We start from the raw sequence: 54,780 nt of genomic DNA on the forward strand, positions 1-54,780 counted from the left end.
GGCCTGCCCAAAACACGCTCCGGCAAAATCATGCGCCGCATCCTGCGAAAAATCGCAGAAAACGACTTCGGAGCCCTCGGAGACACCTCAACTCTCGCCGAACCAGCCGTCGTCGATGACCTCATCAAAAACAGAATGAACACCTAGGCACACATGCCCGCAGTGGCAGTTCTGATGAGAAATACCAAACGGGCCGGCAACCATGTCGGCCCGTATATTAAGGTGTATTGCATAATCCAACGTCAACCTATGGGTTATTGGATTGCTTTCCCGGAAAACAGATCGTAGCGTTCGCGTATGGCGCAAGACCGACCCCTTCTCGGCATCACTTTAATGCTGTGCTTTTGCATTCTGGCTCCGATGGGGGATGCGGTGGCTAAAATTCTATCTACTTCTGTTCCGATTGGGGAAACCTTACTTGTGCGCTTTGGCGTACAGGCGCTGGTGCTGATCCCAATCATTGCCATCACCAGGCGTCCGTGGCGCATGCGCAAACGCATTCTCGGGCTTGTCGCTCTCCGGACTGCGCTGCACATCATCGGCATTGGCGCCATGTTTCTTGCCCTGCGCCACCTGCCGCTTGCGGACGCGGTGGCCATTGCCTTTGTCATGCCGTTCCTGATGCTTCTGCTCGGCAAATTTGTATTGAACGAAGAAGTCGGGATGCGCCGCCTGCTGGCGTGTATCGTTGGGTTCATCGGTACGCTTCTTGTCATCCAGCCAAGCTTTGTCGAAGTTGGTCCACCGGCGCTTTTGCCTTTGGTCGTTGCCGTGGTGTTTTCCCTGTTCATGCTGGTGACACGCCAGATCGCCAAAGAGGTAGATCCGATTTCACTTCAAGCCGTCAGTGGAGTCATGGCCGTTACGGTCACCTTGCCAGCGCTGGCCTTGGGCTTTGTTTTTGACATGCCTGAAATGAAGATAATTGTTCCCGACACAACGACCATGGCGTTGCTTTTGACCATTGGGTTGCTTGGAACGGCCGCGCATTTGCTCATGACATGGTCACTGCGCTATGCACCTTCTGCGACGCTTGCCCCTATGCAATATCTGGAAATCCCAATCGCTACCCTGATCGGCTGGATCGTGTTTTCCGACCTGCCCAATGGGCTGGCAGCCACAGGGATACTGATCACAATCGCGGCGGGTCTCTATATTGTGTTCAGAGAGCGGGCCATGAGCCGGGCTGCACAGCAAGCTCCAGAACCACTTTCTCCAGTTGATCACGCGGCAGAATAATCAACATCTTTGGTGCAGTCATCTCAAACGTCACCGGACCCAACGCCTGATTTGATGTGCCAATCCGCCCGTCTGGCGTGAACACCAACCCATTGATCGGCCAACGTAGCCCATCAGAGACACCCTCGACCAAGCCCATCGGAAACAACGACACCCGTGTGCCTGCCTCCAGCGACAGCGCAATCGAGGGCGGTGCCAAAAACGCGATATCGGTATCACTAAGAAGAATACAACGCTTATCCGGATGACGCACCAGGGCGTTGTAACAGGCCAGTTGGTGATCCAGCCGCGCCCCCGTAAACCCAACCCCAAGGATCAAAGGCGCCGTCACGGACCGCAGTGATTTCTCAAAATCGGTGCTTTCCTGCTCGGACATTCTGTGGATACGATCCGCTGGAACACCCTGTACAACCGTCCCGTCCAGCGAATCCATGTCGCCAATAACAGCCTCTGGCATTAACCCGGCTTCCAGACAATGCGCTGCCCCACCATCCGCCGACACAAGAGTCGGAGCGACGTCAAGACAGCGAATAATGTCCTTTTTGTCGACCTGACCCGCGCCAACCAGCGTGATTGGTTCCGAACTGTGAACAATAGCCCTCATAGACGGCGATTTCCTTTAGCATTGATCAACATGACACAAATTGGCCGCAAAATGATACGCTGCCTTCCACAGAATCGGTCACGTTTCGTCGTTCCTCTCGTGGTAAACAGAATGTCGAGTAGTGCAAAGGACCAGCTTCAATGGTTACGAATAACAAAGTTCTTACGGTTTCCTACGGGACATTCTCGTGCACCCTGGAAGGGTTCGAGGATTCTTTCGACACAATGAAAGCCATCGCGGAGTATTTTCGCGATCTGGCTGGCGATGATCGCTATTTTGGCGCCGAACCGCCGACGCCGGATGCGGAAATGCTGGCGCGGATCGCCGAACGTGAAATTGAACGGCGCGTACAGGCACGTGTTGATCACGGTGCAATTGTATTAAGTGCCGCATCCCCAACACCAGCAGCCGCTGACCCAGTCAAAGAGGAAACGATTGCCGAGCCGGTCGCTGAGCCTGTGGTTGAAACTGAACCTGCAGATGAAGCACCTGTTGAAGACGTTGAAGAAACTGCAGAAGTGCCCGAAATTGTAGACGTTACCGACGAAATATTGACTGACGAGGTGATTGAAGCACCTGCTCAGAGCGCCGACGAGTCCGTTTCCGATGATCTGGTTGATGAGACTGTTGCCGACGATCTGGTTGACGACGTCGCTGCGCAAGACACCGCCGCATCGCAAGAGGTTGAAGTTGCCGACGTTCTCGCCGCTGTTGCTGCAGATACCGCTGTTGAACCCACAACCGAGACCGAAGAAGCTGCGGAAGAACAGGTTGCAGTTCCAGATCTGGAAGCGGCTTTCGAAGAGCAGGACTTTGACTTGACCAACGTCCAGCAGGCCGTTGCATTTGAGGACGCGAAACCTGAGATTGCTGAACCTGAAATGGTTGAAGCTGTCGAAGAAGAAGTTGTTGAAGTCCGTTCAGAAGGCTTCGCGCAGGACGAAGAAGATGTTGCCGACGCTGAAGAAGTTTCTGAAGCGGTGTCTGAGGCCACTGATCTGGACAGCATCTCTGAGCAGTTGAACGACGCCGAAGAGGAAGACGAAATTGATCTTTTCGCTGAAGATCAGGATAGATCCGAAGCAGACGTCGAATTGGAAGACGTTGCAGATGCACAGGAAAAAGTATTCGCTGACTGGGAGGATGACGATACCAGCGAAGATGCTGCGCCCGAATTCGAAGAAAACTCTATTGCTGCCAAGCTCGAACGCATCCGTGCGGTTGTTTCGCGTGTCGAAAATGACCCCGAAGACGACTTCTCTGAAGACGAACATGCCGAAGATTTCCAGCAAGAAGACAACATTCTGGCTGACCTTGAAGACACAGCTCAGCAAGATGACGAAGACGACGCTGACATCTCTCCTTTCGAAGCCGAGGCAGCTTCATCTAATCCACTGCGGGCGCGCGTCGTGCGCATGAAAAAGGCTGACTTTGAAGAAGCCGTCGCATCTGGTCTTCTGGAAGCTGAACCGGTTGACGAAGACGAAGAAGAAGACGCACCGGTTGCCAATGGATCCAGCCTGACTCCAGAAGACGAAGCCGATCTTTTGGCGGAATTGGCCGAGGTTGAAGCCGAACTCAAGCGCGCCGACGCCAACGAGGCGACAGCAGCAGAAGCGGCTGTTGCAGAGGCAGAAACAGACGCGGCTTTTGAGCAGGGCGCAGATGAAGATCAGGCGCCTGATCCTGCCCCGGAAAGCAAGGATGACACGTCCGCGAAAGAAGCCGCATTTGTTTTGACCGAACCGGTCTTGACACTGGATCAGCCCGAAGAGCAGATCGCGGACGAGGAAGCAACTCCGCAAGAGGCCAAGCCTGTTGCCAAAGGCGAAGACGACCTGTCGCGCCTGATGGCCAAGGCCGAAAGCGAAATGGAAGAGCCCGAAGGCAACCGCCGCCGTCGCGCCATCGCTCATTTGCGTGCCGCGGTCAAAGCCACCAAGGCTGAAAAAGATGCCGGGTCCGATCTGACCAAACGCGACGTCTCTAATATTTACCGCGATGATCTGGCCAGCGTGGTACGCGCCGTGCCTGCGGACGATAAAGCAGACAAGCCACGCGCCACCGCAGAGCGCCCTTCGGCGCCACCGCTTAAGTTGGTGGCCGAACAGCGCATTGATTCGCCCGAACCTGCTGCTGAGGCAGCTGAGGAGGTCATCCAAGACGACACCACACCGCGCGTTCCTGTTCGTCCGCGCCGCGTGTCCACCGACCGGAAGGACCGCGAGGAAATCGCGCGTTCTGCTGCCCCGGTCGGTTCTTCTTCTGCCAGCAAGGGCGGGTTCATTGACTATGCCCAAAGCGTTGGCGCCTCGCGGCTGCCAGAAATTCTCGAAGCTGCCGCCGCCTATGTCACGTTTGTCGAAGGCCATGATCGCTTTTCACGCCCGATGCTGATGCGACTGGCCCGCGACGCCAACGAAGAAGATTTCTCGCGTGAGGTTGGTTTGCGCAGCTTTGGCCAATTGCTGCGGGAAAAGAAAATCGAAAAAATCGCTGGCGGACGTTTCACCGCCAACGCATCAATCAACTACAAACCCGACGACCGGGCTGTTGGTTGATCTGAACACCCAACGAAAGAAAAAGGCGGCCCCGGTGGCCGCCTTTTTTATTTGTCCTGCTCTGGTTTTTCATCCGGATCAGCTTGTCCAATCCCTTTGAAGACGGATTTGAACGGTAAAATCCACACGATCCCAAGACCGACATAAATGGCCAGTTCAACAAGGATCGAAGGACGATCAAACAAAGCCACGAGATTGACGGCCACGACCACATAAACCGGCAGTCCAACCACCAGAACCAGGATCGCCACGCGCTTTCGCGCTTTGTAGCTCAACGCCATGCCTGTCCCCTTATTCCCGATCTTACAGACATTACGGCCTCAATCGGCAAACGGATCAGTGACAAGAATGGTGTCATCACGCTCCGGTGACGTCGACAGCATTGCCACAGGGCAATTGATCAACTCTTCCACACGGCGCACATATTTGATCGCATTGGCCGGCAATTCCGCCCAGCTGCGTGCACCCTCGGTCGATTCTGACCAGCCCGGCATTTCTTCGTAGATGGGCGTACAGCGCGCCTGTTGATCCGCAGCGGTCGGCAAATAGTCCAGGCGATTGCCGTCCAGATCATAGCCCACGCATATTTTGAGCACGTCAAACCCGTCCAGCACATCCAGCTTGGTCAACGCGATCCCGCTGACACCTGACGTCGCACAGGTCTGGCGCAACAGCGCCGCATCAAACCAACCACAGCGACGTTTGCGCCCTGTTGTTGTGCCAAATTCACGCCCACGCTCGCCCAGCCGCTGACCATCATCGTCAAACAGTTCGGTCGGGAACGGCCCCTCACCCACGCGGGTGGTATAGGCCTTAACGATACCCAGAACAAAATCGATCGAGTTTGGTCCAATCCCAACACCCGTCGCAGCCTGACCCGAAATCACGTTGGACGATGTCACAAATGGATATGTCCCGAAATCAATGTCCAGCAACGCGCCCTGCGCACCTTCAAACAAGATACGGCGGCCGGCTTTGCGCTTTTCGTTCAATACTTTCCAAACAGGGGCAGCAAACGGCAGGATCAGCGATGCGACATCGCGCAGTTTGGCGATTAATGCGTCCCGATCAACCGGCTCGATGCCCAATCCTTTGCGCAGCGGATCATGGTGCTGCAACGCGCGATCAACGCGGGCAATCAATGTCGCCTCATCCGCCAGATCAGCAACACGAATGGCGCGGCGCCCGACCTTGTCTTCGTAACATGGTCCAATACCGCGCCCGGTTGTGCCAATCTTGGTGCCTTTGCTGGATGCCTCTTCGCGTGCCCGGTCCAGTTCGCCATGAATTGGCAGAATCAGCGGCGTATTTTCCGCGATCATCAACGTCTCGGGGCTGATTTCAACGCCCTGTGCACGCACCGTTTCAATCTCATTGATCAGATGCCAGGGGTCTAGGACCACACCATTGCCGATCACGCTCAGCTTGCCACCGCGCACAACGCCCGAAGGCAGCGCGTGCAGCTTGTAGACCTTGCCATCAATGACCAGCGTATGGCCCGCGTTATGTCCGCCCTGAAACCGGGCGATGACGTCTGCACGCTCGCTCAGCCAATCGACGATCTTGCCTTTTCCTTCGTCGCCCCACTGAGCGCCCACGACAACCACATTGGCCATGACCGAGTCCTTTTTCCCATGTGCAAACCCGCGTCCTTTTAGCCATGTTCATCGCGACACGAAACCGCAAATTCGACGCAGCACTGGACATGGCGCCCTATTTTGCGCAAACCATGGGAAAAAAAGCCGAATGAGGGGTCCGAAATGGGGCTGTTGCTGCGTTGGATCTTTGCCTTCCTTTTGTTGGCACTGACCTTCAACCCAACCAAGTGGAGTTATATCCACTGGAGCATGGAGAATTACATCGAGGAAACACCGCTGGCGGTATTGCTCGGCCTCCTGCTGGTGATCGGTTACATCATCTATTTGCGGGCAACCATCCGCTCAATTGGCGGCTTTGGCATGTTTCTGGTGTTGGCAGTTGTCGCTGCGCTGATCTGGGTTCTTTACGACTGGGGCATTCTGCGGCTGGACAACCGCGACCAGAATACATGGATCGCAATTTTGGCCCTGTCGATTGTTCTGGGCATCGGGCTTGGCTGGTCCATCGTGCGACGAATGTTGTCTGGTCAGTATGACATGGATGACATCGACAGCTGATTAATCGCTGCCAGGCAAATCATCTAAAATCTTTTTTCTTACAAAATCTTACACGACAAAGCTGAATGATCACATAAACGGCATTCAGGATATACCCGACCCATCCCAAGTGCCGCGTTATCCAGCGGCAGAAAGCTTCACTGGCTTGCCATGTGGCGTATTCAGATAGGCCTGCTCCCAAGCCGCGCGCATGGTTTCGATGCCGTGCTCTTCGGCCAGTCCCAGCTGTTTCAACACGCCTTCCAGCGTTTCCAGCCAGGCGTTGAAATAGTCCTCGCCCCCGTCCAGCTCTCTCGTCAGACCGTGGCGTTTCAATGTCGCGCCAAATGCCTGCGTCCACTCAGGCCAGCCAAAATGGCCCGCCTCATTCAGATGCACAGTCAGCGCAAAAACCTGTGCATGCCAGGGGGCTTCAAATACCGGTTCAGGTCGTTTCGTCATGCCGGCTCCAGATAACTTTGCCACAAATCCAATACCACTTCGTCGCCATCCTGCGCCTCCTCCCCCCACAAATCGCGGGCTGAAAAGGCCACAGCATAAAGCGGCTCTGCCGCCTCACCTAATCCGTGAGCGTTGGAATCCGGCAACACATGTGTCCCGTGCCGCAGCACAATTTCGCCCTGAATTCCTGACGCATAGACCGGCAAACGTGTGTGCCCGCCCGTCACCTTGGTATTTCGCGCCGGTCGGCGTGTGCGCACGGCCTCCCCAACAGAGAATCGCGCCTCAACATCTGGGCGCGTATACGGACTGCCTTGGGCCAGAACACCCGCCACTTTGTCGGCTTTCAGCACGCGGTCGGCCAACTCAGACAGCCCCGCACCATGCCCGGTCGTCAATTCCACACGCGTGATAACGCCGCGCTCCACCAACATATCCGCCAGCGCCGCCAACCATTTTTCATAATATGAAAAGCGGCTGTAATCCTTCGGGCTTAGCGATTCCCGCGCGTGACGGGAAATGTCAATGTTCCACTGCCCCAATGACCCGGCTGCCAATGTCAGCGCCAACGCGCGCGCATGCCAGTCTTTGGCGAAAACGGCGTTATCGGTCGGATCAACGGCGCCGTCGCCATAGCGACCACCCATGTCATGCACCCGGCTCATGCGGTTGGCGCCTTTGCCAGCCCGGTGCCAATCATCGAATCGCGCGACACCAGCTCCGCCAATCCCTCGATGTTCATACCGTCGGTGCCTTCGGGGCGCTGAGGCACCACCAGATAGCGAATTTCAGCCGTCGAATCCCAGACCCGCACCTTTTTATCTTCCGGCACCACAATACCGAAATCGGCCAGAACGGCGCGCGGCTCGCGCACCACACGCGCGCGATAGGCGTCAGATTTGTACCAGCCGGGCGGGATACCCAGCAATGGCCACGGGTAACAGCTACACAGCGTACACACGACAACGTTGTGCACAGCGTCTGTGTTTTCCACAAACACCATGTGTTCGCCCTGCCGCCCATACATCTCCATGTCCTGCAATCGCGGCATCGGGTCGGTCAGCATCTCCTGGCGAAACGCATCATCCGCCCACATCCGCGCCACAACTTCGGCGCCGATCTGGGGGCCAATCCGGCTTTGATACGTGTCGATTATTTCATCCAGAGCCGCAGGATCAATTAATCCCTTTTCGGTCAGAATGGTTTCCAAGGCCCGCACCCGAAGTGCGGGATCAGGGGGCAGTAACGAATGTGAGTGGTCATGATCATGAGGCATTATAGAAATTGACCTGAACCCAATTGCCTTGTCCAGCATGATTTTGGCAATCTCGCCCTAACGACGGTCCTGGGAATTGGCGCGTTTGGCAACATTCGCGCGGATTTCCTGATCGTCAATTTCACCCTGAAAGCCTTCGGCGGCCACCAATCCGGGGTATTTCTTGCGATACTTTGCAGTGCAATCTATTTCATCGGGAAATGGCCTGACCCGAACATGCCTGTATGTATAGGTCGCATGCTGCTGCGTGATATACCCACATTTCCAGCCGATTTCATTTGCCATGACCGGGGTCGGAGACACGCTGGTGGCAGCCGCCAGCACCAGAAAATGCGCAGTCACTGATAGGGGTAATAATGAGATTTTTTTACGTTGCATTTTGCACTCCGCATTAGGTTTGGAATGCCTCAAGGGTAGTCCGGGGCAGGCAACACGCAGAAAACACTTTGTCGGCATAGAACCGTGGGAAAACTTGATCGTATTTGATTTGCCCGCTTTGATCCGAAATCCACACGTCTTTACCGCGAAACCACCTTGCCCCCGGCGATAAACTTGCCTACATAGCGCGCTGAACCAACCGAATGCTCGCTCAGACAGGTCTCTATGGAAAACGTCGTTCTCATCATCCACCTTGTTCTTGCACTGACCCTGATTGGGGTTGTGTTGATGCAGCGTTCCGAAGGCGGTGGCCTTGGAATGGGCGGCGGCGGCGGTGGTGCCATGTCTGGCCGCGCAGCAGCGACCGCGTTGGGTAAGTTCACCTGGGTGATTGCAGCCGCGTTTATCACAACGTCCATCGCGTTGACCGTGATTGCCGCGCAAAACTCTGCATCCAGCTCTGTGTTTGATCGTTTGGGCACGCAAGCGCCTGCCGAAGAAAGCTCGGTTCCGGCTGTACCGTCGGGTGACTCACTTCTGCCTCCGGGCGAAGGTGATTCCAGCCCGCTTCTGCCGCGCGCCGATTGATCACCTGGCCCAAGCGGGCCACTACCATAGCTTGAGGCAAAAAATCCGGTCGCAACAGCATCTTGCGATCCGGTTGCCAAACGCTTGCGAATCCTGATATACTTAAGTCCCGTGATGCAGTGACAGTTTCGACTGTCCCGGGCGCACAGAATTTTGACGATCACGGGGGATGGCCAACCAAATGGCACGCTATATTTTCATTACCGGCGGTGTGGTTTCTTCTCTGGGCAAGGGGCTGGCCTCTGCGGCTCTCGGAGCATTGCTACAGGCGCGCGGTTACACGGTCCGCCTTCGCAAACTGGATCCTTATCTGAACGTCGATCCGGGCACGATGTCCCCGTTTGAGCACGGCGAAGTGTTTGTCACCGATGACGGCGCGGAAACCGATCTGGACCTTGGCCATTACGAACGTTTCACTGGCGTTCCGGCGCGCATGACCGATTCAGTTTCGTCAGGACGTATCTATTCCAACGTGCTCGAAAACGAACGACGCGGCGATTATCTGGGAAAAACAATTCAGGTCGTGCCGCACGTCACCAACGAGATCAAAGATTTCATCAATGTCGGTGACGACGAAGTTGACTTCATGCTGTGCGAAATCGGCGGCACGGTTGGTGACATCGAAGGCCTGCCCTTTTTCGAAGCCATCCGCCAGTTCAGCCACGACAAACCCCGGGGCCAGTGCATTTTCATGCATCTGACCCTGCTGCCCTATCTCGCGGCCTCGGGTGAGCTTAAGACCAAGCCAACCCAGCACTCGGTCAAGGAACTGCAATCCATCGGGATCGCACCTGACATTCTGGTCTGCCGCTCGGAACATCCGATCCCGGAAAAAGAGCGCGGTAAAATTGCGTTGTTCTGTAACGTGCGCAAAGAATCTGTGGTGGCCGCCTACGATCTGAAATCGATTTACGAGGCTCCGCTGGCCTATCACCGCGAAGGGTTGGATCAGGCCGTGCTGGACGCCTTTGGCATCGCCCCTGCACCACGCCCGGACCTGCGGGTCTGGCAAGATGTGGTGGATCGCATCCACAACACAGATGGCAAAGTCAACATCGCCATTGTTGGCAAATACACCCAGCTAGAAGACGCTTATAAGTCGATCAAAGAGGCGTTGACGCATGGCGGCATGCACAACCGCGTCAAGGTAAACGTCTCTTGGGTCGATGCCGAGGTGTTCGACAAAGAAGACGCAGCCCCCTATCTCGAAGGCTATGACGCCATACTGGTGCCCGGCGGATTTGGCGAACGCGGCACCGAAGGCAAGATCAAAGCTGCCCAGTTCGCCCGCGAACGCAAAGTGCCCTATCTGGGCATCTGTCTGGGCATGCAAATGGCCGTGATCGAAGCGGCCCGCAATGTCGCCGGGATCACATCGGCCGGCTCAGAAGAGTTTGACCACGAAGCAGGCCAGAAACGGTTCGAACCTGTGGTCTATCACCTCAAGGAATGGGTTCAGGGCAACGCCAAAGTCACGCGCAAGCAAGACGACAACAAAGGCGGCACAATGCGCCTGGGCGCCTATGACGCGGTGCTAACCGACAAGTCCCGCGTGGCAGACGTCTATGGCGCAACCGCCATCGAAGAACGCCACCGTCACCGGTACGAGGTCGACACAACCTATCGCGACAAGCTTGAAGACTGCGGTCTGAAATTTTCCGGCATGTCCCCTGACGGGCGATTGCCGGAAATCGTGGAATGGGCGGATCATCCATGGTTCATCGGCGTTCAGTTCCACCCGGAACTCAAATCCAAACCGTTTGACCCCCACCCCCTGTTCCGCGACTTTGTGCGCGCCGCCAAAGAAAACTCGCGACTGGTTTAAAACGATCATGCGCCTGTTCCCCGGAACGGGCGCTTTGATCCAGGGCTGGCAGGGCATGATCTCTGGGGCCGCGGCGCCCTCAGCCGTTTTTGGACTGAACACCGCAGGGTTCCGTGGTCGCCCCCCATTTGGTGCATCCTCTATCGTTTCGGGATTTTTAAGCGGTTCCCCGCGAACTGGATTTCAATCGAATTTTCAAATATCCTTCATTTTTGAGATTTTCACAGATTGACACGTCACATGGACACCCACGAATATCGCTGTGCTTTACCAACCGATGCAAGGCGCTGCTTTGATGTAGAGACATCAGCCTACAATGGCGATGAATCAGCGACGCTTGGAAAGATTTCAAAGCGTATCGCGAACTATCCTGAGGGCTTTTTGATCCTTGAAATGAATAACACTGTTGTTGGCTTCATAAACAGCGGGTGCGCCCATAACGTTGAAATGTCTGACGAGGATTTCAAAGAACTCATTGGCCACGATCCGTCTGCGCCGAATGTCGTGATCATGTCCGTGGTGGTTGATCCGGAATTTCAGGGGCGGGGTTTATCCGCCGCTCTTATGTCGGAATTCGTCAAACGAATGACAGGCGCGAAAAAGGAAACCATCCACCTTATGTGCAAAGAGCACCACGTTCCGCTCTACGAGAAGTTTGGCTATCGCTATACGCAACCTTCTGCGTCTGATCACGGAGGCGTGCAGTGGCATGAGATGGTGATGGACCTCCTCTAGTTTTAAAACAATAGATCGGACACAAAGCAGGCCTTCGAGGGGCGTTCAATGGCTGGTATGTGAACAAGGAAATTGGGGAGCTTCAAGGCAATCATAACCTTCAACTTCGATCACCCCACCCTGCAAATCCAGCTTCCCACTTTCCGCCCTACCGCTTTTCCAATCCGACACACATCAAACGCACAGGGCCCCGGAATCCGGAGCCCATTTTCTTTGGTGATGCTTATTTCTATTTTGGGAAGCTATTTAGCGTCCGGCAATGGCGGCATTTGGCGCAGATACAGAACCACGGCATTCAGATCGTCTTCTGTCATGGCCGCATAGTGATGATATCCCATCGGTGGCATCATCCGCGACCCGTCCGGGCGCACGCCTTTGGTGATCATGGCTTTCACCTCTGCATCCGAATACCCGGCAAGCCCGTCTTCATGTGGTGTCAAGTTAGACGAAACTGACTTTCCCCAGGGGCCGTGAAACTCAAATCCGCCCGCGCCCAAATGCGTGTCAAATTTTGGCCCTTTGTCGCCAAGCGGGGTATGGCATTCCAGACAATGCGCTACGGGTCCCGCCAGATAGGCACCATATTCCACGCTAACGCCACGTTCCGGCGCGGAAATGCTTTCGATCGGCGGGCCGTATGCGGGGGGAAGCGGAAAGGAATAGGTTGAAAACGGCGTGACGTTATCGCTTGCGGGCACCGTACGGATAAACGCGACAATCGAATGCAGATCATCGTCGGACAATCCACGGTAAAGACCAATTGGCATCGGTGGCCCGATCACGGATCCATCCGGGCGGATGCCTTCACGAATGGCCTTGGCCAGCTCAGCATCGCTCCAATCCGCCACACGACTGCCCGGTGTGATGTTGACCGCCCAAGCCTCCATCGCCGCGCTTTTCTCGACGATGAAGCCGCCCAGTTCGTTGTCCATGTCCGGCCCGTTCGGCGTTTGAGGCGTATGACAATTGCCGCACCCCGCCGGGCCACGAACCAAATATTCACCGCGCTCAACCGACACTTCCGCAGCCGCGAAATGGGCGGATGTCACCAAAAAAATCACTGATAAAGATAGTCGCATTTCCAATCCTCCTAATAAATAAGGTCAAATCTCCTGTCCGCATAAAGCGTCACGTTAAGGGCGGTCAGCGCATTGCCAAAGCATTTTTTGCAAAACCCACGGTCGTCACCGCACCTGACCACCCTAGCCTCAACACCAAATTCGGGAAAACCTTTGGCGAATTTACATTCCGCGCGTATCCTGACGGCATGCGTATCATTCCGGTTCTCACCCTGTGCAGCACCCTGATCGCCACTGCAGCCGCAGCGTGCGACGCGCCCGTTTGCGTGGTGGATGCCGAAACTCTGTCGCTTTCCCGCACCATCACCTTTGATGATCAGCCCAGTTCCTTTGGTGTTGGTCGTCAGGTCGAAAAGGTGCTGGTGCAACCCGGCGTGTCCTTTGGGGAACGCTTTGCCGGCCAGGATCTGACACGCGAAGGCAATTTTGACAGGGTTGGCGGCACCGCACTTGCCCCACTCACCGTCCTGCCCGGTGCCCCCGGCGAAACGCTGGGCATTCTGCGCCTGATGGCCACAAGCGTGTTGCACGGCCACGGTCCCGAAGGGTTTCCCAAAGCGGAAGCCACCGGAGAAGGCGCCATTGCGGTGCTGTTTGAAAATGACCAGTCCGCCGTTGCGTTTGATATTCGCGGCGGCGAACAAGGCGTGGCCATCGTGACATTCCTGCGCCGCGACGGAACCGGCATCCACAACCTGACACTTGGTCCCCTGTCCGAGGCGACCTATGGCTTTCAGCGCGCCAATGATACTGCCGATATTGCCGGGTTGATCATCGAAAATGCGGACCCCGAAGGCATCGCGCTGGACAATCTGCGCTTTGAGCGCAACGCCATGCTCAGCTTGTTATCCCTGCGCTGATCCGTATCACCCCTTCGGAGCCCGGCATCCATTTGGGCAACGCCAGCCGGTTTTTTTGACCCGCCCGTGCGCTCAATGCTTGCCAACTCAACCAACTTGTTCCAGCCTCCTGCAAAACAAAAAATTTAACGGGGAACATGATGGCAAAAGGCTATTGGATCGGACGCGTCGACGTCGATAATTTTGAGAAATACAAGAAATACGTAACGGCCAACGCCGCACCATTTGCCGAATATGGTGCGCGCTTTCTGGTGCGGGGCGGTCAATTCGAAAACCCCGAAGGCACATCGCGCAGCCGCAACGTAGTATTGGAATTCCCCTCCTATCAGGCAGCGCTCGACTGTTACAATTCAGCTGGCTATCAGGCCGCCAGGGCGCTGCGCACCCCGGTCAGCGAATGCGATATGGTCATTGTCGAAGGGCATGATGAATGATGTGGGACAATTTGCTGAACCGGTTGCGCGGCAAGTCGGCAACACCCGCCCTGCCGGAACCTGACGAAAAACTCGCACTTGGCGCTCTTCTGGTGCGTGTGGCAAAATCTGACAACCACTATGACGCTGTCGAAATTGGCGAAATCGACCGCATTCTCGCAGGCACATTCCGCCTGAACCCAATCCAGGCCGCAAAAATGCGCGCAACCTGCGAAAAGCTCGAAGCCGCCGCCCCCGGCACACCCGATTTTGCCCTGCTGATCCGCCAAAACGTCGACTATCCACACCGATTGGAAATGGCGCAGGCCTTGTGGCAGGTCATTATGGCCGATGGCGACCACGCCCCCGAAGAAGATGCGACCCTTCAGGAAATCGAATCCATGCTGGGCATTAGCCCGGACGATTCGCTGATCTCACCCAGCTAATGCCGATAGTTGGACCTCGCCCGAACACATGGGGCATTGCGGCGCCCGCGCTGGCATCCTACATCTGAACGCATGTTTGCTGATTTTCTCAAGCGCCTGACCGCTCCCGCCCCTGAACCGCTGAATGATACTGACGCCCGACTGGCCCTGATGGCTTTGTTGGTGCGCATTGCCCGCACCGATGGCGAATATACCGCCGAAGAAGCCGACCAGATCGATCGCATCGCGGCACAACGCTATGGCCTTGGCCCATTTGAGGTCACAGCCTTGCGCAAAGAAGCCGAAACGCTGGAAACCGAAGCCCCCGACACGGTGCGCTTTACCCGGGCCATCAAAGATGCCGTGCCTCTTGATCAACGTATCTCGGTGATCGAGGCCATGTGGCAGATTGTGCTGGCGGACGGGCAACGCGATGCCGAAGAAGACGCGCTGGTGCGTCTGGCGTCCAATTTGCTGGGCATCAGCGACCGCGACAGCGCCATGGCCCGTCAAAGGGTGATCCAAAAGGCATGATCGCCAGCCTTTCCATGTATGACCGTCCCGAGACGGCAGAAGCCAATGACCGGCTTTGGAAAGCAATACGATCCCATCTGACCGACGCGCCCCGCGATTTGACCCGGGACGCGGATGTCTGGTCTGTCTGGCAATCACCCGAACTGATGCTCGCCCAGACCTGCGGCATGCCATACCGCACACGGCTTCATCACCATGTCCGCCTTGTCGCCACCCCTGACTACGGCCTGCCCGGTTGTCCGCCGGGCTATTACAATTCCGTTCTGGTGGCGCATCACACCCAAGCCGCCCAACCGTTATCGGCTTTTGATGGCGCATCCCTCGCCTATAACGAAGCGATGTCGCAATCTGGTTGGGCTGCACCTTTTGCACATTTTACAGAGCATGGGCTAAAAATCGGACCACGCACCGCAACTGGCGCACATCGGGAATCGGCGCAAGCGGTGGCAGAACAACAGGCTGACATCGCCGCGGTTGATGCTCTGACATGGGCGCTGATCCAGCAGTTTGACGATTTCTCAACCAACCTGACCGAGATCGCGCGCACAGCCCCGACACCGGCTCTGCCTTTTATCACAGCACCGAATCGCGACCCTGAACCTATTCGTTGTGCCTTGTCACAGGCTGTCGCGCAATTGTCTGCCGCAGACCGTGGACTTTTGCGGCTCAAAGACATCGTATTTATGCCGGCGCAATCTTATCTGAACGTACCAACGCCGCCTCAACCCTGACCATTTGGACAGATTCTCTGGCAAAACGGCAGAATTCCCCGCGCGTCACTCCTTTTGAACATTGCAATCGCACACTTTTTCATTCCTATTGATGTCCTGAATGCCACGAAAACAATTGGGGTCCCCTTGGCTGATACTGCGCCTGTTCTGCAAATCCGCGACCTGTACAAAGCATATGGTGATCTTGAGGTTATCAAAGGTGTCGACATTACCGCCCATCGTGGCGACGTGGTTTCATTGATCGGTTCTTCGGGATCGGGCAAGTCAACAATTCTCCGCTGCGCCAATTTGCTGGAAGACAGTCAAAAAGGCGAGATCCTGTTCAAAGGTGAACCGGTGTCGTGGAAAGGATCGGGCCATGCCCGTCATCCCAGCGACCCAAACCAAGTTCTGCGCATCCGCACAAATCTCAGCATGGTGTTTCAACAGTTCAACCTGTGGGCCCACATGACCATTCTGCAAAATGTCATGGAGGCACCGGTGACAGTGCTCGGCCGCGACCGGGCCGAAGTCGAAGCTTCGGCGCGCAAATATCTGGACAAGGTCGGCATCGGGGACAAATGCGATGTCTACCCGGCCCAGCTTTCGGGTGGCCAGCAACAGCGCGCTGCGATTGCACGTGGGCTGGCGATGGAACCCGAAGCGCTGCTGTTTGACGAACCGACGTCAGCGCTTGACCCTGAGCTGGAACAAGAAGTTGTGCGCGTGATCAAGGCGCTGGCAGAAGAAGGCCGTACCATGCTGATCGTGACACATGACATGAAAATGGCGCACGACGTGAGCAATCACGTGGTGTTCCTGCATCAGGGCATGATCGAAGAACAAGGTGATCCCAAAACGCTGTTTGGATCGCCAAAATCAGAACGGCTTCAACAATTTCTAAGTTCAACAGCCGCGTAAAAAACAAAAAACCAACCATGGGAGCAATACATGAAAAAACTAATCCTCAGCACGGCGGCCTTGGCACTGACAACCGGGTTTGCCATGGCGGACACAGTCCGCATGGGCACCGAAGGCGCCTACCCTCCGTATAACTTCATCAACGACGCTGGCGAAGTTGACGGGTTCGAGCGTGAACTGGGCGACGAGCTGTGCAAACGCGCCGAACTGACCTGCGAGTGGGTCACCAACGAATGGGATTCAATCATACCCAACCTCGTTTCGGGCAACTACGACACCATCATCGCGGGCATGTCGATCACCGACGAACGCGACGAAGTGATTGATTTCACTCAAAACTACACACAGCCCGATCCGTCCGGTTATCTGGCGCTGATGGGCGCTGATGTCGATATCAAAGGCGGCATTGTTGCGGCTCAGACCGGTACCATTCAGGCCGCACATATTGCGGCATCCGGCGCGACACTGGTCGAATTCGCAACCCCCGAAGAAACCATTGCAGCTGTACGCAGCGGCGAAGCTGACGCGGTACTGGCCGATGACGCCTATCTGCGCCCGTTTGCGGCCGAAGCTGATGACCTGACGATGCTGGCCGAGACAGAAATGCTGGGCGGTGGCGTCGGCATGGGCGTGCGCGAAAGCGACGGCGAGCTGAAAGGCAAATTCGACGCGGCGATTGCTTCGATGAAGGCTGACGGCAGCCTGAATGCGTTGATCGCCAAATGGGAAATCGGCCCGGGCTTCTGATCCTGCGCCATTTGACAGCGGGGCCGATCCTTTTTCGGCCCCGCGATTATGCACATGTTTTCATACTGTTCTGATCCATCCACACTAGAAGGGCTGACCTGGCTCTCATGCTACCTGACCACGGGCAAGCACATGTCCTTCTATATGTCCTTTGGCACCGTGCTCTTGCTGCTGGCCATCACCGCCCCCACGGCACTTTTGTTCGGGTTCGGCGGCGCTATGGCCGCGCGTGCACGCTTTGCCCCGCTCAGCTGGATCGGTAAGGCCTATATCGCCGTCGTGCGCGGCGTGCCTGACATTGCCTTCTTTCTGTTCTTTGTCATCGCGCTTGATCAGGCCATCGAATGGTCCCGCCATAAAATGCTGTGCCGCGACTGGACCGACGCGATCCGTCAGGGCAATGATTTTGTTGTCTGCGCCGAAGCGAAAATGCCGCTCTCGACCGCCGCCCAATGGGTGCACGAGGTTTATGGCTTCAGCCTTGCAGTGATCACCTTTGCCATCGTGTTTGGCGCCTTTGCCGCCAACGTGATTTTTGGCGCCATGCGCGCCGTGCCCCGCGCCCAGATGGAAACCGCCGAAGCTTATGGCATGACATATCGTCAGTCTTTCTGGCGCATCATGGTACCGCAAATGTGGGTCTACGCCCTGCCCGGCCTGTCCAATCTGTGGATGGTGCTGATCAAGGCCACCCCGTTGCTGTTCCTTCTGGGCGTCGAAGACATTGTTTACTGGGCCCGCGAAATGGGCGGCTCAAAAACAACCCGCTTTACTGCCTACCCGCATGGCGACTGGCGCATGTGGTACTTCTTTGCGCTCCTCGTGTTCTACCTTGCCTTTACCCGCGTCTCTGAAATCGCACTCGACCGGCTGATGAAACGGCTCACACACGGACAGGCCACGTCAGGCGGCGAAGCCCAGCGGAGGGCCAACGCATGAGCTGTTGGGACACCGTCGCTGATTACGCACTGCGTTCTGTCGGTATTGGCGCACGCCTCTTGCCCAAAGAGGATTTCACCCTGTGCCAACAGTTCACGCTGATCGGCTCGGGAATGATCTGGAACATCTACTTTGGCCTTCTGGCACTGATATCCGGTTTCTTCTTTGCCACCGCTCTGGCCGTCGGCAAAAGCTCGGCCAACAAATGGCTGCGTAAACCGGCGGAATGGTTCATCTTCATATTCCGTGGCTCGCCGCTGTTTATTCAGTTCTTTTTCGCCTATTTCCTGTTCCTCTCTCTGAAACAGGTTCTGCCGATCTTTGCGCCCTTTACGGCGGCGTGGCTTGGCGCGCTTGTGGTGCTGTTCTTTAACACTGCCGCATATACCGGCGAAATATTCTATGGCGCATTGTTGTCGATCCCCAAAGGCGACATCGAGGCTGCAGATGCTTATGGCATGACCGGATGGAATAGATTTCGCCGGGTTACATTTCCAACCATGCTGCGATTGGCATGGCCTGCTTACACGAACGAGGCGATCTTTCTGTTTCACGCCACCACGCTGGTCTATTTCTCGGGATTTCCGGCTTGGCGTCAAAAAGGCGACGCGTTGTATTACGCCAGCTATTTTGCTGACAAAACATTCAACCCGTTTATCCCTTATCCAATTCTGGCCGGATATTTCATTGCCCTGACATTGGTTGTGGTCAGCATCTTTGGCATGGTGAACGCCCGCCTGAACCGCCACTTGCCCAAGGAAGCCCGCCGCAAAATCCGCTTCCGTCCGAATATCATTCGCTGAGTGCACCTGCACTGCCCGGATAATTTTCTCTGTTTCCGGGCGGTGGCGATGCCGCGCCCGACTGAAAACCAGACCGACGTGATACCGATGCAATACCGACGTTACGCCGACGTGCCAATTTAGGGCTGGACAAGCTGTAATTGCCTGTAAATAATTTGATCAAATTATTCGATCAGGTGTCTGATGAAGCTCGACCCGTTTCAAACATTTCGCGTTGCCGCGGCCGACCTGAACGGACAGATGCGCGGCAAACGACTGCCCTCCGCCTATGCCTCAAAGCTGTCAAACGGCGCTGTGCGCATGCCGTATTCTGCGCTGAATGTCGACATCTGGGGTCATGATATCGCCAACAGCCCGCTGGTGTTTGAAACCGGTGATGCAGACGGTGTGTTGATGCCCACAGAACGCGGGCCAGTCCCGATGCCGTGGCTTAAAACCCCAACCGCGCTGGTGCCCATGATGATGCAATCAGAAGACGGCACACCCTTTCTGGGCGACCCGCGTCAGGCCTTGCGTCATGTGCTGGAGCGGTACGAAAAACGCGGTTGGACCGTGATGGCCGCAACCGAGATGGAGTTTACGCTGGTGGATGACAGCGGCGATACATTGACGCCGCCCACAGACCCGCGTTCAGGGCGCGCGCTCTTTTGCGGAGACGTGCTTTCACTCGATGAACTGGACGCTTTTGATCTCTTTTTCACCGAGTTGTACGAGGGCGCTGCCGAGATGGGTATCCCGGTGCAAACCATGACGTCCGAGGGGGGGCTGGGTCAGTTCGAAGTTACGCTGAACCATCAGAACGCACTACGCGCGGCCGATGATGCGCTGTTGTTCAAACTGCTGCTGCGTGGCGTCGCCCGTAACCACGGCATGGCGGCGACTTGTATGGCCAAACCGTATCTGGATGACGCGGGAAATGGCATGCATGTGCATTTTTCTGTGCTGGATGCCCAAGGCAACAATGTCTTTGACAATGGCGGGCCCGAGGGCAGCGAGACTTTGATGCACGCGCTTGGCGGATGCACCGCAGCGATGCAGGCCAGCACGCTTATCTTTGCCCCACATGGCCCCAGCTATGATCGCTTTGCCCCGGGTGCCCACGCACCCACAACTGTCTGTTGGGCCTACGAAAATCGCACTGCGGCGCTGCGCATTCCCGGTGGATCGCCCACCGCGCGGCGGATTGAACACCGCACAGCTGGTGGCGACGTGAACCCCTACCTGATGCTTGCCGTTGTACTGGGCGCAGCCATCGAAGGGATCGAAAAAACGCTGTCACCGCCTGCCCCCATTTCCGGGAATGCCTATGATCAGGACTTGCCGCAACTCGCCAAAGACTGGGCAACCGCAATCGATCTGTTCGAAACAGACCCATTTATTGCCCGGTGCCTGCCAAATGATCTCATCCGCAATATGGTCATGACCAAACGACAAGAGTTACGCCTGCTCGGCGACATTCCTAAATCTGAGCAATGGAAAACCTATCTGGAACGTGTATGACTCTCGTCAGACAACTCAAACCGCGAACCAATTGGTGACACATGAAAATCGGCATCCTTCAAACCGGCAAACCTCCTGAGGAAATGCTACAGGACTATGGCGACTATATTGACGCATTCACTGCGTTGCTGGCCAACCAGGGATTTGAATTTGAAGGCTGGAGCGTTGTTGACGGCGACTTTCCAGCCTCGGTTCAGGACGCCGATGGCTGGTTGATTACCGGCTCCCGCCATGGCGCGTATGAGGATCACGACTGGATCCCGCCGCTCGAAGATTTCATCCGCGCATCCATATCTGAAAAGGTGCCGATGGTGGGGGTCTGCTTTGGCCATCAGATCATCGCGCAGGCGCTTGGTGGTAAGGTCGAGAAGTTCTCTGGCGGTTGGGTTGTCGGACATCAAACTTATGATTTCGCGGGCACGCAAATTGGCCTGCACGCATGGCATCAGGATCAGGTGGTCGAATTGCCACCGGGGGCGACCACGATTGCCAGTCAGGATCATTGTGCCCACGCAGCAATCGTCTACGGCGACCGCGCCTTTACGGTTCAACCCCACCCTGAATACGACGCGGGCTTTATCGAAGGTTTGATCAAAATCCGAGGCAAGGGCGTTGTCCCCGAAGATCAACTCACCGATGCCCTGAACGGCCTGGGCCAACCCACCGCCAACCAAACTCTCGCTGATCAGTTCGCCGATTTCTTTCGCCAAGAGAGGGCGTAATGAGCGACTGGGTTCAGAACGCCCCGCAGGCTGCTCAGGCGTATCTAGAGGGGCAGCGTCTGGACGAGGTTGAATGTATCATTTCAGACCTGCCCGGCATTGCGCGCGGCAAGGCGGTCCCAGCATCGAAATTCGCGCGCCAGGACTATTTCCATCTTCCCGATTCCATTTTTTACCAAACGATAACAGGCGATTGGGGCGAAGCTGCGGGCGATGGTGGTTTCATTGAACGTGATATGGTCCTGCGTCCTGATTGGAATACGACCACCGCCGCCCCCTGGACCGGGGACTGGACACTGCAGGTCATCCACGACGCGTTTGACACCGACGACAACCCTATCCCGTTTAGCCCCCGTAATGTACTTAAACGCGTCGTTGATCTTTATCACGCCAAAGGCTGGAAGCCCGTTGTTGCGCCGGAATTAGAGTTTTATCTGGTCGCGCGCAACATTGATCCCGCTAAAGCAATCGAGCCGATGATGGGTCGGTCCGGCCGCCCGGCGGCTGCCCGGCAAGCCTATTCGATGACGGCTGTGGATGAATTCGGCCCGGTGATCGATGACATTTACGACTTTGCCGAACATCAGGGGTTCGAGATTGACGGTATCACGCAAGAAGGCGGCGCCGGACAGCTGGAAATCAACATGGTGCACGGCGACCCGGTCAAGCTGGCTGACGAAGTATTTTATTTCAAACGTCTGATCCGCGAGGCGGCCCTGCGTCACAATTGCTATGCCACGTTCATGGCCAAACCGATCGAAGGTGAACCCGGTTCCGCAATGCATATCCATCATTCGGTGATTGATATTGAAACCGATGAAAACCTCTTTTCCGGACCACAAGGCGGCGACACCGATGCGTTCTTTCACTTTATCGCCGGATTGCAAAACCACCTGCCCTCGGCCATTGCCGTGCTGGCACCCTATGTGAATTCCTACCGCCGATATGTGCGTGATCACGCCGCGCCGATCAATCTGGAATGGGGGCGCGACAACCGCACAACCGGCATCCGCATTCCATTGTCGTCACCTCAGGCGCGACGAGTGGAAAACCGCGTCGCTGGTATGGATTGTAATCCCTATCTCGGCATCGCGGCGTCACTGGCGTGCGGCTATCTCGGGTTGATCGAACAGGAACGCCCAGATCGTCAGTTCAAAGGCGATGCATACGATGGCGAAGAAGCTGTCCCCCGTATTCTGGGCGGCGCGCTGGATATGTTTGATGCCGCCAAATCCTTGCATCAGGTACTGGGCCCTGAATTTGCACGTGTATATTCCATCGTGAAACGCGCTGAATACGAAGAGTTTCTAGAAGTCATCAGCCCATGGGAACGCGAACACCTTTTGCTTAACGTGTGACGCTCGCAGCCACATTGTCGGCTTTAATCTAATCCGGAGCGCCTCGTGAACCTGCTCTACAGTAATGATCGCAAGGGAGAATATCCCAAAAGCTGGTATGCGGACACAGTTACGCCGCTGCCGCCATTCGAGCAGCTAAGGGGCGAAACACGCGCCGATGTTTGTGTGGTCGGGGCTGGATTTACCGGACTGTCCACCGCTTTGCATCTGGCAGAACGCGGATATGACGTTACCTTGCTTGACGCGCATCGCGTTGGGTTTGGTGCATCAGGACGCAATGGCGGGCAACTCGGGTCCGGGCAGCGCATGGAGCAGGACGGGCTTGAAAAGTTGCTCGGGAATGATGATGCGCAAAAGCTTTGGCAACTCGCAGAAGACGCAAAAATGTTGGTCAAAACCCTGATCAACCGCCATGACATTGAATGCCACCTCAAACCCGGCGTCGCACATGCTTGTTTTACCAAGCGCGAGGTGGCGCAGGAACATAACTATGTACGGCATCTGCAAGATGTTTACGACTACAACCAGATCGAACCGCTGCACCAAGAGCAGATGCAGTCGATTTGCCCATCTCGAAAATATGTCGGCGGTTCGCTGGACATGGGCGCCGCCCATTTGCACCCCCTCGCCTTGAGCCTTGGACTGGCGCGTGCTGCAAAATTCGCTGGTGTCCGTATTTTTGAAAAAACGCATGTACACGGGCTGATCCGGAACAAGAAAGTCACCGTCAAGACCGATCAGGGGCGCGTTGTGGCGGATCATCTTGTGCTGGCATGCAATGGATATCAGGGCAATCTTGATCGAAAAGTCGCCGCCCGCGTTATGCCGATCAACAACTTCATCGCCGCAACAGAACCGCTGGGCGACCACACCAGCAAAGTTCTGGCGCGCGATGTCGCGATTGCCGACAGCAAGTTCGTCGTAAATTATTTCCGGCTGTCCCACGACAACCGGTTGTTGTTTGGCGGCGGTGAAAGCTATGGGTATCGGTTCCCGCCGGACATTGCTGCATTGGTGCGCAAACCGATGACGGAAATATTCCCCCATCTGCATAACGTCGGCATCGATTATGCATGGGGCGGCACGCTGGCAATCACCATGAAACGCATGCCCTATCTGCGCCGGATTGCACCAAACATCATCAGCGCCTCTGGCTATTCCGGCCATGGCGTCGGCACCGCAACCCACGCCGGTCAGCTTATTGCGATGGCCCTGACAGGCGAGGCTGAGGGTTTTGACACTATGGCCCGCATTCCTGCCGCGCCCTTTCCCGGCGGAACGCTGTTGCGCAGCCCGCTTTTGGCGACGGCAATGACCTGGTACGCCTTGCGTGATCGCTTGGGTGTCTAAAATCACCTATTGAATTAAGAACTTATCGGACAAACGGACGCGACGCCTTTGTGTAACGTGACGGAATATTCACACATTTACTGTGAATCCAGTTGGCACCGACTCCGCTTTGTTTTATATTTTTGAATATCGAGCATAAGAAAGTTGAAAACTATGACTCTTCCGCCGAATGTTTATGACGCCGAACCCATCCCCGAATCCGCCCGCGCCGAAATAGACCGACTGCTTCAAAGTGGCGATCTGTTCCGGTACACGGCTCCGGAAAATGCACCGGTTGCGCTTCTTGAAGAAGAATTCGCAACGATGATGGGCGCCAAATACGCACTGGCCGTTTCGTCTTGCTCAGCTGCTCTGTTTCTATCGCTTAAAGCGCTTGGATTGCCGCGCGATGCGCGTGTGCTGATCCCGGGTTTTACTTTTGCTGCCGTGCCATCTTCGGTCATTCACGCAGATTGCATTCCGGTTCTCTGTGAAGTGGGCGAGAATTACCGCATCGACATCGCGGATTTTGAACGTCGCCTGGATGACACCATTTCGGCCGTCATCATCAGCCACATGCGCGGCCACACGTCCGATATGGACGTGATCCAGGCCCTGTGTGACGCGCGTAGCATTCCGATTGTCGAAGACGCCGCACATTCGCTGGGTACGACGTGGAACGGCACAAACATCGGTACAATCGGTCGGGTGGGTTGCTTTTCCTTTCAGTCTTACAAGCTGATCAATGCTGGCGAAGGCGGCATTCTGATCACTGATGATGCCGATCTGATCGCGCGCGCCGTGATCATGTCCGGGGCATACGAACACAATTGGCAAAAGCACAAATCGCCAGTGGGCGATAACACGGGTGAGCTTGAAGCCGCGTTTGCCCGTTGGCAGAACCAACTCCCGCTTTACAATCTACGCCTGTCGAACTTGTCGGCGGCTATCATCCGGCCCCAGCTGAACGAAGTGCCGCGCCGGGTCCGTGACGGACGTCGCAACCATGACTATGTCGCCGGTCTGCTGAACCAGTCCCCTTGGTTGGCGGTTCCGGAAAAGCTGTCCCCGGAAGAACGCGCGCCGGATTCCATTCAGTTCAACCTTGTTGGGATGGACAACGCACAGATTAAGGCCTTTCAGGCTGCAGCCAATCTGCGTGGCGTCAAAGTTCAGGTCTTTGGTCAATCCAGCGACAATGCCCGCGCATTTTGGAACTGGCAGTTTATCTCCGGTCTGCCCGAGCTGCCTGCCACACGAAAAATGTTGATGAAGGCCTGCGACGTGCGTCTGCCCGCGCGCCTGAAACGCGACGAGCTGGAAATTATTTCTGGCGCACTAACTGGTGCCGCACAGGATGTAATGGGTCAGGAACGCGCTTACGGCACCTGACCACTGGTCACTGGCACGTAAACGGACAAAGGCAGGACAATGTGTCCTGCCTTTCATTTATTTGAGCTTGTTCAGCTTTTCATTAAGCTCGGACAATTGTTTTTTGATGGCGTCCAAATCTTCGCCATCATCCTGTTCGCCCTCTTCCGCGTCGTCAGGGGCTGTGCCGCCGGTCCAGTTCATGCCACCGGTGATGGCTTTCATAAAGGCCTCTTGCTGCGCCTGCATTGCTTCCAGCCCGGGCATTTTCATGCTGGGTGACATGCCACCCATCATCTTTTCCTGACCGTCACGTAGCATATCAAACGACGCCGCAAGGAATTGAGGCACAACGCTTGTTGCTTGTGTGGTGTAGCTTCTCACCAAATCATTCAAAACATTGATCGGCAGCACGCTTTCGCCGCGGCTTTCGTGTTCGGCAATAATTTGAAGCAAGTATTGTCGGGTAAGATCATCGCCGGTTTTCAGATCGACGATCTGAACCTCACGATCATCGCGGATAAACCCCGCGATATCTTCCAGTGTAACATAGTCACTGGTCTCAGTATTATAGAGCCGCCGGCTGGCGTAACGTTTGATTAACAGTGGTTTCTTTTCATCAGCCACAATCGTCTCCCCAAGAGTTTTGTGCAATGCAGAAAACACTATGCGACTGCAGCACAAAAAGAAAGGGCAGGCCTAAGGCCTGCCCCTGCAATCTGCACCTAATGGGAGGATTAAGTGAGTGATTGCCTGTCTTAAAGCTTATTTAACTTTGCCAGCTTTCTTAGCGGCAGCAGTTACGTCGTCAGTTGCTTTTTTGACGGCGGCAGTTGCTTCTTCTGTGGCGTCTTTGCCAGCAGCCATCAGCAGCTCAACAGTTTCGGCCTGAACTTTTTTCGCAACTTCAGCAAAGGCGGCCATGTTTTCGGCAGCAACTTCAGCTTGAGCAGAGGCGAAATCGGTCATCGCTTTTGCGTAATCGGCAGGCTCGGATTTGGCTTTGGACATGTCGGCCAGCTTGGACAGAGTGTCTTTGGTCCATTTCGACGAGATTTCCGAAGATTTCTCTGCAGCTTCCAGAGCAACGCCGCTCAGTTTTTCGTTCAGCGAGGCTGTGTTTTTGAAAGCGTCGTCCAGAGCGGAAGTGTCGACTGGAAATGCACCCATCATGTCTTTCAGGATCGCGTTCACATCTTGTGTCTTAGTCATTGTTCGGTTCCTATTTGCTGTGCAGGGTGTGCCTGCCGTTGTCTTCTGAACCCAATATGCTTTCTGCGGCGCAGCATTTCAAGTTTTTTTTGCTGCACTGCAGAATAAATTTTGAAGATCGTTCAAAATCAACGTGTTGCTTTGACCTTCACATAGGTTCCTGGCGCATCACCAAGCACAGGATGTTCCGAATCGCCAAAATCCCGGGCTGGAATTTGCTTGCCTGACCGGGAAGAAAGCCACTTATCCCAACGCGGCCACCATGACCCTTCATGGAATGTCGCCCCTTCCATCCAGTCCTCTGACGTCAGTTTGACATCAGCATTTGTATAGTGGCCGTATTTCTTTTTACTGGGCGGGTTCACAATCCCGGCGATGTGACCAGACTCAGACACAATAAATGTCTTTGACCGGCTCTTGGTTTGTTGGAACCCTTTGTAACAATCTTTCCAGCGCGCAATGTGATCCGTTTCGCAGGTCACCGAACAGATCGGAATATCAACATCCTTAAGGCTCAGCCGCTCTCCACACAATTCAACGCCACCGTCAGCAAATTCATTGCTTTGGCAAAGCTGTCTCAAATACTGATGCGCCATTTTCCCCGGAAGCCCAGACCCATCCCCGTTCCAGTACAACAGATCAAACGCTGGTGGCGTCTGCCCCATCATATAGCTTTTGATTGCCGGGCCATAGACAAGGTCATTGGACCGCAAAAAGCTAAAGGTCCGCTGCATGATAAACGACCGCAACAACCCCTCTTCGGTAATTTCGTCGTCTATCCCGTCAATAAAATCGTTCTGCAGGAATGGTGTAAACTCTCCCTGATCCGAAAAATCAGTCAAAGTGGTAAAGAACGTCGCGGACTTAACGGATTTGTCCCCGCGTTGTTTGAGCAACGACAAAGTCAGGTGCAGCGTCGTTCCCGCGATACAATAGCCAACCGCGTTGACCTGATTTTGTTTGGTGATTTTTTTGACCTCGGAAATTGCGGTCAGAAACCCCTCTTCAATGTAGTCGTCAAGACTTACGTCCGCATAGGATCGGTCAGGGTTGATCCAGCTGACAACAAAGACAGTATAGCCCTGATCCACCGCCCAACGGATGAGGCTGTTGGATTCCTTGAGGTCCAGAATGTAATATTTGTTGATCCAGGGCGGGAAAATGATCAGCGGAATTTCGTGCACTTTTTCGGTCGACGGCGAAAACTGCAGCAATTCGAACATTCGGTTGCGGTACACAACCTTGCCCGGCGCGGTGGCAATATTGCGGCCAATCTCAAACGCGTCTTCGTCAGCAAGGCGCACGATCAGCTCGCCATTGTTGTTTTCCAGATCGCGGATCAGGTTTTCAAGCCCATCGATCAGCGACTGACCATCGGTTTCGACAGCTTTCTCCAACACGTCCGGATTTGTCCCCAGAAAATTGGTCGGCGACATCATGTCGATGATCTGCTGAGAAAAATATTCGATGCGTTGCTTTTCTTTTGGATCCAGCCCTTCCAACTCGGTCACGGACTTCTCAATAGCTTCGGCATTCAACATATATTGCTGTTTGAGAAAGTTGAAATACGGGTGGTTCTGCCACAGCGGGTTTGAGAATCGCCGGTCTTTCGGGGCCTCTTCCGGCACTGCAGCATCTTCGCCCTTCATGAGCAGATTTTGCGCGTCAACAAAGTGGCGAACGGACTTACTCCACAACTCCAGCTGGTTTTCAAAGACTTTTCCGGGGTTGCTCATCATTTCTTGCCAATAGGCACCCGCAGCGTTGGTGAACACCTCGGTATCAGGAGAATTCAGCTCATCTCTCAATGGCTTACGGTGTGTCATCACTTCAACCAAACGTCGCGAAAGCTCTTCAACTTTGGTCAAATTCTCATTCAAACGCTCTAAATTCTGACCTGCGTCATTCTCGTTTGTTGTCATAATTAACAATTAGCCCTATTCTCGCCGCTACGCAGCATTCAAAATGTATTGCCCTACTACAATACAGTATAGAGCGCTGCCTGTTGGGTAGATACCCTGAGGTTTAGGAGAAGCAAATGCGGTACATGGCCACGTACGATCTGATGGAGACCGTTCGAAACACCAACCAGTGGCTAGGGGCAACCGCCTCTGCGATGGCATCGTACCCGATGTTTTCAGTGGTTCCCAACCCGGCCTTCAGTTGGCTGGCCGCCTGGGGTGAAGTCACAGAACGCACTTTTCAGCGCATGGTGGTCAAACCCGACTGGGGCATCCGGACCTTTACCTGCGAAGACGGCAAGGACCACCTGGTCAATGTCGAGCCTGTCGTAGAGCGCGCGTTTGGAGACTTGCTGCATTTTAATGTGGTCGGCCGCAAAGAGCAGCCACGCAAAGTGATGCTGGTCGCGCCGATGTCAGGCCACTACGCCACTTTGTTGCGCTCAACAGTCAAAAGCCTGTTGGTGAATTGCGAAGTCTACATTACCGACTGGCACAATGCGCGCGATATTCCGGTATCCGAAGGCAAATTCGATATCGAAGATTACACACTTTACCTTGTTGATTTTATGAAAGAGCTGGGTCCGGACACGCATGTCATCGCTGTGTGCCAGCCTGCCCCGTTGACGCTTGCGGCCACGGCCTATCTTGCGGGAGAAGATCCCGAAGCTCAGCCCCGTTCGCTGACACTGATCGGCGGCCCGATTGATCCAAACGCAGCCGCAACAGATGTGACAGACTTTGGTCACCGGGTTGGTATGGGCCAGCTGGAAGAAATGATGATCCAGCGCGTCGGTTTCAAATACCCGGGCGTTGGGCGCATGGTTTACCCCGGCTTGCTTCAGCTTGCTTCATTCATGTCGATGAATGGCGAACGTCACTCACAAGCGTTTTCAGATCAAATTCAGCGTGTGACCCGTGGTGAAGCCTCGGACCACGATGCTCATAACCGCTTTTACGACGAATATCTGGCCGTCATGGACATGCCTGCCGAATTTTATCTGTCCACGGTTGAACGCATTTTCAAAAACGGTGAAATCGCGAAAAACGAATTTGTTGTGGATGGGCGCAAGGTTGATATCGGCAAAATCACCACTGTTGCCGTGAAAACTGTCGAAGGCGCCAAGGATGACATCACAGCGCCGGGCCAGTGTGTTGCAGCGCTCGACCTTCTGACCGGTCTGCCGGACGAAAAGAAGGCCAGCCATGTCGAACCCGAAGCCGGCCACTACGGTATCTTTGCGGGCAAGAGCTGGCGTAGCAATATCCGTCCGCTGGTGTTGGACTTTATTGATGCCAACTCAGAGGCACCAAAACCCAAGCAGTCACCAAAGCCGAAGATCGCAGCGGTCTAAACGAATTTACGCGTAAGAATTGAAAGCGGGGTCTGACTGACCCCGCTTTTTTTGTGCTTTGCAGGCGCAGGCTCGTTAATCAATCCAACCCGGGCAATCTAATAGCACGCTACAGCCCTATCGGCTCAGCCAATTCCGCAAAATCGCAGTCGTTGCATCCGATTGTTCAAGCGTCGGCAAATGTCCGGCATCCGGAACGATCTCTAATGTGGCGTCCGGGATCAGGTCTGCCATGAATTGATGCCTTTTCACCGGCGTCAAAGCATCATGTTCTCCGCACATGACCAGCGCAGGCACTTTGCATTGGCGCAGCGTTTTCTGTTGATCCTGCCGTCGTTGAAGCGCGCGGGCCTGACGCACAAAAATGTCCACACCCAAATGCAGCCCCATGTCACGCATCAACGCCAAAACCTGCGCCCGCTGAACACCCGGCGCCAGATAATCCGGGCGCATAACTTCGCTCAGGACTTCTTCCAGCCGCCCTGCCTTGGCGCCAACAATCCACGGCTCATAAGCCGCTGCACTTGCAGGCGTTTCCGCCAGCGGATTGGTATCCATTAACGCAATACGCGTCACCCTGTCCGGCACACGGCGCATGATTTCCATCGCGACAATGCCGCCCATGCTAAGCCCGGCCAACGCAAACCGCGCGGGCAAGTGATTCAACAAGGTCGAGGCAATCTCCTCGATGCGTTCGCCTTCTGTAATTGGTGCAATTGTCACAACCCGCTCAGTCGACAACGCTGTGACCTGCGCCTCATACAACCGCGCATCACACATCATGCCGGGGATAAGAACCAACGGCTCCTGCATAATTCAAAAATCCTCAAATCGTATTAACCAGTTTCGCTGCCCAGTTTGCCAGCCTTCACGCTGTGGTCAACTGTCTTCCGAAGGTTCCGCGCCGTAACCGTTCCAGCGAAATGCCCCGTCGTCAGACAGCGGCGAAAACGGGTTGTGCGCGACTTCCCAAACATGCCCGTCCGGGTCGGAAAAATAGCCAATATGTCCACCCCAGAAAATGTCGGCTGCGGGTTTCAGAATTTTTCCCCCTGCCGCTTTTGCGCGCGCTAGGATCGGAGCAACATCTTCTGCAGAACGCACGTTATGCGCAAACGTGACACCGGAAAATCCGCCAATATCCTCGGGTGAAAGCCCCATATCCTCGGCCAGCTTTGCTTTGGGGTACAAGCCCAATGTCTGCCCGATCAGGTCAAAGGCAATCACACCGTCCGGGCTATCGACGCGCCGCCATCCCATCGCCTCATAGAAAGCCGCCGAGGCTTCCAGCTCACTTACCGCCAATGTGATCAGGCTGACACGCTGCTCCATAACTCTTTACCTTTCACGTAAAGTATTCAGTATATACCTTTGATAAATTTTATAAAAATGTCCACAGCCTCAGGCGTCACCGAAGCAGATAATATGTCTCCGACGATGAGATGCGCATTTGGGTCAATACCGGGTTTGGGTTCGATTTCTTCGACAGTCAAAGGACCTCCCCAACCGGACAACACCTCTCGTGTTTTATTTGCCAATACCACCTGATCCGCGTCAGAAAACATGACCAGCGTTGGGACCTTCACCCCCGAATAATCCTTGCTTGCCGCATACTCGACAAGAGCCGCCATTTGCAGCAAAGCCTCAGCCGGGTAAGACGTCGTCCAATATCTACCATGCGCATCGTTCTGCGGCTCCCAGTTTCGCTCTCGCCCTCCAACCAGTGGCACCCAATCCCGCGCAGCAGGCAACGTCAGCAATCGCGCAAGCGGATTGTTGATCCCAAAATTGGGCGAAATCAAAATCATACCGTGTAAATCGCGCATGACATTGGGCTGATCCAACATCGCAGAAACCAACGTGGCACCGGTTGAGGTCGCGATAATGATCACCTTGTCGCCGCTACGCCGGGCAATCTCCATCGCTTCGGCCACATCATCCGCCCAGCCCTGAACACTCGCCTTTGCCAATGCATCGCCTGAACGGCCATGCCCCTCGAGCCGCGTATAGATCAGATTGGCCCCCAGAGCCTCGGCAACCTGATCCGGCACCGGGCGGATCTCTTCTGACGTCGCAGAAAACCCATGCACATAGACAATTACAGTTTCTGTTTTCTGTCCGGCTTGCCCGTGCCAGATGACACGCTTTTTAACACCCGGCGTAATGTCATCATATACGCTTTCCTGATCCGCCAGATATGCGTCAATATCCTGCCCCATCATGCCCGCCAGAAACGCAGGTTTTAACGAAATCTTTTCGTATGGCCCCCAGGTCCAAAGCGCTGCAGCAAGCACCGACGTGAAAATCACAGATCGTCCCAAAAACTGGCCAAATGTTCGCATCAGAAAACTTCGGGCGCCAAAATCACCTCTTCAACGTTATTTTCTATCAGCTTTAGACAATCGTCATCTGAGAACCGATGATCCTTATCCTTGACCAGCACAAGCCGCATGTCAGGTCCGTTGGCATGTTCAATCAGTTTCAGCGCGGTTTGGTTGGACACGGCGGTGTCCACGCTGCCTTGTAAGAAACGCACTGGAAAATTCAACGTCAAAGGGCTGCGCAACACCAACCTTTGACGCCCGTCTTCGATCATGCGCTTGGTGATCACATACGGCTCCATATAATCTGACGGCAATTCCACCTGACCGACATCTTCCAATGTTTGTTTCTGGGCGTCAGTGAAGTTTTCCCAATACCCGTCTTCGGTGAAATCCGGGGCAGCTGCGATTGTGACCATACCGTTCACCCGTTCAGGAATAGCGCGCGCCAATAACAAGGCCTGCCAACCACCCATAGATGACCCGACCGGCACCAATGGCCCCTTTGTCAGCGTCTCAACGGCCGCCAGCGTGTCCTCATGCCAATCCCCGATACAGCCTTCCTCGAAAGTGCCGGAGCTTTCCCCATGCCCGGAATAGTCAAACCGCAGAAAAGACTGACCGCGCGCCCTAGCCCACTCTTCCAGATGAATGGCCTTTGTGCCTTGCATGTCGGATTTCAATCCGCCCAGAAACACCACTGTTGGTCCGCTTCCTTCGGTCTTGTGATAGGCAATGCGGCGCCCTTGCGGGCTGTCGAAAAATTGCGTGACGCTCATGGTATCCTCATGCCTGATTATCAGCGACAGAATGCTGAATAAGAGAGGCGGATACAATCAATTCCCGCAACGTTCTCCAAGGATATCAGACCTAACCTGCGGCACCTGCGATACCTTTGGTCCATTCACTGGCACGACGACTCTTGACTTGCCCCCCACAAAGGGCGCAAAACCTCTGCCGAACCATATACCCGCAACCGGGCGTCCCGTAGGCGCCAAACTGACGAGGAGCTTGAGGCCCATGGCCGATATTTCCCTTACTTTTCCTGATGGCAATGCACGTTCCTACGAGAACGGCATCACCCCTGCCGAGGTCGCGTCGTCGATCTCAAACTCGCTTGGCAAAAAAGCGATTTCTGCAACTGTTGACGGCAAACACTGGGACCTTCAGTGGCCCATCGTGGACAACGCTTCAATCGCGATCAACACCGTCAAAGACAGCGACGCCGAAGCACTGGAACTGATCCGGCATGACTGCGCCCATGTCATGGCCCGCGCTGTTCAGGAGCTGTGGCCAGACGTCAAAGTTACTATTGGTCCGGTCATCGAAAATGGCTGGTACTATGATTTTGACCGCGAAGAGCCGTTTACACCCGAAGATCTGGGCGCGATCGAAAAAAAGATGAAAGAGATCATCAATCGGCGCGACCCTGTTACCACCGAAGTGTGGGACCGTGATCGTGCGGTGGCGTTTTATGAGGCCAATAACGAGCCTTATAAAGTGGAACTGATTGACGCCATCCCCGGCGACGAGCCGTTGCGCATGTATTGGCACGGGCATTGGCAGGATTTGTGCCGTGGTCCGCATTTGCAGCATACCGGGCAAATTCCGGCGGATGCGTTTAAGCTGATGCGCGTTTCGGGTGCCTATTGGCGTGGTGACAGCAAGAACGCACAGCTGCAACGCATCTACGGCGTGGCGTTTAAGAACAAAGAAGACCTGAAAAAGCACCTGCACTTTTTGGAAGAAGCCGAAAAACGCGACCACCGCAAGCTGGGCCGCGAAATGGACCTGTTCCACATGCAGGAAGAAGCGCCGGGTCAGGTGTTTTGGCACCCTAACGGCTGGACCATTTATACCGCATTGCAGGATTATATGCGCCGCAAACAGCGGGCTGGCGGGTACTGCGAAATCAACACGCCTCAGGTGGTGGACCGCAAATTGTGGGAAGCGTCCGGGCACTGGGAAAAATACCAGCACCACATGTTCCTTGTGGAAGTCGACGAAAGCCGCGACGGCGAAAATGACGATGCCAGCGCTAAGAACCGCGACCACACCCGCATCAATGCGCTCAAACCGATGAACTGCCCGTGCCACGTTCAGGTGTTCAACCAAGGCCTCAAAAGCTATCGCGACCTGCCCTTGCGGCTGGCCGAGTTTGGCTCTTGTGCGCGGTTTGAACCTTCGGGCGCGCTGCATGGCATCATGCGTGTGCGCGGCTTTACGCAAGATGACGCGCATATTTTCTGTACTGAAGATCAGATTCAGGACGAATGTGCGCGCTTTATCGACTTTCTCGCGGACATTTACCGTGAACTTGGGTTCGAAGACTTTGAAATCCGCTTTGCCACCCGGCCCGAAAAACGAGTCGGGTCTGAGGAAAGCTGGGATCACGTCGAAGGCGCGCTGGAAAGCGCAATCAAAGCCGTTGGTCGTGATTATGTTCTGGAACCGGGAGACGGCGCATTTTACGGGCCCAAGCTCGACTTTTATCTGACCGATGCCATCGGACGGGTCTGGCAATGCGGCACCTTCCAGGTTGACCCGAACCTGCCAGAACGTCTGAACGCCAGCTATATTGCGGCGGATGGCGACCGGCACCGGCCTTATATGCTGCACCGCGCCTGTCTTGGGTCATTTGAACGCTTTATTGGCATCCTGATCGAAAACTGGGAAGGCAAGCTGCCCTTCTGGCTGGCCCCACGTCAGGTCGTGATTGCTTCGATTGTGTCTGACGCTGATGAGTATTGCACCGAAGTCGCCGAAGCGCTTCGGGCTGTTGGTGTGCGCGCCGAAACCGATCTGCGCAATGAGAAGATTAACTATAAGGTCCGCGAACATTCGGTGGGCAAAGTTCCCGTTATTCTGGCCATCGGCAAGAAAGAGGTCGAGGAACGCACTGTATCGACCCGGCGCCTTGGTGAGAAACAAACCAAAGTCCAGACTTTGGACGAGATCGTGAGCCAATTGTCACAAGAGGCACTTGCGCCCGACCTTGGTTAACCCCTTTTGCAACATTCTGACAGGCGCGTCGCGGTTTCCCGGCGCGCCTGTTTCAGTTTCGGCCCCAAAACAACGATCCACGGCGGAAAAGTTCACAGAATTCTCACGCTCACTGACGCGTTCGTGACACACAACCCCGTGATTAGCCTTTGATAACCTCTCAGGGCTAATCTCATTCCATCCACGGCACTTGTGGCCGAGTTTCAAAAACCGAAAGGGAATAGAAAATGTCGAATACTGTCAAAACCCTCGCCGTTGCAGGCGCAGTAGCTGCAGCACTGAGCGCTCATGCAACAACCGCTTCAGCAGCTGGTCAGGAGAAATGCTACGGTGTTTCGTTGGCAGGTCAGAATGACTGCGCCGCGGGCCCCGGTACAACATGCGCCGGCACGTCTTCTGTAGACTATCAGGGCAACGCCTGGACATTGGTTGACGCTGGTTCTTGCGCAACCATGGAGCTGCCTGCAATGGCAGACGGCGGCGCGCGCGCAGGTTCGCTCGAGCCACTTGAGCGCGACATCCCAAGCTGAACTAAACTCCCGGTCCCGGCGCCCCTTTTGCCGGGACCACCCTACCCAGAATAATCGGGTTCGCCAGATTTCCACTGTTCATGCTAAACTGCGGTGGTCCAACACATTTGGACGTAGCATTCATGAAACAAGACATTGTTAGGAAACGGTAAAATGAATCCCAAACACCTTTCTTCCATTGCCGTGGCCGCCGCCGTTGCCACAGTATTTTCGACGCATGCGACACCAGTTGACGCCGCAACCAAAGAAAAGTGCTTTGGAATTTCCGAGGCCGGTCACAATGGCTGTGCCGCCGGACCGGGAACAAGCTGCGCAGGGACCTCAACGGTCGATTATCAGGGCAATTCGTGGATGTTGGTCGACAAAGGTACATGTCTAAGCATTGAGCTACCTGACATGGCCGATGGAACACCCCGCCAGCCCGCCTTGGAAGCGCTTGACCGCGATCTGCCTGCCTAAGCCGGAGACATTCAAATGTTCGACGCGCCTCACCGTCCGACGACGCTGCCCAATGCGCCAGGGGTCGGCTATAAACCTCAGCACTACCAAAACCTGGTTGAAGACCCGGGCGCGGTTGCATGGTTGGAAATACATGCGGAAAACTACATGGGCTCGGGCGGACGTCCGTTGGCCCAATTGCGTCATTTGTCCGAACGATTTGCCATGTCTGTGCATGGTGTCGGGTTGTCTATTGGCGGTGAAGGCGATCTTGATACCGACCACCTCGCACGTCTCAAACATCTCAATGACTGGCTGAAACCCGCTGTTTTTTCGGAACATCTCGCATGGTCCACCCATGAAGGCGCGTTTCTGAACGATCTCTTGCCCCTGCCCTATACCCAGGACACCCTGGCGCGGGTCTGCGCGCATATCGACCGGTTGCAGAATACAATCGGGCGTCAAATGATGCTCGAAAACCCGTCCAGCTATCTGGCATTTGCCGAAAGCACGTGGTCAGAACCGGATTTCCTGCGCGAAGTGTCCAACCGCACTGGCTGTGGTCTGTTGCTGGATGTGAACAACGTTTTCGTGTCCGCCACAAATCTGGATTACGACCCTAAAAGCTACATCGCAGATTTCCCACTGGAAAAAGTTGGCGAAATTCATCTGGGTGGGCATGACGAGGACGAAGACGAACACGGCCATGTTCTGCTGATCGATAGTCACGGCAAACCCGTCTTCGATCCCGTCTGGGCATTGCTGGATCATGTCCTGTCCCTGTCAGGTCCGCGCCCGGTCCTGATCGAATGGGACAATGACGTTCCGGAATGGCCAGAACTGCATGCCGAGGCAGTGCGCGCCGCCGCTGCGCTGGCACCGGTGCACGCATGAACACCTCCGTCGATCAAACCACCTTTCGCGGTGCACTTTTGGACAGAGCTCAGGATCGCCCACCGGGCTTGATCGATTCCGAGGGTCACGCCGCCGGACGCCGCTTTGACGTCTATCGCAACAATGTCGCCGTTTCACTGACCGAGGCGCTTGAGACGGGATTTCCCGCCATCGCAAAGCTTTTGGGTGAAGAGAATTTCAAAGCCCTGGCCGGAATGTTCCTGCGCCAACACCCGCCCTCTTCACCTTTGATGATGCATTACGGCGCGCAGTTCCCCGAGTTTCTCGAAACGATGCAACAGCTGGCCCATCTTGGGTATCTTGGGGATGTTGCACGCTTGGAACTCGCCCTGCGGCGCGCTTATCACGCTGCGGATTCCACGCCAATTGCACCCGATGCACTTGGTTTGATCCCGCCAATGGAATTGGGCGATGTCAGGTTTCAGTTTGCGCCCGCGCTCGAGGTTCTATCATCACGTTGGCCTGTTCATGCGATCTGGGCGTTCAATATGGACGACGGTCCAAAGCCCGAAGCAATCGCGCAAGACATTGTGATTCTGCGCGCAGAATTTGACCCGAAACCGTCTGCCTTGGCACCCGGCGCTGCTGCCTGTCTGCACGCGTTAATGTCAGGTGAAACTCTGGGGGCGGCTGCAGATAAGGGCACTCAACAAGCAGCCGAGTTTGATTTGGGCGCTTTGCTCGCGCTCCTGCTTTCGGGCAACGCAATTACTAAAATAAAAACAAAACACTAAACTCACGGAATACCCAATGCACACACTTCTTACACTATACAATGGACTTGCTGAACGATTGGAGCGTCTAGACTGGTTGCTGCCAACACTGGCCCGTTTCGTCTTTGCCGCGACGTTGGCTATGTATTTCTGGAATTCAGCGCTGACCAAAGTAGGCGATGGCATCTTCGGCCTATTTATCCCCAGCGTCGGCGCTTATGCGCAGATCTTCCCCAAAGCGATTGAGGCTGTTGGGTATGACGCAAGTCAGCTGAGCATGTTCCACTGGGCAGTTGTTGTTGCCGGTACGCTGGCAGAATTCATCTTGCCGCTTTTGATCATTCTTGGATTGCTCAGCCGATTGGCTGCGGTGGGGATGATCGGATTTATTGTGGTGCAGACTCTGACCGATCTTTACGGTCACCACCTGATCGAAGATCCCAAATCTGTTGGCGCCTGGTTCGACCGGGTTCCTGACAGCGTGATCATCGACCAACGCACATTCTGGATTTTCCTGTTTGTGATTATTCTGATCAAAGGTGCCGGGCCGATTTCGCTTGATCGTATCCTCAAGGCACGCCTCTGAAAGTCAGAAATGCGCCTGTTCTTCGTCGGGCTTACCGGCGGCAATCGCAAGAATGCCGCCCAGCCCGGCGAAGCTTATCGGGAACATCGTAAAGGCGTTGAACCCAAAGGCCGCGTACATACCGGCCGCTGATGCCAACAACAAAATACCGCCCCACAACGCACGGGAGCGGGCCATAGCACCGCCTGCTATGGCTAACAGCGGCGCTACTAACGCGCCTGCTCTGACCAGCTGAACATTATCAACTTGCTCGGCAAGGTCCGGTACCTCGCCATAACGTGCTATGACTTCTGTATATCCCCATCCAAAGAAGCCAACGATCATACCAATGACCCCTGCAATGATACCCAAAGTCAAAGCCGCGTTGCGCATGAATGCCTCCTGAATTCCGTTGGTTTCATGTAAGGCGTGCGCACTGATTATCCAAGGGCCGCCTTAACTTGCTCATTCCAACCCAGAAACAAAGCACCGCCTTTCTCAATCAAAGGCCGCTTCATCAATGTTGGATGCTCTTGCAACAGAACAAGCGGGTCTTTGGCCCGATCTTCATCGCTCAAACCTCGCCACGTAGTTGAGCGGGTATTGACCAAAGCGGCGCCAAATTCAGCATGTGCGCGCGTCAACAGGTCGTATGAAATGCCATCTGATCTGACATCCACAAACTCAACATTGTTCAATTCTTTTAGTGCCTTACGACACGTATCGCATGTTTTTATCCCAAATAGTTTCACTTGAGTTCCCCACTTTCAACTGCTCTGCCTGAACAAGCAAAATCGAATATCACGCCGGTTTTGCTTGCAATTTATATCCGAAATGTAATCCTGCGCGCGGAGCATTTCATCATTGATGTCCGCAGAAAACGAATTTTTGGGATTTGATTTTGGGTGCGCCCTGTGCGTGAGAACGCAGAGAGACTTAAGTGATAAAAGGAGAACGGTATGCCACGCGGTACCGTAAAATGGTTTAACACCACAAAAGGCTTTGGATTTATTGAGCCGGAAGACGGCGGAAAAGACGTCTTCGTACATATTTCAGCAGTGGAGCGGTCTGGCCTGACAGGGCTGGCTGACAACCAGAAAGTTGAATTCGAAATGCTTCAGGGGCGCGATGGCCGCGATATGGCTGGCGATCTCAAGCTACTCTAACTCATAAGGTCGGGGCGCAATTCAGGCGCCCCGATCTGCTATGCGTTAATAACAGCCTTTGACGCCGGGCGGGCAGCTGCTTGTGCTGACGCGACGCTTGCCGCCTGCGCGGTTGTAATACGTCTCAGAAGTCGTTGGAGTTCCACAACAAACGACGCCATTCATCGTCACAGGCTGAAGCCCGTACGGGCAATAATTTGCGCTGGCGGGATATGGATGAATCAAGACACCCTCGGGCTGATTTACCGGACCGATCTGGGGTGCGTTGCTACTCCAGGTCTGCGCCACCGCTGGCGCAGCCGTCAGCGCGAGCGCAGCGGCTAAAATGTAAAATTTCTTCATTGGACAATCGCTCCGGTTGCTGCAGACAAACTGGTTAATACCGTTAATCTAGTGCGCGCACCGGGAAACTGTCAATTTCCTATGTGGAAACAATATGTTTCGTGCGCACATTTAACCGATCATCTGATCAGTCGTTTAACATATCCTGAAATTCACGCCATTCCCGCGCGCTCATTCCAGACGTACTCTGCTCCACGACCTCGCCCTTAACCATACGACGCAAGCAGTCCATCATTTGCGCCGACATGCTGACTGCGCCCATCCGATAATCTTCAAACGCCCGGTATGCGGCCGGAACCCAATCGGCAACGACTTTACAAATCGCATCCGCATAAACGCGAATTTCATATTGCGCATGCGCATCCGCCCGCAACCGCAGGAAATGCAACAAATTGTGCAGGTCCACCTTCCAATACCATTGGGTATAGATGTTTGCGGGCAGGTTCATACGCGCCAATTCACGCGCCAATCCTTGTTGTCCGTCCTGGCTGATCATCGCCTCATAACTGTCATAACTGCGCGTACTGTCAGCTTTCAACATTTCCAGAACGCGGGCTGCTTCCTCGCCTTGCAAAGCCTCGCCCCGCCCCTGATTGTTCACCAGCGATTGGGCCGCAACATGTTCAGGCGCCGGAATGTAAAATTCACGATCCAGAATGGAATAGCGCGCAGAATATTCGTTCACATTGGCCGTGCGATGACGGATCCACTGGCGCGCAACAAACACGGGCAGCTTTACGTGCAACTTGACTTCACACATTTCAAACGGCGTCGAATGCCAGTGGCGCATCAAATACCGGATCAGCCCCTCGTCGTTCTGAACGCTCTTGGTGCCTTTGCCATAACTTACGCGCGCAGCCTGACAAATTGCAGCATCGTCGCCCATATAGTCGATAACCCGCACAAAGCCATGATCCAGAACTGGAATTGCCGAATAGAGATGCTTTTCCATCCCTTCGCTCACGGCGCGCAAAGTGGGGGCAGGATTGGCACGAAGCTCGTCAATTTCGGCCTGTTGTTCGGGGGTCAACGACATTTGGGCGATTCCCTTGTGAGTCTTTGTTGGTTTCGCGCCACTATATATTGAGGTTACGACGCATGGAACCACAGGATTGTGGCGATTTGAAAGCAACAGCACAAAGGCATTTGGGTTAACAATTATTGACTTTACTGGGCAGTTCGCAGACTCTCTCAGCAACGATCCGGAAAACCGGACGAACAGTTTTGAGGCACAAAAATGATCCGAGCTTTGACTTGCGTGGCTAGCTTGGCCACACTTATTGCCTGTGGCTCAGGTAATCCGTTCGTGGCAGAAACTGAAACCGCGACGGAAACAGAAACGGCTACAGAAACCGAAACGGAATCCACATCCATCATTTCTGACGAAATTGCAGGCAATTTGAAATCGTTCAGTTATGACGCGACAACCAAAACTTTGACCGCCTCAGTATACGCACTAGATTCTACGCCAGTTGATGTTGTCTACAACCGCGATGTGACACGCGACATCGGCGCATACGAGGCCTATACAGTTCAAGAAGACAGCTTGGATCGCTTCTTTATAGCTATGGTCGGCGAAAGCGCCGATGGCTCAATTCAAAGCGGAGTCGTCGGAGATGGCGGCCAGTTTAATCGCGTTCTTCAAGGTGCTTACTATAAACGAGAGGGTGACTTTGACGCCCCCGATATTGGAACAGGTCCAGCTGCGGGTCAGGTTTCATATGCTGGTGACTACGCAGCATTAACCAACATTCAGTCACCAACCACAGTCCCGGGTGTGGATCCATCCCTTCTTCCTGGCGAGCCTATCATGATCAGCGGTCAGGTCTTTTTAAATGCCAACTTCTCTGACATGGCAGTCAACGGCGGCATCTACGACCGTCAGTTGCTTTTGACAACACCTGTGGACTTGCCTGACTTAGCACTGATCGTCACCGATATTGGAACCGATGGCAGCTTTACCGGTGAGGTCGAATTTTCCGGCGTTGTTGAACAAGATATCGGGGACTACGGCGGTGTATTTGGCGGTACAGACTCAGCTTATGTCGGCGGCGCAACAAGCCTGAGCGAATTCTGGGACGATATCGATGACGAACTTGAACGTGGTTTCTTTGTTCTGACCCAATGCGGTGTTTCCGGCGACGCGAGCATTTGCTCAAATGTTTCTCCCTAAGGTCGCGGCGGCCACTTGTGCGGGTCTGATTGCGCTGTACTCCGGTCTGGTCTGGGCGCAGTCAACGCCGGACGTTTCACTGATTAATACAGACGCAATAACACCCAACCAAGCCCGTCAGGTCATGGTTCATGCCTTGCGCACCAACCAGACAGAAGCCGCTCAGGTCGTGGCCGGAAGCCTGCTTCAATACGATCCACGCGATCCCACCGCCCATTATGCCCTTGCGGTAACACAATCACGAAAGGGCGCCGTTGACGCCGCACGTAAATCTTCCCGACTGGCGTTTCGCTACGCGCAAACTGATGTGCAACGATTTCACTCAGCCAGCCTGAGCGCAAAGCTGGCCTATCAGGACAAGTCCCTCACTTGGGCACAATATTGGCTGCGTCGCGCGCACAGCGAAGCGTCAAGCGAGGTGCAACAGCGCAGCGTTGAACGCGATTTCAAACGGGTACGCGCCCAAAACCCGTTTCGCTTTCATCTCGACTTTTCTGCTGCCCCGTCATCCAACGTCAACAACGGGTCGTTGTCGCGGTACATGATCATAGACGGCGTGCCAGTGATTGGCGTGAACGTTGGTGACGCAATGGCACTTTCGGGTGTCGAGGCCATGCTGAATGCCCGTCTTAGTTATCGTCTCAACGAGTCTCAGACGAGCGAGACCCGAATTTTTGGACGGTATTTCTCGCGACGCGTGGCTCTGTCGGATGATGCAAAATCCATCGCTCCGGGGGCACGTGGTTCCGATTACGCTTATACCCAGTTGGAAACCGGACTGCGTCATAGCTTTCGCCAAAGCAAATCCGGTCCGATCTGGTCCATGGGGGCTGCTGTCGGGCGCGCGTGGAAAGCAGATGATCCCCTGCACGATCTCGCCCGCCTGGAAGCTGGCGCGACCTGGCAACATTCAAAAACGCTGACATTTTCTCTGACGGCACAAAATGAATGGCGCTACCTAGATGCCCCCGGACAAAAACACGACACCTACACAAATCTGCGCGGCGGGGTATTCAAGACCACGCCGCGTGGCGACACTGTCTCGGCCAGCCTCGCCTTTAGCAGGCTCGAAGACGGCAATCCCGTGTTTTCATCACGCGGAACTGTCGCCAGATTTCGCTATACATTTGCCAAACCAATAGGTGCGGTGAACGTCAGCGCCGGTCTGAATTTTGGTTTCAGCGATTATGCCAATTACCGCGTCGGATTTATCGTCGTACCCGGTGGGCGTCAGGACACGTCGGTTTCAGGACAGGTCGATTTCACATTGCAGAAAATGCAATATGCCGGTTTTGCCCCGGTTGTGACCCTGCGCGCATTGGAAACAAACTCCAATGTCAGCCGTTTTGACACCAGACAATTTGCTATAAATTTCGGCATTCGATCTTCGTTTTGATCACGACCTCTCGACTCCTGCGCGCCAGACAATACACTATTGCAATCCCAAAATCGCAACAACGCCGGAGCACCTATGCACCTGAAATACCTTCACACGATGGTCCGCGTCTCGGATCTTGACGCCTCTATCGCCTTTTATGGGCTGCTGGGCCTCAAAGAAATCAGACGCCGGGAAAACGAAGCAGGCCGCTTTACCCTAATCTTTCTTGCCGCCGACGGTGATCACGATTGCCCGCTGGAACTGACTTACAACTGGGATGGCGACGAAGGGCTGCCCAGCGACGGACGTCACTTTGGACATCTCGCCTATGAAGTCGGCAATATCTACGAGATGTGCCAAAAGCTTCAGGACAATGGCGTTGTCATCAACCGTCCGCCACGTGATGGCAATATGGCGTTTGTGCGCTCGCCCGACAATGTGTCCATCGAATTGCTTCAGCAGGGCCCGGCGCTGGAACCAGCCGAACCATGGGCCAGCATGGAAAGCACCGGGCACTGGTGATCCGCGCCTGCCTCATTGCCGGGCTTGCCACAGCAAGCCTGCCGGCCAAGGCGGTCGCGTGCCGCCTTGCGCTTGTTCTCGCGATGGACGTTTCATCGTCAGTGGATGCATCAGAAGACACGCTTCAACGCACCGGTTTGGCCGCCGCCCTGATCGCCCCCGAAGTGCAGGCGGCATTTTTCCAGTCGCCACAACCTGTTGCGCTTGCCGTGTTTGAATGGAGCGGGCGCAGCAATCAGAAACTTTTGTTGGACTGGACGTTGATCGGCTCGCAATCCGACCTTTTTTCAGCGGCGTCCAGCCTTGCACGATCACAGCGTTCTACGTCTGAATTTCCGACAGCGCTTGGGCATGCGATGGGGCACGCCGCCACGATGTTACAAAGCGCACCCGTTTGTCACGCACAGACCGTCGATGTCAGCGGTGATGGGCGCAACAACGAAGGCTTCACGCCGAAACAGGCCTATGCACATTTTCCATTTGCCGGTGTCACGGTGAATGGTCTGGCCATCGAAACGGCCGGATCAACGGCCGCTGCAGAAACTTCAGTTCCCGCGCATATCGGCGACTATTACTGGGAAGAGGTGCTTTACGGACCCGGAGCCTTTCTGGAAATTGCAAATGGCTTTGACGATTACGAACGCGCGTTGCGCCGTAAACTGGAACGCGAACTTGCGCCCATTGCGGTGTCGTCGCTGAATCCTTTGAAATGAAACACCTTGCGTTGGTCGGCTTATTGCTTTTGACAACAGCCACTCAGCTGTTCGCAGGGTGTCGTCAGGCTCTATCGCTAGGATTGGATGTATCGGGATCGGTCGATGCCGATGAATACAGGATGCAATTGGACGGGCTTGCCAATGCGTTTGCGCATCCTGATGTCCAAGTCGCCCTGCTCGCGTGGGCCGCACATCCGGTTCAGATTTCTGTTTTTGAATGGAGTGGCCCAAATGATCAGCGATTGCTCATCCCGTGGACCGAGGTTGATGCGGCCCCCGTTTTGACCAATATCGCCAACGATCTAAGAGCTGTCCTGCGAATTCCGATGGGGCCGCCAACCGCAATCGGCAGCGCAAAACTGTTTGGAGGCGCGCTTTTGGCGCGCAAGCCAGAGTGTTGGAAGCGCACACTCGACATCTCCGGCGACGGTATGTCCAACACTGGCCCCCTGCCCCGCGATACGCGATTGGGGGAGAATATCACGATCAACGCTTTGGTGATTGGGGCTGATGATGCCGCCTCTGGGGATGCCCGCCATGCCGACATTGCTGCCTTATCCAGCTACTTTCGTGCGTGGGTCATTCAAGGCCCCGATGCATTTGTTGAAACTGCGCTTGGGTTTTCGGACTATGAACGCGCGATGGTGCGCAAGCTAAAACGCGAGTTGCAGGGACCATCGCTTGCGACGCTCCCTGCCGCCCCCGCGACCCGTACTGGGAATGCAATACCTGCGTGGAAAACGCTGGTCGCAGCACGCAGTCAATAAATGTATCGAATTTGATCGGTCCAGTACCGTTCAACACGGCGAAGCGCGTGGATGATACTTTCGATACCCTCTGGCCCCAAAACACCTTTTGACCGCAGCCCGTCAGCATGACGTTCAAACAGCGCTGCAACAATATCACGGATTTTGCGCCCCTTGTCGGTCAGCCGCACCCGTACAGAACGCCGGTCAATCTCGCACCGCTGGTGATGCATATATTCCATCTCGACCAGCTTCTTCAGATTATAGCTGACATTGCTGCCCTGATAATACCCGCGCGATTTCAGCTCGCCCGCAGTGACCTCGTTGTCGCCAATATTAAACAGCAACAGCGCCTGAACAGCGTTGATTTCTAAAACGCCAACACGTTCAAACTCGTCCTTGATCACATCCAACAAAAGCCGATGCAATCGCTCGACCAGCGCCAGGGAGTCAAGATAACCCGCCATGAAGCCCTGCTCCGGGCTCCCCCCCATGGATGTATGAAAGCTCATCTTCGTCTCCGACTACTAATGTTAATCGGACCCTGACGGATAAAGCCGAACAATCAGTTAAGTGAGACAAAGACCGCTAAAATGCGAACTATTCAGCGCCATTTATGGCTTGGGAAATGTCTTTGATCAGCGCCTGATACGACTCAGGTGCCGGTGTTTGCCCGGTCACCCACTGATAAAGATCCTGGTCATTTTCATGCAGCAAAGCGTCGTACAGATCCAACATGGCGGCGTCCATATCTTCCAGATTGTCATCCGCATAGCGCGCAAGGATCAGGTCCATCTCTTTGATGCCACGCCGCATAGAGCGCATTTTCATGCGTTTCAGGCGATGTTCACGCAGTTCACTCATTTTCGATCAGCCTTTTGCGCAACGCCTTTTCGACCCGGGCCAGACGGTCGAGATCACTTTTGATACGGCCCCGCACATCCCGGATATCTGCCAACAACGCAACAAGTCCCGGATCGTCGCCGTCCAGACTTTCGTCGGGGGCGTCAACGCCGTCCCCTTCGCCGGTCAGCAACCAGCCCACCGAAACATTCAACAGACCCGCCATCATTTGCAACCGGTTGGCACGCGGTTCGGACAGATCGTCTTCCCAATCTGAAATCGTGGCCTTCTTCACGCCAAGACGCTTGGCAAACTCAATGCGTTTCAGACCCGCCGCTTCGCGCGCCGCGGCCAGCCGGTCTCCGAATGTCGCGACATCTTCGCCATACCATTCCTCAGAATTGGTCTCATCGTCATATTCCAGCGGCATATTCAGATCCTCTCTCCGATCAGACTTGAACGGGTTTCGCGCGCACCCTAAGACATGGGTCTAGTGATTACAAACGAGGCCACCCATGTCTTTCCTGTCTGAGACACTTTCACGCGTCAAACCGTCCCCCACAATTGCCGTCACCACGCTGGCTGGCGAACTCAAAGCCGCCGGTAAGGACGTTATCGGACTGGGCGCGGGCGAACCCGATTTTGACACGCCGGAAAACATCAAGGCCGCCGGTATCGCCGCCATCAATGCTGGCAAAACGAAATACACTGCCCCTGATGGTATCCCCGAGCTGAAACAGGCGATCTGTGACAAGTTCCAGCGCGAAAACGGGTTGGACTATACGCCTCAGCAAGTTTCGGTCGGCACGGGCGGCAAACAGATATTGTACAATGCGCTGATGGCCACGCTGAACCCGGGCGACGAAGTTGTCATACCTGCCCCCTACTGGGTCAGCTACCCCGATATGGTTTTGCTGGCCGGCGGCACGCCTGTGATCGCACCCGCGACCCTGGAGAACAATTTCAAGATCACGCCGGCCGACCTTGAGGCGGCAATCACGCCAAAAACCAAATGGCTGATCTTCAATTCACCGTCCAACCCAACCGGAGCCGGGTATTCGCGCGATGAACTAAAAGGGCTGACTGATGTTCTGTTGCGTCACCCTCATGTCTGGGTGATGACCGATGACATGTATGAACATCTGGCCTATGACGGGTTCGAATTCTGCACCCCGGCGCAAATTGAACCGGCTCTCTATGATCGCACGCTGACCTGTAACGGCGTGTCCAAAGCCTATGCCATGACCGGCTGGCGAATTGGCTATGCGGCTGGCCCCGTAGAGCTGATCGCGGCAATGCGCAAAATTCAATCGCAATCGACGTCAAACCCCTGCTCGATCAGCCAATGGGCTGCCATCGAGGCACTGAACGGTCCGCAGGATTTCCTGACCACCAATAACGCTGTGTTCAAACGGCGGCGCGATCTTGTGGTGTCCATGCTTTCAGAGATCCCCGGCGTGACCTGTCCGGTCCCGGAGGGCGCATTTTACGTCTACCCGTCAATCGCCGGACTGATTGGCAAAACCACGCCAAGCGGTGTTACAATCGACAATGACGAAACCTTTTCGCGGGCATTGCTCGAAGAAACCGGCGTTGCAGTGGTGTTCGGGGCCGCCTTCGGTCTTTCTCCCAACTTTCGCGTCAGCTACGCTACATCTGACGAGGCACTAAGAACCGCGTGTGAACGCATTCAGGCGTTTTGCGCGAAACTGACCTAACGACTAACGGGGCACTATCATGAGCGGCGATCTGCCAGAGTATTACTTTCGGGTTCGCGAAAATGGCGCGGCTGTGTTTCGGGTGGATACCGAAAACCGCCAGCGCCGGATCGAAATGGACCAGATCGCCGTGGTCAACATCAAGAATGGCGAGGTCAAGCCGCAGGGCGACCGCAAATTGTCAGACTATGACGTTGATACCATCCGCACGTGGATGGACGAACGACGCGCGCTTCTGGCACAACGCGATATGGATGATATCCACCGCGCCGTGGATTACCTGAACCTGACCACGCAGTGGGTTCAATCAAAGGCCAGCGAAGAACAGCTTGAAGACATCACAGACGGGTTGCTTCTGGCCATGCATGATCTGCGCTCTGTTTTGGTGCGCAAAAAGGCCGACCGTCTGATCAAAGGCAAAAACTAAAGGCCCGGACGCGAGAGAATTTATTCTTCTGCCTGTGCGTCTGCGCGACTTTTGCCCGACACATCCATGGCCAGCGTCGCGGCCATAAACCCGTCCAGATCGCCGTCCAGCACCCCTTTGGTGTCGCTGGTTTCGTGATTGGTGCGCAGGTCTTTGACCATCTGATAGGGCTGCAACACATACGATCTGATCTGGTTGCCCCAACCGGCATCACCCTTGGCTTCGTGCGCCTCGTTGATGGCGGCGTTGCGCCGGTCCAGTTCTTGTTGATACAGCCGAGATTTCAACGCCTTCATGGCGATATCGCGGTTCTGGTGCTGAGACTTTTCCGAGCTTGTCACAACAATTCCGGTTGGAATGTGGGTAATGCGCACCGCCGAATCCGTGGTGTTCACGTGCTGACCACCCGCCCCGGATGACCGATAGGTGTCAATGCGGATATCCGACGGGTTCACGTCGATATCGATGTTGTCATCCACCACCGGATAAACCCAGACCGACGAAAACGACGTGTGCCGTTTCGCGGCCGAGTCATAAGGTGAAATTCGTACCAGCCGGTGCACGCCACTTTCCGATTTTAACCAGCCATATGCGTTGTGGCCGGTAATCTTGTAAGCAGCAGACTTGATCCCGGCTTCTTCACCCGCAGTCTCTGATTGCAGCTCGACCTTATAGCCCTTCTTTTCGGCCCAGCGGATATACATCCGCGCCAGCATACTGGCCCAGTCACAGCTCTCTGTGCCTCCGGCACCCGAATTGATCTCAAGAAACGTATCATTGCCGTCCGCCTCGCCATCCAGCAAAGCCTCCAGCTCTTTCTCAGCCGCCTTGACAGCCAGAGATTTCAGCGCCTGTTCGGCGTCCTTGATGACCTCGTCATCCTCTTCCATCTCACCCAGCTCGATCATCTCGACATTGTCGTTCATGTCGGTCTCGATGGATTGCACGGTTTCGATAGCATCCACCAGCATTTGCCGTTCGCGCATCAGCTTTTGCGCGCCATCCGGGTCGTTCCACAAATCCGGGTCTTCTACCCGGGCATTGAATTCTTCCAGCCGATATTCCGCCGTTTCCCAGTCCAGTCGCTGTCGCAACAGGTTCAGGGATTTTTCAATTTCGGCAACGGTGTTCTGTGCTTCGGCGCGCATGGGTGGAATTCCGTTCTTAGTGGTCAGATCAGCGTGATAGACCAGCCCACCCATACGAGCAACCTATGCCGCCTTAAAAAGCGCTCAGCCCCGGCGGGCAATGGCCCGGATTTCCACAAGCGCGCCATCACGCCTCAGCCCGGCCACCTCAACAGCGGTCCATGCCGGATACGGCGCTTTCAGGACATCTTTGCGCACGGCGTCAAAAACATCGAAATGCACCTTTAGGCTGATGTGATAGCTTGTCATTTCAACAACATCGTCAAGCGAACCGCCCGCCTCGGCCAGAACAGCACCAATCTTTGCAAAAGCACCCGTGAACTGATCTTCCGGGTCTTGAGGCATGGCACCATCTGGCGCGCTGCCCGTCATCCCGGTCAAAAAAACGTGGTCGCCCGAAATGATCCCGGGCAAAATATCAAGGTCGGCACCACAGCCCTGCAAATACCTGGGAACAATAGGAATGCGACTCAAACCAATGATGTCCTTTAGTAAAGCCCACCTGAGCTGACGGATCCAAAGTCGGCCTTTGGTCCCACGACCGCCTTCTTGCCCGACGAGGTGGTCACTTCACGCCCACCATAGCGCTCGACTTCCTCGATCAGAGGCAAATTGGACCCCATGGCAAAACCACCATCATATGAGATACCAAAGATCGGCTCTTCACCGTCACGGAAATACTCAGCCACAACCGATGCACCACTTGCGTCATCAGACAGGCGCGCGCCGGTATAACGGTCAATCTTGATGAAATGTCCGCCCGGCGGTACGCGGAACTTACCTCCACCGTATTTCTCGATCGCCTCTTTCATGAACTCCTGAAACACAGGTCCGCAAGTTGTGCCGCCATATGTTCCACGACCCAATGGGCGCGGACGGTCATGACCAATGTAACACCCCGCCACAATTGTCGACGTAAACCCAATGAACCACACATCTTTGGCTTCGTTTGTGGTTCCGGTTTTACCCGCCACAGGCACCGGCAGTTTGATCTGGCTGCTGGCCGTTCCGCGCGTCACGACGCCCTGCATCATCGACGTCAGCTGATAGGCGGTGATCGCGTTCATCACACGTTCGCGGTTGGTCACAATGCGCGGTCCACGTGTGTCGGGAATGGCGGGGTCTGCACAGTCGGTGCAATCACGCTGGTCATGGCGATAGATTGTCTTGCCGTATCGGTCCTGAACCCGGTCAACCAAAGTTGGTTCGACCCGCTCACCACCATTAGCGAACATGGCATAGGCCGCAACCATCTGAAACAACGTCGTTTCATCAGCCCCCAGAGAGTTGGCCAGAAACTCGCCCATCTGATCGTAAACACCAAACCGTTCGGCGTAATTGGCCACCAGATTCATGCCGATTTCCTGTGCCAGACGAATGGTCATCAGGTTCCGGCTCATCTCGATCCCGGTCCGCATGGGCGTCGGGCCATAAAACTTGTTCGTCGAGTTACGAGGCCGCCACAATCCCTGAGGTGTGTTGATCTCAATTGGCGCGTCGATCACGATTGTCGCCGGGGAATACCCGCTATCCAAAGCCGCAGCATAGACAAAAGGTTTAAAGCTCGATCCGGGCTGACGCTTGGCTTGGGTGGCGCGATTGAACACCGAATCCTGATACGAAAACCCACCCTGCATCGCGATAACCCGGCCGTTATTCACGTCCATGGCCATAAAGCCGCCCTGCACTTCAGGAATCTGGCGCAGCGACCAGCGTACAAATTCGCCGCTGTCATCTTTGGTGACGGCGCGTACCAGCACAACATCGCCAACCGAAACCAGATCGCCTGCAACCTTGCCCTTGCGCCCCAGCTGCCCGTCTTCCAGCCGCTTGCGCGCCCAGGTCACATCCTTGGCCGGCACCCAATGTCCGTCAGCGTCTTCCTCAATATCTTCGATCCCGATGCGTGCATCATTCTTGCCGACTTCCAGCACAACGGCGGGATGCCAAACACCTTCCAGATCAACATCACGCGGCACATCAAGCGCACTCAGCGCCTCACGCCACGCGGCCTCATCTGTCAACAAAGCAGGATCAATCACCTCCCCCGTACCACGCCAAACACCCCGGGATCGGTCATATTTTTCCAATGCATGGCGCAATGCGCGCGCCGCAATAGTCTGCATTTCCGGGTCAACCGTGGCGCGCACTGTCATACCGCCGGAAAAGAACTCCTCTTCCCCAAAGTCCCGGCTCAGCTGGCGACGGATTTCATCCGTGAAATAGTCACGCGGCGGCAACGAAGACTTAAAGCTCGCAAAGTCGCCATTCTGAACCGACCGCAGTGGCATTTCTCTTTCGGATTCATACACGGCCTGCGTGATATAGCCGTTTTCCTGCATTTCACGCAGCACAAAATTGCGCCGGTCCAACACGCGTTCTTTGTTGCGCACCGGATGAAATTTGCCCGGTGCCTTGGGCATTGACGCCAACGTTGCCGCTTCATGCGGTTCCAGCTCGCTCAGGTTCTTGTCAAAATAGGTCTGAGCCGCCGCTGCGACCCCATAAGAGTTTTGCCCCAGAAAAATCTCGTTCAGATACAGCTCCAATATCTGGTCCTTGCTCAGCGTTTCTTCGACTCGCGTCGCCAGTATGATTTCCTTGATCTTGCGCTCAATCTTGCGGTCGCCGGACAACAAAAAGTTTTTCATCACCTGCTGCGTGATCGTAGACGCGCCGCGCACATTCTGACCGCGTGACTGGATTGCCTCGACCCCGGCGGCCGCAATACCGCGCGCGTCATAGCCCTTGTGGCTGTAAAAATTCTTGTCTTCCGCCGAAATGAACGCTTCTTTCACCATGTCAGGAATTTCATCTGCCGGAACAAACAAGCGCCGTTCCTTGGCAAATTCATCCATGATCTGCCCTTCACCCGAATAAATCCGGCTGATGGTGGGGGGCTTGTACTGCGCGAGGCTTTCGTGACTTGGCAATTCCTGCCCGTAAATCCAAAACACCGCGCCAATCGACAAAGCCACCACCGCCACGCCCATCGTCAACAGGGTGAAAATCGCCCCGAAAAAGGAAAAGAAGAATCTTAGCACGCTTTTGTGCCCCCTACGCCCGCACTTCAGACCCTTCTATATAGTTCACCCGGACCGCGGTCAAAACACCCAGTTGTGTGTTTTCAGCGCCTTTTTGCCGCCACATGGGCGCAACATCCGTCATACACCTTGCCCATCGCCCAACAAACCATCCAAAACATTCGACTTAATCCCCAAGCCTGCCCGCTTGGGACACGGTAAAAACCTCAACCTCCAAATCATCCAACGTCAAGCACGATGTCTGGTGATCACTGCGATCTGCGTCTGTTTCAAATCCAACATCCGCCAACAAATGCAGAGACGTGTCCATTACGCGCTGCAAGGCTTTAATCTTGCGCCGCCTTTCGAAAAATACGGCCAAGTAATCGCGTAAAACATCAAACCTACCTTTTAGCCTTCGATTTGGTGGATTAGGTATTTTGACACAATCATATCCAGAAAACTGTGCGGTCATGTCAGTTAGTCCTTATAAATAGCGTATATTTCTAGCATCTACGGAATTACCCTTGCCTTCAAACCAAGCTTTTTAATAGTTTGGATTAGGAAAACTGATCCATGACACGCCTACCGCCTCTCAACGCCCTACGCGCTTTCGAAGCCGCCGCGCGCCACAATGGGTTTATTGACGCTGCCAGTGAACTTCATGTCACGCGCGGCGCCATCAGCCGTCACGTCGCCATTTTAGAAGAGCATCTTGGCGTCCAGCTGTTTCGCAGAAATCACCGCGGCGTAGAGCTAACCCGCGCAGGCCAATCGCTGTTGCCAGTCCTCAGCGACGCTTTTGCACGGATTTCAACCGAGACGGATCGCCTGTCTGCGGGCGCAACCGACCTCAGGATCATTTGTCCGCCCGGCCTGTCGATCCGCTGGTTGTTTCCACGGTTAGACCAGTTTCGCGCGCTGCACCCGGGCATTCGCGTCCGTCTCACTACTGAATTTTACGGCTATTCCGGGTTTGACAGCTCGGAATACGACCTTGGCGTCTCTCTTCAGCACTGGCCCGGGCGGGCCGATAATATCGTTGCCCAACCATTATTTCCTATGCGATTGGCTCCGGCTTGCGCTCCCGGTCTGGCCAACGCACAGTTACCCCTGCGAGACCCGGCCGATCTTCAAAACTTCACGCTCCTGCACGAAAACGCGTCAAAGGGCGACTGGGCCGCATGGGCACAGGCTTTCAACCTTCCCGAGCTTCATACGAACCACAGCGAGGTTTTTCCAAATCTTGATATGGCCACCCGCGCCGCCGTCATGGGCGGCGGCATTGTCATGGCCGACCTCTATCTTTGCCGGGAAGAGCTGGATCGCGGAGAGCTGACCCTACCCTTTCCCGACATGGCTTTTGAGACCAAAAACGGCCAATATGCGCTGATCGGACCACATGACCGGTGGGACGACCCAAAGATCAAGGCCTTTCGCGAATGGGCAACTACAGCGACACCAAACGCACCCGCCTGTCTGGTCAATATGCCACTTTAAAGTCCAATGCCGTTTGGCTACTGACGGACCAACGCCCGCGCCGCCTTGTCTGCGATAACCCAGGCTTGCAGCCCGTCGCGAATACCCGCTGCCATCGAAGCACGCCACCCTGCATCCTGCAGGTTTGCCAGATCTTTCTGCGACGACATGAACCCCAATTCGATCAGGATCGACGGCACATCTGCGGCCTTCAGCACTGAAAACGCAGCTTCACGATGCGCTTTGCGGTTCAAAGAACCGGTTGATTCGCGCAAAGCTCCGACCATTTCGCGGGCAAGCTGCTCTGTGCGCGGCTGTGTTTCCATCCGCGCCAGATCCAGCAAAACATCGGTCACCTCGTCATCAGCACCAGACAGATCGACGCCCGACAGGATATCAGCCCGGTCATGACGCTCTGCCAGCACGGCTGAGGCTGCATCACTGGCCTCTTTGGACAACGTGTACACCGTCGCACCATGCGCATGTCCCTGGCTCAGCGAATCCGCATGCAACGAAATAAACACATCCGCCCCCTGCTGATGCGCGATGGCAACCCGGCGTTCCAGCGATAC

The 54,780-nt window shown here is 55.1% G+C and carries 63 protein-coding genes (1 of these 63 only partly in view); 36 read left to right on the forward strand and 27 right to left on the reverse strand.

Translation table 11 applies throughout. The features are described from left to right. Nucleotides 1-297: 297 nt before the first annotated feature. Complete coding sequence (locus ABJI08_RS20795) at nucleotides 298-1,239, forward strand: DMT family transporter (protein WP_348403763.1); 942 nt, start codon at nucleotides 298-300, stop codon at nucleotides 1,237-1,239. Here the strand turns inward: ABJI08_RS20795 and ABJI08_RS20800 are convergent. Beyond that, nucleotides 1,163-1,843 (reverse strand): thiamine diphosphokinase, encoded by a 681-nt coding sequence (locus ABJI08_RS20800; protein ID WP_348403764.1) that lies wholly within the window; start codon nucleotides 1,841-1,843, stop codon nucleotides 1,163-1,165. The genes ABJI08_RS20795 and ABJI08_RS20800 overlap by 77 nt on opposite strands. Before the next feature lie 140 nt (nucleotides 1,844-1,983). On the opposite strand from ABJI08_RS20800, the gene ABJI08_RS20805 reads away from it, so the two are divergent. Continuing rightward, entirely contained in the window at nucleotides 1,984-4,404 is a 2,421-nt protein-coding gene (locus ABJI08_RS20805) for a hypothetical protein (RefSeq protein ID WP_348403765.1), read from the forward strand. A gap of 47 nt (nucleotides 4,405-4,451) precedes the next feature. Here ABJI08_RS20805 and ABJI08_RS20810 read toward each other — a convergent pair whose 3' ends face one another. Further along, entirely contained in the window at nucleotides 4,452-4,685 is a 234-nt protein-coding gene (locus tag ABJI08_RS20810; RefSeq protein ID WP_348403766.1) for a DUF2842 domain-containing protein, read from the reverse strand. 39 nt (nucleotides 4,686-4,724) lie between these two features. Beyond that, nucleotides 4,725-6,020 carry an adenylosuccinate synthase gene (locus ABJI08_RS20815; RefSeq protein WP_348403767.1) on the reverse strand — a complete coding sequence of 432 codons (1,296 nt, stop codon included), beginning with the start codon at nucleotides 6,018-6,020 and terminating at the stop codon, nucleotides 4,725-4,727. A gap of 144 nt (nucleotides 6,021-6,164) precedes the next feature. On the opposite strand from ABJI08_RS20815, the gene ABJI08_RS20820 reads away from it, so the two are divergent. Continuing rightward, the gene (locus tag ABJI08_RS20820) at nucleotides 6,165-6,560 is read left to right on the forward strand and encodes a DUF6524 family protein (protein WP_348403768.1); all 396 of its coding nucleotides are present in this window, start codon (nucleotides 6,165-6,167) and stop codon (nucleotides 6,558-6,560) included. A 117-nt stretch (nucleotides 6,561-6,677) separates the two neighbouring features. On the opposite strand, the gene ABJI08_RS20825 is transcribed toward ABJI08_RS20820, so the two are convergent. Genes ABJI08_RS20825 through ABJI08_RS20840 form a run of 4 tightly spaced genes read right to left on the reverse strand, consistent with a single transcriptional unit; the run spans nucleotide 6,678 to nucleotide 8,655 of the window. Continuing rightward, nucleotides 6,678-7,001 (reverse strand): nitrile hydratase accessory protein, encoded by a 324-nt coding sequence (locus ABJI08_RS20825; protein WP_348403769.1) that lies wholly within the window; start codon nucleotides 6,999-7,001, stop codon nucleotides 6,678-6,680. Further along, complete coding sequence (gene nthB / locus ABJI08_RS20830) at nucleotides 6,998-7,666, reverse strand: nitrile hydratase subunit beta (protein WP_348403770.1); 669 nt, start codon at nucleotides 7,664-7,666, stop codon at nucleotides 6,998-7,000. The genes ABJI08_RS20825 and nthB overlap by 4 nt, the downstream gene beginning before the upstream one ends. After that, entirely contained in the window at nucleotides 7,663-8,277 is a 615-nt protein-coding gene (nthA, locus tag ABJI08_RS20835) for a nitrile hydratase subunit alpha (protein WP_348403771.1), read from the reverse strand. Before nthA ends, nthB begins: the two co-directional genes overlap by 4 nt. Nucleotides 8,278-8,334: 57 nt before the next feature. Beyond that, nucleotides 8,335-8,655, reverse strand: coding sequence for a hypothetical protein (locus ABJI08_RS20840; RefSeq protein ID WP_348403772.1), 321 nt, complete (start codon nucleotides 8,653-8,655; stop codon nucleotides 8,335-8,337). A gap of 225 nt (nucleotides 8,656-8,880) precedes the next feature. On the opposite strand from ABJI08_RS20840, the gene secG reads away from it, so the two are divergent. The 3 genes from secG to ABJI08_RS20855 all read left to right on the forward strand — a co-directional run bounded on the left by secG (nucleotide 8,881) and on the right by ABJI08_RS20855 (nucleotide 11,803). Next, complete coding sequence (secG, locus tag ABJI08_RS20845; RefSeq protein WP_348403773.1) at nucleotides 8,881-9,243, forward strand: preprotein translocase subunit SecG; 363 nt, start codon at nucleotides 8,881-8,883, stop codon at nucleotides 9,241-9,243. Between the two features lie 181 nt (nucleotides 9,244-9,424). Then, complete coding sequence (locus tag ABJI08_RS20850; protein WP_348403774.1) at nucleotides 9,425-11,068, forward strand: CTP synthase; 1,644 nt, start codon at nucleotides 9,425-9,427, stop codon at nucleotides 11,066-11,068. A 240-nt stretch (nucleotides 11,069-11,308) separates the two neighbouring features. Further along, nucleotides 11,309-11,803: a GNAT family N-acetyltransferase gene (locus ABJI08_RS20855; protein ID WP_348403775.1), complete on the forward strand. Its 495-nt coding sequence runs from the start codon at nucleotides 11,309-11,311 to the stop codon at nucleotides 11,801-11,803. Nucleotides 11,804-12,045: 242 nt separating this feature from the next. Here the strand turns inward: ABJI08_RS20855 and ABJI08_RS20860 are convergent, their stop codons facing one another. Then, entirely contained in the window at nucleotides 12,046-12,882 is an 837-nt protein-coding gene (locus tag ABJI08_RS20860; RefSeq protein WP_348403776.1) for a c-type cytochrome, read from the reverse strand. Nucleotides 12,883-13,070: 188 nt separating this feature from the next. On the opposite strand from ABJI08_RS20860, the gene ABJI08_RS20865 reads away from it, so the two are divergent. From ABJI08_RS20865 to ABJI08_RS20930, 14 genes are all read left to right on the forward strand, one after another. Beyond that, entirely contained in the window at nucleotides 13,071-13,742 is a 672-nt protein-coding gene (locus tag ABJI08_RS20865; protein WP_348403777.1) for a hypothetical protein, read from the forward strand. Between the two features lie 140 nt (nucleotides 13,743-13,882). After that, nucleotides 13,883-14,176 (forward strand): DUF1330 domain-containing protein, encoded by a 294-nt coding sequence (locus ABJI08_RS20870; RefSeq protein WP_348403778.1) that lies wholly within the window; start codon nucleotides 13,883-13,885, stop codon nucleotides 14,174-14,176. Beyond that, the gene (locus tag ABJI08_RS20875; protein ID WP_348403779.1) at nucleotides 14,173-14,601 is read left to right on the forward strand and encodes a TerB family tellurite resistance protein; all 429 of its coding nucleotides are present in this window, start codon (nucleotides 14,173-14,175) and stop codon (nucleotides 14,599-14,601) included. Before ABJI08_RS20870 ends, ABJI08_RS20875 begins: the two co-directional genes overlap by 4 nt. Nucleotides 14,602-14,673: 72 nt before the next feature. Beyond that, nucleotides 14,674-15,114: a TerB family tellurite resistance protein gene (locus ABJI08_RS20880; protein WP_348403780.1), complete on the forward strand. Its 441-nt coding sequence runs from the start codon at nucleotides 14,674-14,676 to the stop codon at nucleotides 15,112-15,114. Continuing rightward, on the forward strand, nucleotides 15,111-15,845 hold the full coding sequence (locus ABJI08_RS20885) for a PhnD/SsuA/transferrin family substrate-binding protein (RefSeq protein ID WP_348403781.1): 735 nt from the start codon (nucleotides 15,111-15,113) through the stop codon (nucleotides 15,843-15,845). Before ABJI08_RS20880 ends, ABJI08_RS20885 begins: the two co-directional genes overlap by 4 nt. Before the next feature lie 126 nt (nucleotides 15,846-15,971). Further along, nucleotides 15,972-16,745: an ATP-binding cassette domain-containing protein gene (locus tag ABJI08_RS20890; protein ID WP_348403782.1), complete on the forward strand. Its 774-nt coding sequence runs from the start codon at nucleotides 15,972-15,974 to the stop codon at nucleotides 16,743-16,745. 30 nt (nucleotides 16,746-16,775) lie between these two features. Then, entirely contained in the window at nucleotides 16,776-17,492 is a 717-nt protein-coding gene (locus tag ABJI08_RS20895; RefSeq protein ID WP_348403783.1) for a transporter substrate-binding domain-containing protein, read from the forward strand. Between the two features lie 54 nt (nucleotides 17,493-17,546). After that, on the forward strand, nucleotides 17,547-18,431 hold the full coding sequence (locus ABJI08_RS20900; protein WP_348404018.1) for an ABC transporter permease subunit: 885 nt from the start codon (nucleotides 17,547-17,549) through the stop codon (nucleotides 18,429-18,431). Further along, nucleotides 18,428-19,234: an ABC transporter permease subunit gene (locus ABJI08_RS20905; protein WP_348403784.1), complete on the forward strand. Its 807-nt coding sequence runs from the start codon at nucleotides 18,428-18,430 to the stop codon at nucleotides 19,232-19,234. The genes ABJI08_RS20900 and ABJI08_RS20905 overlap by 4 nt, the downstream gene beginning before the upstream one ends. A gap of 183 nt (nucleotides 19,235-19,417) precedes the next feature. Further along, nucleotides 19,418-20,734: a glutamine synthetase family protein gene (locus ABJI08_RS20910; protein WP_348403785.1), complete on the forward strand. Its 1,317-nt coding sequence runs from the start codon at nucleotides 19,418-19,420 to the stop codon at nucleotides 20,732-20,734. 41 nt (nucleotides 20,735-20,775) lie between these two features. After that, complete coding sequence (locus tag ABJI08_RS20915; RefSeq protein ID WP_348403786.1) at nucleotides 20,776-21,456, forward strand: type 1 glutamine amidotransferase; 681 nt, start codon at nucleotides 20,776-20,778, stop codon at nucleotides 21,454-21,456. Then, nucleotides 21,456-22,814, forward strand: coding sequence for a glutamine synthetase family protein (locus ABJI08_RS20920; RefSeq protein ID WP_348403787.1), 1,359 nt, complete (start codon nucleotides 21,456-21,458; stop codon nucleotides 22,812-22,814). Before ABJI08_RS20915 ends, ABJI08_RS20920 begins: the two co-directional genes overlap by 1 nt. Before the next feature lie 45 nt (nucleotides 22,815-22,859). Next, entirely contained in the window at nucleotides 22,860-24,164 is a 1,305-nt protein-coding gene (locus ABJI08_RS20925; RefSeq protein ID WP_348403788.1) for an FAD-binding oxidoreductase, read from the forward strand. 153 nt (nucleotides 24,165-24,317) lie between these two features. Next, complete coding sequence (locus tag ABJI08_RS20930; protein ID WP_348403789.1) at nucleotides 24,318-25,535, forward strand: aminotransferase class I/II-fold pyridoxal phosphate-dependent enzyme; 1,218 nt, start codon at nucleotides 24,318-24,320, stop codon at nucleotides 25,533-25,535. Nucleotides 25,536-25,592: 57 nt separating this feature from the next. Here the strand turns inward: ABJI08_RS20930 and phaR are convergent, their stop codons facing one another. The 3 genes from phaR to phaC all read right to left on the reverse strand — a co-directional run bounded on the left by phaR (nucleotide 25,593) and on the right by phaC (nucleotide 28,648). Continuing rightward, nucleotides 25,593-26,141, reverse strand: a complete 549-nt coding sequence (gene phaR, locus ABJI08_RS20935; RefSeq protein WP_348403790.1) for a polyhydroxyalkanoate synthesis repressor PhaR — start codon at nucleotides 26,139-26,141, stop codon at nucleotides 25,593-25,595. 138 nt (nucleotides 26,142-26,279) lie between these two features. Continuing rightward, nucleotides 26,280-26,726, reverse strand: coding sequence for a phasin family protein (locus tag ABJI08_RS20940; protein WP_348403791.1), 447 nt, complete (start codon nucleotides 26,724-26,726; stop codon nucleotides 26,280-26,282). Nucleotides 26,727-26,854: 128 nt separating this feature from the next. Then, a complete protein-coding gene (phaC, locus tag ABJI08_RS20945) occupies nucleotides 26,855-28,648 on the reverse strand; it encodes a class I poly(R)-hydroxyalkanoic acid synthase (protein WP_348403792.1) in 1,794 nt (597 codons plus the stop codon). Nucleotides 28,649-28,764: 116 nt separating this feature from the next. Between phaC and phaZ the strand changes: the two genes are divergently transcribed. After that, complete coding sequence (phaZ, locus tag ABJI08_RS20950) at nucleotides 28,765-30,042, forward strand: polyhydroxyalkanoate depolymerase (RefSeq protein ID WP_348403793.1); 1,278 nt, start codon at nucleotides 28,765-28,767, stop codon at nucleotides 30,040-30,042. A gap of 117 nt (nucleotides 30,043-30,159) precedes the next feature. Here phaZ and ABJI08_RS20955 read toward each other — a convergent pair whose 3' ends face one another. The 4 genes from ABJI08_RS20955 to ABJI08_RS20970 form a co-directional block, all read right to left on the reverse strand. Next, entirely contained in the window at nucleotides 30,160-30,855 is a 696-nt protein-coding gene (locus tag ABJI08_RS20955) for an alpha/beta hydrolase (protein ID WP_348403794.1), read from the reverse strand. Between the two features lie 66 nt (nucleotides 30,856-30,921). After that, nucleotides 30,922-31,374, reverse strand: a complete 453-nt coding sequence (locus ABJI08_RS20960; protein ID WP_348403795.1) for a VOC family protein — start codon at nucleotides 31,372-31,374, stop codon at nucleotides 30,922-30,924. A gap of 26 nt (nucleotides 31,375-31,400) precedes the next feature. Then, a complete protein-coding gene (locus ABJI08_RS20965) occupies nucleotides 31,401-32,384 on the reverse strand; it encodes an alpha/beta fold hydrolase (protein WP_348403796.1) in 984 nt (327 codons plus the stop codon). Continuing rightward, the gene (locus ABJI08_RS20970) at nucleotides 32,384-33,142 is read right to left on the reverse strand and encodes an alpha/beta hydrolase (RefSeq protein WP_348403797.1); all 759 of its coding nucleotides are present in this window, start codon (nucleotides 33,140-33,142) and stop codon (nucleotides 32,384-32,386) included. The genes ABJI08_RS20965 and ABJI08_RS20970 overlap by 1 nt, the downstream gene beginning before the upstream one ends. 241 nt (nucleotides 33,143-33,383) lie before the next feature. Here ABJI08_RS20970 and thrS point away from each other — a divergent pair, with 241 nt between their 5' ends. From thrS to ABJI08_RS21000, 6 genes are all read left to right on the forward strand, one after another. Further along, nucleotides 33,384-35,366 (forward strand): threonine--tRNA ligase, encoded by a 1,983-nt coding sequence (thrS, locus tag ABJI08_RS20975; RefSeq protein WP_348403798.1) that lies wholly within the window; start codon nucleotides 33,384-33,386, stop codon nucleotides 35,364-35,366. Nucleotides 35,367-35,593: 227 nt separating this feature from the next. After that, nucleotides 35,594-35,896: a DUF2282 domain-containing protein gene (locus ABJI08_RS20980; protein WP_348403799.1), complete on the forward strand. Its 303-nt coding sequence runs from the start codon at nucleotides 35,594-35,596 to the stop codon at nucleotides 35,894-35,896. A gap of 153 nt (nucleotides 35,897-36,049) precedes the next feature. Then, nucleotides 36,050-36,355 (forward strand): DUF2282 domain-containing protein, encoded by a 306-nt coding sequence (locus ABJI08_RS20985; protein WP_348403800.1) that lies wholly within the window; start codon nucleotides 36,050-36,052, stop codon nucleotides 36,353-36,355. Nucleotides 36,356-36,370: 15 nt separating this feature from the next. Further along, nucleotides 36,371-37,228 (forward strand): DUF692 domain-containing protein, encoded by an 858-nt coding sequence (locus tag ABJI08_RS20990; protein ID WP_348403801.1) that lies wholly within the window; start codon nucleotides 36,371-36,373, stop codon nucleotides 37,226-37,228. After that, nucleotides 37,225-37,983: a DNA-binding domain-containing protein gene (locus ABJI08_RS20995; RefSeq protein WP_348403802.1), complete on the forward strand. Its 759-nt coding sequence runs from the start codon at nucleotides 37,225-37,227 to the stop codon at nucleotides 37,981-37,983. Before ABJI08_RS20990 ends, ABJI08_RS20995 begins: the two co-directional genes overlap by 4 nt. 16 nt (nucleotides 37,984-37,999) lie before the next feature. After that, nucleotides 38,000-38,548: a DoxX family membrane protein gene (locus ABJI08_RS21000; protein ID WP_348403803.1), complete on the forward strand. Its 549-nt coding sequence runs from the start codon at nucleotides 38,000-38,002 to the stop codon at nucleotides 38,546-38,548. A 3-nt stretch (nucleotides 38,549-38,551) separates the two neighbouring features. On the opposite strand, the gene ABJI08_RS21005 is transcribed toward ABJI08_RS21000, so the two are convergent. Continuing rightward, nucleotides 38,552-38,920 (reverse strand): hypothetical protein, encoded by a 369-nt coding sequence (locus tag ABJI08_RS21005; protein ID WP_348403804.1) that lies wholly within the window; start codon nucleotides 38,918-38,920, stop codon nucleotides 38,552-38,554. A 47-nt stretch (nucleotides 38,921-38,967) separates the two neighbouring features. Then, nucleotides 38,968-39,279: an ArsC/Spx/MgsR family protein gene (locus ABJI08_RS21010; protein WP_348403805.1), complete on the reverse strand. Its 312-nt coding sequence runs from the start codon at nucleotides 39,277-39,279 to the stop codon at nucleotides 38,968-38,970. A 207-nt stretch (nucleotides 39,280-39,486) separates the two neighbouring features. Here ABJI08_RS21010 and ABJI08_RS21015 point away from each other — a divergent pair, with 207 nt between their 5' ends. Next, nucleotides 39,487-39,693: a cold-shock protein gene (locus tag ABJI08_RS21015; protein WP_348403806.1), complete on the forward strand. Its 207-nt coding sequence runs from the start codon at nucleotides 39,487-39,489 to the stop codon at nucleotides 39,691-39,693. Nucleotides 39,694-39,738: 45 nt separating this feature from the next. Here the strand turns inward: ABJI08_RS21015 and ABJI08_RS21020 are convergent, their stop codons facing one another. Beyond that, the gene (locus ABJI08_RS21020) at nucleotides 39,739-40,035 is read right to left on the reverse strand and encodes a hypothetical protein (RefSeq protein WP_348403807.1); all 297 of its coding nucleotides are present in this window, start codon (nucleotides 40,033-40,035) and stop codon (nucleotides 39,739-39,741) included. Nucleotides 40,036-40,162: 127 nt separating this feature from the next. After that, nucleotides 40,163-41,071 carry an FAD-dependent thymidylate synthase gene (gene thyX, locus ABJI08_RS21025; protein WP_348403808.1) on the reverse strand — a complete coding sequence of 303 codons (909 nt, stop codon included), beginning with the start codon at nucleotides 41,069-41,071 and terminating at the stop codon, nucleotides 40,163-40,165. A 231-nt stretch (nucleotides 41,072-41,302) separates the two neighbouring features. Between thyX and ABJI08_RS21030 the strand changes: the two genes are divergently transcribed. From ABJI08_RS21030 to ABJI08_RS21050, 5 genes are all read left to right on the forward strand, one after another. Continuing rightward, nucleotides 41,303-42,208 carry a hypothetical protein gene (locus ABJI08_RS21030; protein ID WP_348403809.1) on the forward strand — a complete coding sequence of 302 codons (906 nt, stop codon included), beginning with the start codon at nucleotides 41,303-41,305 and terminating at the stop codon, nucleotides 42,206-42,208. Further along, nucleotides 42,195-43,604 (forward strand): hypothetical protein, encoded by a 1,410-nt coding sequence (locus ABJI08_RS21035; RefSeq protein WP_348403810.1) that lies wholly within the window; start codon nucleotides 42,195-42,197, stop codon nucleotides 43,602-43,604. Before ABJI08_RS21030 ends, ABJI08_RS21035 begins: the two co-directional genes overlap by 14 nt. A gap of 75 nt (nucleotides 43,605-43,679) precedes the next feature. Further along, nucleotides 43,680-44,108: a VOC family protein gene (locus ABJI08_RS21040; protein ID WP_348403811.1), complete on the forward strand. Its 429-nt coding sequence runs from the start codon at nucleotides 43,680-43,682 to the stop codon at nucleotides 44,106-44,108. Continuing rightward, nucleotides 44,075-44,821 (forward strand): DUF1194 domain-containing protein, encoded by a 747-nt coding sequence (locus tag ABJI08_RS21045; protein ID WP_348403812.1) that lies wholly within the window; start codon nucleotides 44,075-44,077, stop codon nucleotides 44,819-44,821. Before ABJI08_RS21040 ends, ABJI08_RS21045 begins: the two co-directional genes overlap by 34 nt. A 29-nt stretch (nucleotides 44,822-44,850) precedes the next feature. After that, nucleotides 44,851-45,591: a DUF1194 domain-containing protein gene (locus tag ABJI08_RS21050; protein ID WP_348403813.1), complete on the forward strand. Its 741-nt coding sequence runs from the start codon at nucleotides 44,851-44,853 to the stop codon at nucleotides 45,589-45,591. On the opposite strand, the gene ABJI08_RS21055 is transcribed toward ABJI08_RS21050, so the two are convergent. From ABJI08_RS21055 to ABJI08_RS21065, 3 genes are all read right to left on the reverse strand, one after another. Then, nucleotides 45,585-46,082, reverse strand: a complete 498-nt coding sequence (locus ABJI08_RS21055; RefSeq protein WP_348403814.1) for a winged helix DNA-binding protein — start codon at nucleotides 46,080-46,082, stop codon at nucleotides 45,585-45,587. The two genes, ABJI08_RS21050 and ABJI08_RS21055, sit on opposite strands and share 7 nt — an antisense overlap. A gap of 88 nt (nucleotides 46,083-46,170) precedes the next feature. After that, a complete protein-coding gene (locus ABJI08_RS21060; RefSeq protein WP_348403815.1) occupies nucleotides 46,171-46,434 on the reverse strand; it encodes a succinate dehydrogenase assembly factor 2 in 264 nt (87 codons plus the stop codon). Then, a complete protein-coding gene (locus tag ABJI08_RS21065; RefSeq protein WP_348403816.1) occupies nucleotides 46,427-46,843 on the reverse strand; it encodes a helix-turn-helix transcriptional regulator in 417 nt (138 codons plus the stop codon). The genes ABJI08_RS21060 and ABJI08_RS21065 overlap by 8 nt, the downstream gene beginning before the upstream one ends. A gap of 85 nt (nucleotides 46,844-46,928) precedes the next feature. Between ABJI08_RS21065 and ABJI08_RS21070 the strand changes: the two genes are divergently transcribed. Together ABJI08_RS21070 and ABJI08_RS21075 are read left to right on the forward strand one after the other, a co-directional pair. After that, on the forward strand, nucleotides 46,929-48,131 hold the full coding sequence (locus ABJI08_RS21070) for a pyridoxal phosphate-dependent aminotransferase (RefSeq protein WP_348403817.1): 1,203 nt from the start codon (nucleotides 46,929-46,931) through the stop codon (nucleotides 48,129-48,131). A 19-nt stretch (nucleotides 48,132-48,150) separates the two neighbouring features. Further along, nucleotides 48,151-48,558 carry a hypothetical protein gene (locus ABJI08_RS21075; protein WP_348403818.1) on the forward strand — a complete coding sequence of 136 codons (408 nt, stop codon included), beginning with the start codon at nucleotides 48,151-48,153 and terminating at the stop codon, nucleotides 48,556-48,558. A gap of 20 nt (nucleotides 48,559-48,578) precedes the next feature. Here the strand turns inward: ABJI08_RS21075 and prfB are convergent, their stop codons facing one another. The 4 genes from prfB to ABJI08_RS21095 form a co-directional block, all read right to left on the reverse strand. Beyond that, a complete protein-coding gene (prfB, locus tag ABJI08_RS21080) occupies nucleotides 48,579-49,706 on the reverse strand; it encodes a peptide chain release factor 2 (RefSeq protein WP_348404019.1) in 1,128 nt (375 codons plus the stop codon). 84 nt (nucleotides 49,707-49,790) lie between these two features. Continuing rightward, nucleotides 49,791-50,180 carry a RidA family protein gene (locus ABJI08_RS21085; protein WP_348403819.1) on the reverse strand — a complete coding sequence of 130 codons (390 nt, stop codon included), beginning with the start codon at nucleotides 50,178-50,180 and terminating at the stop codon, nucleotides 49,791-49,793. A gap of 14 nt (nucleotides 50,181-50,194) precedes the next feature. Next, entirely contained in the window at nucleotides 50,195-52,750 is a 2,556-nt protein-coding gene (locus ABJI08_RS21090) for a penicillin-binding protein 1A (protein WP_348403820.1), read from the reverse strand. A 166-nt stretch (nucleotides 52,751-52,916) separates the two neighbouring features. Further along, nucleotides 52,917-53,204 (reverse strand): hypothetical protein, encoded by a 288-nt coding sequence (locus ABJI08_RS21095; RefSeq protein ID WP_348403821.1) that lies wholly within the window; start codon nucleotides 53,202-53,204, stop codon nucleotides 52,917-52,919. 101 nt (nucleotides 53,205-53,305) lie between these two features. On the opposite strand from ABJI08_RS21095, the gene ABJI08_RS21100 reads away from it, so the two are divergent. Continuing rightward, a complete protein-coding gene (locus ABJI08_RS21100; RefSeq protein ID WP_348403822.1) occupies nucleotides 53,306-54,229 on the forward strand; it encodes a LysR substrate-binding domain-containing protein in 924 nt (307 codons plus the stop codon). A gap of 17 nt (nucleotides 54,230-54,246) precedes the next feature. Here ABJI08_RS21100 and ABJI08_RS21105 read toward each other — a convergent pair whose 3' ends face one another. Next, nucleotides 54,247-54,780: the 3' portion of an N-acetylmuramoyl-L-alanine amidase gene (locus tag ABJI08_RS21105; protein WP_348403823.1), read on the reverse strand. 696 nt of this gene lie beyond the right edge of the window; the window shows 534 of its 1,230 coding nt (coding positions 697-1,230); the start codon falls outside the window, past its right edge — the gene reads right to left on this strand; the stop codon is at nucleotides 54,247-54,249.

It is taken from the genome of Shimia sp., assembly GCF_039969785.1.
Taxonomy (GTDB): Bacteria; Pseudomonadota; Alphaproteobacteria; order Rhodobacterales; family Rhodobacteraceae; genus Shimia.

What these genes read in the sequence shown, in the direction of transcription:
- ABJI08_RS20930 (WP_348403789.1), top strand. Translation starts at nt 24,318, where the DNA reads ATGACTCTTCCGCCGAATGTTTATGACGCCGAACCCATCCCCGAATCC.
- ABJI08_RS20875 (WP_348403779.1), top strand. Translation starts at nt 14,173, where the DNA reads ATGATGTGGGACAATTTGCTGAACCGGTTGCGCGGCAAGTCGGCAACA.
- ABJI08_RS20940 (WP_348403791.1), bottom strand. Translation starts at nt 26,726, where the DNA reads ATGACTAAGACACAAGATGTGAACGCGATCCTGAAAGACATGATGGGT.
- ABJI08_RS21035 (WP_348403810.1), top strand. Translation starts at nt 42,195, where the DNA reads ATGTTTCTCCCTAAGGTCGCGGCGGCCACTTGTGCGGGTCTGATTGCG.
- ABJI08_RS20900 (WP_348404018.1), top strand. Translation starts at nt 17,547, where the DNA reads ATGTTTTCATACTGTTCTGATCCATCCACACTAGAAGGGCTGACCTGG.
- ABJI08_RS21060 (WP_348403815.1), bottom strand. Translation starts at nt 46,434, where the DNA reads ATGAGTGAACTGCGTGAACATCGCCTGAAACGCATGAAAATGCGCTCT.
- ABJI08_RS21040 (WP_348403811.1), top strand. Translation starts at nt 43,680, where the DNA reads ATGCACCTGAAATACCTTCACACGATGGTCCGCGTCTCGGATCTTGAC.
- ABJI08_RS20880 (WP_348403780.1), top strand. Translation starts at nt 14,674, where the DNA reads ATGTTTGCTGATTTTCTCAAGCGCCTGACCGCTCCCGCCCCTGAACCG.
- ABJI08_RS20810 (WP_348403766.1), bottom strand. Translation starts at nt 4,685, where the DNA reads ATGGCGTTGAGCTACAAAGCGCGAAAGCGCGTGGCGATCCTGGTTCTG.
- ABJI08_RS20895 (WP_348403783.1), top strand. Translation starts at nt 16,776, where the DNA reads ATGAAAAAACTAATCCTCAGCACGGCGGCCTTGGCACTGACAACCGGG.
- ABJI08_RS21045 (WP_348403812.1), top strand. Translation starts at nt 44,075, where the DNA reads ATGGGCCAGCATGGAAAGCACCGGGCACTGGTGATCCGCGCCTGCCTC.
- ABJI08_RS21100 (WP_348403822.1), top strand. Translation starts at nt 53,306, where the DNA reads ATGACACGCCTACCGCCTCTCAACGCCCTACGCGCTTTCGAAGCCGCC.
- ABJI08_RS21005 (WP_348403804.1), bottom strand. Translation starts at nt 38,920, where the DNA reads ATGCGCAACGCGGCTTTGACTTTGGGTATCATTGCAGGGGTCATTGGT.
- ABJI08_RS20795 (WP_348403763.1), top strand. Translation starts at nt 298, where the DNA reads ATGGCGCAAGACCGACCCCTTCTCGGCATCACTTTAATGCTGTGCTTT.
- ABJI08_RS20855 (WP_348403775.1), top strand. Translation starts at nt 11,309, where the DNA reads ATGGACACCCACGAATATCGCTGTGCTTTACCAACCGATGCAAGGCGC.
- ABJI08_RS20995 (WP_348403802.1), top strand. Translation starts at nt 37,225, where the DNA reads ATGAACACCTCCGTCGATCAAACCACCTTTCGCGGTGCACTTTTGGAC.
- ABJI08_RS20850 (WP_348403774.1), top strand. Translation starts at nt 9,425, where the DNA reads ATGGCACGCTATATTTTCATTACCGGCGGTGTGGTTTCTTCTCTGGGC.
- ABJI08_RS20970 (WP_348403797.1), bottom strand. Translation starts at nt 33,142, where the DNA reads ATGAGCGTCACGCAATTTTTCGACAGCCCGCAAGGGCGCCGCATTGCC.
- ABJI08_RS20815 (WP_348403767.1), bottom strand. Translation starts at nt 6,020, where the DNA reads ATGGCCAATGTGGTTGTCGTGGGCGCTCAGTGGGGCGACGAAGGAAAA.
- phaZ (WP_348403793.1), top strand. Translation starts at nt 28,765, where the DNA reads ATGCGGTACATGGCCACGTACGATCTGATGGAGACCGTTCGAAACACC.
- ABJI08_RS21075 (WP_348403818.1), top strand. Translation starts at nt 48,151, where the DNA reads ATGAGCGGCGATCTGCCAGAGTATTACTTTCGGGTTCGCGAAAATGGC.
- ABJI08_RS20870 (WP_348403778.1), top strand. Translation starts at nt 13,883, where the DNA reads ATGGCAAAAGGCTATTGGATCGGACGCGTCGACGTCGATAATTTTGAG.
- ABJI08_RS20990 (WP_348403801.1), top strand. Translation starts at nt 36,371, where the DNA reads ATGTTCGACGCGCCTCACCGTCCGACGACGCTGCCCAATGCGCCAGGG.
- ABJI08_RS20800 (WP_348403764.1), bottom strand. Translation starts at nt 1,843, where the DNA reads ATGAGGGCTATTGTTCACAGTTCGGAACCAATCACGCTGGTTGGCGCG.
- ABJI08_RS20910 (WP_348403785.1), top strand. Translation starts at nt 19,418, where the DNA reads ATGAAGCTCGACCCGTTTCAAACATTTCGCGTTGCCGCGGCCGACCTG.
- phaC (WP_348403792.1), bottom strand. Translation starts at nt 28,648, where the DNA reads ATGACAACAAACGAGAATGACGCAGGTCAGAATTTAGAGCGTTTGAAT.
- ABJI08_RS21055 (WP_348403814.1), bottom strand. Translation starts at nt 46,082, where the DNA reads ATGAGCTTTCATACATCCATGGGGGGGAGCCCGGAGCAGGGCTTCATG.
- nthA (WP_348403771.1), bottom strand. Translation starts at nt 8,277, where the DNA reads ATGCCTCATGATCATGACCACTCACATTCGTTACTGCCCCCTGATCCC.
- ABJI08_RS21065 (WP_348403816.1), bottom strand. Translation starts at nt 46,843, where the DNA reads ATGCCGCTGGAATATGACGATGAGACCAATTCTGAGGAATGGTATGGC.
- nthB (WP_348403770.1), bottom strand. Translation starts at nt 7,666, where the DNA reads ATGAGCCGGGTGCATGACATGGGTGGTCGCTATGGCGACGGCGCCGTT.
- ABJI08_RS21020 (WP_348403807.1), bottom strand. Translation starts at nt 40,035, where the DNA reads ATGAAGAAATTTTACATTTTAGCCGCTGCGCTCGCGCTGACGGCTGCG.
- ABJI08_RS20905 (WP_348403784.1), top strand. Translation starts at nt 18,428, where the DNA reads ATGAGCTGTTGGGACACCGTCGCTGATTACGCACTGCGTTCTGTCGGT.
- ABJI08_RS20860 (WP_348403776.1), bottom strand. Translation starts at nt 12,882, where the DNA reads ATGCGACTATCTTTATCAGTGATTTTTTTGGTGACATCCGCCCATTTC.
- ABJI08_RS21095 (WP_348403821.1), bottom strand. Translation starts at nt 53,204, where the DNA reads ATGACCGCACAGTTTTCTGGATATGATTGTGTCAAAATACCTAATCCA.
- ABJI08_RS20820 (WP_348403768.1), top strand. Translation starts at nt 6,165, where the DNA reads ATGGGGCTGTTGCTGCGTTGGATCTTTGCCTTCCTTTTGTTGGCACTG.
- thrS (WP_348403798.1), top strand. Translation starts at nt 33,384, where the DNA reads ATGGCCGATATTTCCCTTACTTTTCCTGATGGCAATGCACGTTCCTAC.
- prfB (WP_348404019.1), bottom strand. Translation starts at nt 49,706, where the DNA reads ATGCGCGCCGAAGCACAGAACACCGTTGCCGAAATTGAAAAATCCCTG.
- ABJI08_RS20920 (WP_348403787.1), top strand. Translation starts at nt 21,456, where the DNA reads ATGAGCGACTGGGTTCAGAACGCCCCGCAGGCTGCTCAGGCGTATCTA.
- ABJI08_RS20955 (WP_348403794.1), bottom strand. Translation starts at nt 30,855, where the DNA reads ATGCAGGAGCCGTTGGTTCTTATCCCCGGCATGATGTGTGATGCGCGG.
- ABJI08_RS21070 (WP_348403817.1), top strand. Translation starts at nt 46,929, where the DNA reads ATGTCTTTCCTGTCTGAGACACTTTCACGCGTCAAACCGTCCCCCACA.
- ABJI08_RS20840 (WP_348403772.1), bottom strand. Translation starts at nt 8,655, where the DNA reads ATGCAACGTAAAAAAATCTCATTATTACCCCTATCAGTGACTGCGCAT.
- thyX (WP_348403808.1), bottom strand. Translation starts at nt 41,071, where the DNA reads ATGTCGTTGACCCCCGAACAACAGGCCGAAATTGACGAGCTTCGTGCC.
- ABJI08_RS21000 (WP_348403803.1), top strand. Translation starts at nt 38,000, where the DNA reads ATGCACACACTTCTTACACTATACAATGGACTTGCTGAACGATTGGAG.
- ABJI08_RS21015 (WP_348403806.1), top strand. Translation starts at nt 39,487, where the DNA reads ATGCCACGCGGTACCGTAAAATGGTTTAACACCACAAAAGGCTTTGGA.
- ABJI08_RS20965 (WP_348403796.1), bottom strand. Translation starts at nt 32,384, where the DNA reads ATGCGAACATTTGGCCAGTTTTTGGGACGATCTGTGATTTTCACGTCG.
- ABJI08_RS20915 (WP_348403786.1), top strand. Translation starts at nt 20,776, where the DNA reads ATGAAAATCGGCATCCTTCAAACCGGCAAACCTCCTGAGGAAATGCTA.
- secG (WP_348403773.1), top strand. Translation starts at nt 8,881, where the DNA reads ATGGAAAACGTCGTTCTCATCATCCACCTTGTTCTTGCACTGACCCTG.
- ABJI08_RS20960 (WP_348403795.1), bottom strand. Translation starts at nt 31,374, where the DNA reads ATGGAGCAGCGTGTCAGCCTGATCACATTGGCGGTAAGTGAGCTGGAA.
- ABJI08_RS20980 (WP_348403799.1), top strand. Translation starts at nt 35,594, where the DNA reads ATGTCGAATACTGTCAAAACCCTCGCCGTTGCAGGCGCAGTAGCTGCA.
- ABJI08_RS20885 (WP_348403781.1), top strand. Translation starts at nt 15,111, where the DNA reads ATGATCGCCAGCCTTTCCATGTATGACCGTCCCGAGACGGCAGAAGCC.
- ABJI08_RS20985 (WP_348403800.1), top strand. Translation starts at nt 36,050, where the DNA reads ATGAATCCCAAACACCTTTCTTCCATTGCCGTGGCCGCCGCCGTTGCC.
- ABJI08_RS20805 (WP_348403765.1), top strand. Translation starts at nt 1,984, where the DNA reads ATGGTTACGAATAACAAAGTTCTTACGGTTTCCTACGGGACATTCTCG.
- ABJI08_RS20865 (WP_348403777.1), top strand. Translation starts at nt 13,071, where the DNA reads ATGCGTATCATTCCGGTTCTCACCCTGTGCAGCACCCTGATCGCCACT.
- ABJI08_RS20825 (WP_348403769.1), bottom strand. Translation starts at nt 7,001, where the DNA reads ATGACGAAACGACCTGAACCGGTATTTGAAGCCCCCTGGCATGCACAG.